Annotated in this window: 49 protein-coding genes (1 of these 49 running past the window's edge); 35 read left to right on the top strand and 14 right to left on the bottom strand. The window is 54.6% G+C overall.

The features are described 5' to 3' along the window. The 10 genes from GO984_RS19490 to GO984_RS19445 all read left to right on the top strand — a co-directional run. Window positions 1-360, top strand: a 360-nt coding sequence (locus GO984_RS19490; protein WP_157024249.1) for a response regulator, incomplete at its 5' end; no start/stop codon positions are given. Between the two features lie 418 nt (window positions 361-778). After that, window positions 779-1723 (top strand): tripartite tricarboxylate transporter substrate binding protein, encoded by a 945-nt coding sequence (locus tag GO984_RS19485; RefSeq protein ID WP_425339664.1) that lies wholly within the window; start codon window positions 779-781, stop codon window positions 1721-1723. A gap of 75 nt (window positions 1724-1798) precedes the next feature. Further along, window positions 1799-2845: a 2,5-dihydroxypyridine 5,6-dioxygenase NicX family protein gene (locus GO984_RS19480; RefSeq protein WP_157024248.1), complete on the top strand. Its 1047-nt coding sequence runs from the start codon at window positions 1799-1801 to the stop codon at window positions 2843-2845. Beyond that, window positions 2842-4152: an acyl-CoA dehydrogenase family protein gene (locus GO984_RS19475; RefSeq protein ID WP_157024247.1), complete on the top strand. Its 1311-nt coding sequence runs from the start codon at window positions 2842-2844 to the stop codon at window positions 4150-4152. The genes GO984_RS19480 and GO984_RS19475 overlap by 4 nt, the downstream gene beginning before the upstream one ends. A 2-nt stretch (window positions 4153-4154) precedes the next feature. Next, window positions 4155-6122 carry an alpha/beta fold hydrolase gene (locus tag GO984_RS19470; protein ID WP_157024246.1) on the top strand — a complete coding sequence of 656 codons (1968 nt, stop codon included), beginning with the start codon at window positions 4155-4157 and terminating at the stop codon, window positions 6120-6122. A gap of 47 nt (window positions 6123-6169) precedes the next feature. Next, window positions 6170-7462 (top strand): glutamine synthetase family protein, encoded by a 1293-nt coding sequence (locus GO984_RS19465; RefSeq protein ID WP_245231182.1) that lies wholly within the window; start codon window positions 6170-6172, stop codon window positions 7460-7462. A 4-nt stretch (window positions 7463-7466) separates the two neighbouring features. After that, window positions 7467-7964 (top strand): flavin reductase family protein, encoded by a 498-nt coding sequence (locus GO984_RS19460; RefSeq protein WP_157024244.1) that lies wholly within the window; start codon window positions 7467-7469, stop codon window positions 7962-7964. Further along, window positions 7961-8701, top strand: coding sequence for a type 1 glutamine amidotransferase (locus tag GO984_RS19455; RefSeq protein ID WP_157024243.1), 741 nt, complete (start codon window positions 7961-7963; stop codon window positions 8699-8701). The genes GO984_RS19460 and GO984_RS19455 overlap by 4 nt, the downstream gene beginning before the upstream one ends. After that, on the top strand, window positions 8698-9243 hold the full coding sequence (locus GO984_RS19450) for a tripartite tricarboxylate transporter TctB family protein (RefSeq protein WP_157024242.1): 546 nt from the start codon (window positions 8698-8700) through the stop codon (window positions 9241-9243). Before GO984_RS19455 ends, GO984_RS19450 begins: the two co-directional genes overlap by 4 nt. An 11-nt stretch (window positions 9244-9254) precedes the next feature. Next, a complete protein-coding gene (locus GO984_RS19445) occupies window positions 9255-10745 on the top strand; it encodes a tripartite tricarboxylate transporter permease (protein WP_157024241.1) in 1491 nt (496 codons plus the stop codon). Window positions 10746-10832: 87 nt separating this feature from the next. Here the strand turns inward: GO984_RS19445 and GO984_RS19440 are convergent, their stop codons facing one another. Genes GO984_RS19440 through GO984_RS19420 form a run of 5 tightly spaced genes read right to left on the bottom strand, consistent with a single transcriptional unit; the run spans window position 10833 to window position 15559 of the window. Further along, a complete protein-coding gene (locus GO984_RS19440; protein WP_157024240.1) occupies window positions 10833-11831 on the bottom strand; it encodes an N-acetyltransferase DgcN family protein in 999 nt (332 codons plus the stop codon). Window positions 11832-11851: 20 nt separating this feature from the next. Further along, complete coding sequence (locus GO984_RS19435) at window positions 11852-12832, bottom strand: dipeptide epimerase (protein ID WP_157024239.1); 981 nt, start codon at window positions 12830-12832, stop codon at window positions 11852-11854. Next, a complete protein-coding gene (locus GO984_RS19430) occupies window positions 12829-13746 on the bottom strand; it encodes an ABC transporter permease (RefSeq protein WP_157024238.1) in 918 nt (305 codons plus the stop codon). Before GO984_RS19430 ends, GO984_RS19435 begins: the two co-directional genes overlap by 4 nt. A 3-nt stretch (window positions 13747-13749) precedes the next feature. Beyond that, window positions 13750-14529: an ABC transporter ATP-binding protein gene (locus GO984_RS19425; protein WP_157024237.1), complete on the bottom strand. Its 780-nt coding sequence runs from the start codon at window positions 14527-14529 to the stop codon at window positions 13750-13752. Window positions 14530-14587: 58 nt separating this feature from the next. Next, complete coding sequence (locus GO984_RS19420) at window positions 14588-15559, bottom strand: ABC transporter substrate-binding protein (RefSeq protein WP_209279442.1); 972 nt, start codon at window positions 15557-15559, stop codon at window positions 14588-14590. A gap of 147 nt (window positions 15560-15706) precedes the next feature. Here GO984_RS19420 and GO984_RS19415 point away from each other — a divergent pair, with 147 nt between their 5' ends. Beyond that, window positions 15707-16333, top strand: coding sequence for a helix-turn-helix domain-containing protein (locus GO984_RS19415; protein WP_157024236.1), 627 nt, complete (start codon window positions 15707-15709; stop codon window positions 16331-16333). 106 nt (window positions 16334-16439) lie between these two features. Here the strand turns inward: GO984_RS19415 and GO984_RS19410 are convergent, their stop codons facing one another. Further along, window positions 16440-17471, bottom strand: coding sequence for a replication initiation protein (locus tag GO984_RS19410; RefSeq protein ID WP_138165246.1), 1032 nt, complete (start codon window positions 17469-17471; stop codon window positions 16440-16442). A gap of 527 nt (window positions 17472-17998) precedes the next feature. Between GO984_RS19410 and GO984_RS19405 the strand changes: the two genes are divergently transcribed. The 4 genes from GO984_RS19405 to GO984_RS19390 all read left to right on the top strand — a co-directional run bounded on the left by GO984_RS19405 (window position 17999) and on the right by GO984_RS19390 (window position 22240). Then, window positions 17999-19201, top strand: coding sequence for an AAA family ATPase (locus GO984_RS19405; RefSeq protein ID WP_138165245.1), 1203 nt, complete (start codon window positions 17999-18001; stop codon window positions 19199-19201). After that, window positions 19198-20211 carry a ParB/RepB/Spo0J family partition protein gene (locus GO984_RS19400; RefSeq protein ID WP_157024235.1) on the top strand — a complete coding sequence of 338 codons (1014 nt, stop codon included), beginning with the start codon at window positions 19198-19200 and terminating at the stop codon, window positions 20209-20211. The genes GO984_RS19405 and GO984_RS19400 overlap by 4 nt, the downstream gene beginning before the upstream one ends. Before the next feature lie 393 nt (window positions 20212-20604). Next, complete coding sequence (locus GO984_RS19395; RefSeq protein WP_157024257.1) at window positions 20605-20943, top strand: helix-turn-helix domain-containing protein; 339 nt, start codon at window positions 20605-20607, stop codon at window positions 20941-20943. Beyond that, window positions 20936-22240: a type II toxin-antitoxin system HipA family toxin gene (locus tag GO984_RS19390; RefSeq protein ID WP_157024234.1), complete on the top strand. Its 1305-nt coding sequence runs from the start codon at window positions 20936-20938 to the stop codon at window positions 22238-22240. Before GO984_RS19395 ends, GO984_RS19390 begins: the two co-directional genes overlap by 8 nt. 128 nt (window positions 22241-22368) lie before the next feature. On the opposite strand, the gene GO984_RS19385 is transcribed toward GO984_RS19390, so the two are convergent. The 5 genes from GO984_RS19385 to GO984_RS19365 are packed head-to-tail and all read right to left on the bottom strand — an operon-like array spanning window position 22369 to window position 28976. Beyond that, on the bottom strand, window positions 22369-23937 hold the full coding sequence (locus GO984_RS19385) for an indolepyruvate oxidoreductase subunit beta family protein (protein ID WP_157024233.1): 1569 nt from the start codon (window positions 23935-23937) through the stop codon (window positions 22369-22371). Beyond that, entirely contained in the window at window positions 23934-26084 is a 2151-nt protein-coding gene (locus tag GO984_RS19380) for a thiamine pyrophosphate-dependent enzyme (RefSeq protein WP_157024232.1), read from the bottom strand. The genes GO984_RS19385 and GO984_RS19380 overlap by 4 nt, the downstream gene beginning before the upstream one ends. A gap of 39 nt (window positions 26085-26123) precedes the next feature. Beyond that, the gene (locus GO984_RS19375) at window positions 26124-26591 is read right to left on the bottom strand and encodes a MarR family winged helix-turn-helix transcriptional regulator (RefSeq protein ID WP_138165239.1); all 468 of its coding nucleotides are present in this window, start codon (window positions 26589-26591) and stop codon (window positions 26124-26126) included. Next, on the bottom strand, window positions 26588-28165 hold the full coding sequence (locus GO984_RS19370; protein WP_157024231.1) for a phytoene desaturase family protein: 1578 nt from the start codon (window positions 28163-28165) through the stop codon (window positions 26588-26590). Before GO984_RS19370 ends, GO984_RS19375 begins: the two co-directional genes overlap by 4 nt. Before the next feature lie 19 nt (window positions 28166-28184). Next, window positions 28185-28976: a cyclase family protein gene (locus GO984_RS19365; protein WP_157024230.1), complete on the bottom strand. Its 792-nt coding sequence runs from the start codon at window positions 28974-28976 to the stop codon at window positions 28185-28187. Window positions 28977-29084: 108 nt separating this feature from the next. Between GO984_RS19365 and GO984_RS19360 the strand changes: the two genes are divergently transcribed. From GO984_RS19360 to GO984_RS19335, 6 genes are read left to right on the top strand one after another with little or no spacing between them, the layout of a single operon-like run. Continuing rightward, complete coding sequence (locus GO984_RS19360) at window positions 29085-30650, top strand: phytoene desaturase family protein (RefSeq protein ID WP_157024229.1); 1566 nt, start codon at window positions 29085-29087, stop codon at window positions 30648-30650. A 9-nt stretch (window positions 30651-30659) separates the two neighbouring features. Further along, the gene (locus GO984_RS19355; protein ID WP_157024228.1) at window positions 30660-32192 is read left to right on the top strand and encodes an ABC transporter substrate-binding protein; all 1533 of its coding nucleotides are present in this window, start codon (window positions 30660-30662) and stop codon (window positions 32190-32192) included. A 46-nt stretch (window positions 32193-32238) separates the two neighbouring features. Then, window positions 32239-33249, top strand: a complete 1011-nt coding sequence (locus GO984_RS19350) for an ABC transporter permease (RefSeq protein ID WP_167740428.1) — start codon at window positions 32239-32241, stop codon at window positions 33247-33249. Beyond that, window positions 33242-34093 carry an ABC transporter permease gene (locus GO984_RS19345; protein ID WP_157024227.1) on the top strand — a complete coding sequence of 284 codons (852 nt, stop codon included), beginning with the start codon at window positions 33242-33244 and terminating at the stop codon, window positions 34091-34093. The genes GO984_RS19350 and GO984_RS19345 overlap by 8 nt, the downstream gene beginning before the upstream one ends. After that, window positions 34090-34968 (top strand): ABC transporter ATP-binding protein, encoded by an 879-nt coding sequence (locus GO984_RS19340; protein ID WP_157024226.1) that lies wholly within the window; start codon window positions 34090-34092, stop codon window positions 34966-34968. The genes GO984_RS19345 and GO984_RS19340 overlap by 4 nt, the downstream gene beginning before the upstream one ends. Continuing rightward, a complete protein-coding gene (locus GO984_RS19335) occupies window positions 34965-35771 on the top strand; it encodes an ATP-binding cassette domain-containing protein (protein WP_157024225.1) in 807 nt (268 codons plus the stop codon). The genes GO984_RS19340 and GO984_RS19335 overlap by 4 nt, the downstream gene beginning before the upstream one ends. 126 nt (window positions 35772-35897) lie before the next feature. Here the strand turns inward: GO984_RS19335 and GO984_RS19330 are convergent, their stop codons facing one another. Further along, on the bottom strand, window positions 35898-39422 hold the full coding sequence (locus GO984_RS19330; protein ID WP_245231181.1) for a hybrid sensor histidine kinase/response regulator: 3525 nt from the start codon (window positions 39420-39422) through the stop codon (window positions 35898-35900). A 104-nt stretch (window positions 39423-39526) separates the two neighbouring features. Between GO984_RS19330 and GO984_RS19325 the strand changes: the two genes are divergently transcribed. The 14 genes from GO984_RS19325 (at window position 39527) to GO984_RS19260 (ending at window position 55492) form a co-directional block, all read left to right on the top strand. After that, window positions 39527-41182, top strand: a complete 1656-nt coding sequence (locus GO984_RS19325; RefSeq protein ID WP_157024224.1) for an ABC transporter substrate-binding protein — start codon at window positions 39527-39529, stop codon at window positions 41180-41182. Window positions 41183-41263: 81 nt separating this feature from the next. Next, window positions 41264-42241 (top strand): ABC transporter permease, encoded by a 978-nt coding sequence (locus tag GO984_RS19320; RefSeq protein WP_157024223.1) that lies wholly within the window; start codon window positions 41264-41266, stop codon window positions 42239-42241. Further along, on the top strand, window positions 42241-43149 hold the full coding sequence (locus GO984_RS19315) for an ABC transporter permease (RefSeq protein WP_157024222.1): 909 nt from the start codon (window positions 42241-42243) through the stop codon (window positions 43147-43149). The genes GO984_RS19320 and GO984_RS19315 overlap by 1 nt, the downstream gene beginning before the upstream one ends. Beyond that, window positions 43146-43970 carry an ABC transporter ATP-binding protein gene (locus GO984_RS19310; RefSeq protein ID WP_157024221.1) on the top strand — a complete coding sequence of 275 codons (825 nt, stop codon included), beginning with the start codon at window positions 43146-43148 and terminating at the stop codon, window positions 43968-43970. The genes GO984_RS19315 and GO984_RS19310 overlap by 4 nt, the downstream gene beginning before the upstream one ends. Next, window positions 43960-44874, top strand: a complete 915-nt coding sequence (locus GO984_RS19305; RefSeq protein WP_157024220.1) for an ABC transporter ATP-binding protein — start codon at window positions 43960-43962, stop codon at window positions 44872-44874. The genes GO984_RS19310 and GO984_RS19305 overlap by 11 nt, the downstream gene beginning before the upstream one ends. 16 nt (window positions 44875-44890) lie before the next feature. Further along, on the top strand, window positions 44891-45346 hold the full coding sequence (locus GO984_RS19300; RefSeq protein WP_157024219.1) for a GNAT family N-acetyltransferase: 456 nt from the start codon (window positions 44891-44893) through the stop codon (window positions 45344-45346). A 34-nt stretch (window positions 45347-45380) separates the two neighbouring features. Then, the gene (locus GO984_RS19295; RefSeq protein WP_157024218.1) at window positions 45381-47258 is read left to right on the top strand and encodes a beta-N-acetylhexosaminidase; all 1878 of its coding nucleotides are present in this window, start codon (window positions 45381-45383) and stop codon (window positions 47256-47258) included. Window positions 47259-47601: 343 nt separating this feature from the next. Continuing rightward, window positions 47602-48705, top strand: coding sequence for a transporter substrate-binding protein (locus GO984_RS19290; RefSeq protein ID WP_157024217.1), 1104 nt, complete (start codon window positions 47602-47604; stop codon window positions 48703-48705). After that, window positions 48702-49310 (top strand): ANTAR domain-containing response regulator, encoded by a 609-nt coding sequence (locus tag GO984_RS19285; protein ID WP_157024216.1) that lies wholly within the window; start codon window positions 48702-48704, stop codon window positions 49308-49310. Before GO984_RS19290 ends, GO984_RS19285 begins: the two co-directional genes overlap by 4 nt. Continuing rightward, window positions 49288-50193, top strand: coding sequence for an ABC transporter permease (locus GO984_RS19280; protein WP_157024215.1), 906 nt, complete (start codon window positions 49288-49290; stop codon window positions 50191-50193). Before GO984_RS19285 ends, GO984_RS19280 begins: the two co-directional genes overlap by 23 nt. Continuing rightward, window positions 50193-51113, top strand: a complete 921-nt coding sequence (locus tag GO984_RS19275; RefSeq protein ID WP_157024214.1) for an ABC transporter permease — start codon at window positions 50193-50195, stop codon at window positions 51111-51113. The genes GO984_RS19280 and GO984_RS19275 overlap by 1 nt, the downstream gene beginning before the upstream one ends. A gap of 32 nt (window positions 51114-51145) precedes the next feature. Beyond that, on the top strand, window positions 51146-52777 hold the full coding sequence (locus GO984_RS19270; RefSeq protein ID WP_157024213.1) for an ABC transporter substrate-binding protein: 1632 nt from the start codon (window positions 51146-51148) through the stop codon (window positions 52775-52777). After that, on the top strand, window positions 52767-53711 hold the full coding sequence (locus GO984_RS19265) for an acetamidase/formamidase family protein (protein ID WP_157024212.1): 945 nt from the start codon (window positions 52767-52769) through the stop codon (window positions 53709-53711). Before GO984_RS19270 ends, GO984_RS19265 begins: the two co-directional genes overlap by 11 nt. Continuing rightward, window positions 53708-55492, top strand: coding sequence for an ABC transporter ATP-binding protein (locus GO984_RS19260; RefSeq protein ID WP_157024211.1), 1785 nt, complete (start codon window positions 53708-53710; stop codon window positions 55490-55492). Before GO984_RS19265 ends, GO984_RS19260 begins: the two co-directional genes overlap by 4 nt. Before the next feature lie 207 nt (window positions 55493-55699). On the opposite strand, the gene GO984_RS19255 is transcribed toward GO984_RS19260, so the two are convergent. After that, window positions 55700-56743, bottom strand: coding sequence for a helix-turn-helix transcriptional regulator (locus GO984_RS19255; protein WP_157024210.1), 1044 nt, complete (start codon window positions 56741-56743; stop codon window positions 55700-55702). Beyond that, a protein-coding gene (locus GO984_RS19250; RefSeq protein ID WP_157024209.1) for a xanthine dehydrogenase family protein molybdopterin-binding subunit crosses the window boundary here: on the bottom strand, window positions 56727-57484 show its 3' end. Its footprint extends 1471 nt past the window's final position; the window shows 758 of its 2229 coding nt (coding positions 1472-2229); its start codon lies beyond the right edge, outside the window; it ends in the stop codon at window positions 56727-56729. Before GO984_RS19250 ends, GO984_RS19255 begins: the two co-directional genes overlap by 17 nt.

The following is a 57484-nucleotide window of genomic DNA, read 5'->3' as shown; positions in this document are numbered from 1 at the left end:
CTCTTCAGGCTTGGGTCTCTTAATGGCCATCTCAGGTCCTCCGCTTTCCTAATCATAGGGGCGGACCACTTCATTGGGGGAGGCTCAGCTAGCAATGGTGATGAGGCCGCCAAGATCTTATTCGAAGTACAAGGCTTCGACCTTTTGATTACTGATGTCGCTATGCCGGGCACTCTCCAAGGCTACGATTTATTTGACTACGGCAAGCAACTGAACCCTGACCTGAAATGCATCATTATTTCAGGCCATGCGCCTTCCCCTACTGACCTGGATGGCGCGTTGAATTCCGGGGCCAAGTTTTTGCGAAAGCCGATCCGGCGCAAATTGCTTCTAAACACCGTTAACGAATTGGCACATTGACCTGATGCAACTCGCCACGTTGGAGGGCGGTAATAACTTTGCGTTCGACGGTGATTGCCCCCCTTATATGCCCCAAATTTTGGAGCAATCAACAACGTGATCCATTGGCTGTATGGGGCTACTTTAAGGCCTGGTTCGCCGCCGTCTCGGTAAATATTTGAAGTCTCATTTCCACTCAGGCAATGACGCTAGAAAGCCAGCTTTGTGGGCAGTAATTACACCTTCAGACAGTTCTCTTTGAACATCGCCAAACCCATCGGCTTGCATGATGGCACAATGCGATGGCGGTCTCACTTTACACAAAAGACCACCACTAATAGGTTAAATTTCAAACACTTGAAGGATTTTCAACAAAACAATTGACAAAAATACATGTTTGTTAGTTACTAAACCGTATAGTAAAAAAGGGGTAAGAACTTTGCACTATCGATTTAAACTGGCAACTGTGATCGCGCTGGCCACGACGGCTGCAGCGGGCCCTGTATTTGCAGAATACCCAGAGAAACCAGTCAGCTTTGTCGTGCCGTTTCCACCAGGTGACGTCGAGGACATTCTAACCCGGATGATTGCTGATAAATTCAGTGAAAAATATGGCACGTCAGCGGCAGTGGTGAATAAACCGGGTGGCGGCGGTGGCCCCTTCCCCGGTGCCATCGAAGTGGCGGGCGCGGCTGCAGATGGCTATACAATCGGGTCCTTCGTGATGGACGTGCCTCTTGTGGGTCCACTGATCGGGATTCCTCCGCTGAATCCAAACCCATTTGAGCCGGTCGGCATTTTTGTAGCTTACCCAATGGTCCTGGCAACACGAAATGACGCGCCATACCAAACGATGGACGAACTGGCGGCTTATGCACAGGACAACAAGGTCTCGCTTGCGCATTTCGGTGCTCAGCTAACGCCAACGCAAGTCACTTTCTCGATGGCTTCTCAGATGGGGTTTTCCTACGGATCGGACGCTGCATTTGATGCGATCGATTGCAATACATTTGCCTCTGGCGACACGGATGTTGGAAACACGTCGATCCAACTTTTATTGCCCTGTCTTGACGATATGACAATCCTTGCAACATTGACATCGGATCGTTTGCCAATGACCCCCGACGTACCAACCGTAGGCGAAATTCGCCCTGAATTGCTGCTTGGCATGTGGAACGGATTGTTTGTTCACAAAGACACCCCCCAAGACGTTCGCGATAAGATTGCTGTTGTTGCAGCAGAAACCATGCAGTCCGATCAAGCCAAGAAATTTGCAGCGCAAACCGGTGCTGTAGCCTACTGGCAGACGGCAGACGAAGCCGCAGCTCAGATCGAAGCCGACATGGTTGTGATGGGCACGATGGCTGAAATCCTGGGGCAGTAATCTTGTTCCTCTCCAGAAAAAACGGGTGCGTCGACTTGGATGGCGCACCCAATACGAAAAATAGGTCAAACTGAAATGATGCAGGAAATTCCTGAACCCAAATGGGTTGCGTCCTTTAAGCGCGTGTTTGCACTTAATGGGATCGGATCGGGCACAGAAGTAGCGGTCGTTGCTGAAACCCAATCACGACCGGTGATGGCACAACTCGCAGGCCTTGCATTGTTTGATCTTGGCGCGGTCTATTCGACAATCATTTTGCCCTCAGCGCCTCAATCCGCTCCTGTTCCGGTAAAATCTACTGGTGCAAGTGACGCCATCCAGAACACCCGGCATGTGATCGAAGCCCTCAAACAGGTGGACGTCATCGTTGACGTTACTGTTGAAGGGCTGATCCACGCCGAGGAGATGGCAGAGATCGAACAAGCAGGCACGCGGCTATTGGTCATTTGCAATGAACACCCGGAAATTCTTGAGCGGACAGAACCCCGGGCCCAACTTGGACCAAAAGTCGCCCTTGGTATCGAGATGCTCCGCAACGCCTCTGAAATGCGGGTGACATCCGATGCGGGCACCGACCTGACGATCAATATCAAAGATGCCCCATGCGGCGGGACACCGGGGTTTTCAACCCGTCCGGGCGCAGTCGATCACTGGCCAGGTGGTCTTTGCCTGTGTTTTCCGGGTGAAAACGCGGTCAACGGCAAGGTTGTGATGGATGTCGGTGATATGAACCTGACGTTCAAAGACTACCTACGTGATCCTGTCACAATGATCATTGAAAATGACTACATCAAGGACATTCAAGGCGATAATCTGGATGCGGAGCTATTCCGCGAATATCTCGCGGCCTGGGATGATCCAAAGGCATATGGCTTTAGTCATGTGGGCTGGGGCATGAACCCGCACGCCCGTTGGGAAAGCCTAGCGCTGTATGACAAAGGCGACCTGCAGGCGACCGAATTCCGCGCCTGGGCTGGCAACTTCCTGTGGTCCACAGGTTCTAATCAATACGCAGGCCGTTTCACATTGGGTCATTTCGATCTGCCAATGCGCGGCTGCACGATCGCATTGGACGGCACACCTGTCGTTATCAAAGGCAAACTCCAAGGAGATTTAGCATGAACACTTTCCACGATTACTATAACACAGATGAGTTTGCCCCTGAATTCCTGCACATGATGGAACTGGTCAATGAACTCGGGCCGACAATTGCAAAACGCGCCATTCAAATTGATAAAGACGCCAGCTTTCCAACTGAAAACTACGAGGACTTCGCCAAGCTTGGCTTTCTACGTCTGGTGATTCCAAAGGAATTTGGCGGCTTTGGTTTTTCGCTTGGTCAATACGCGATGATCGGCGCTGAGATCGGCAAGTATTGTGGCGCAACTGCGCTCACCTTCAACATGCACACATCTTCGATGATGTGGTCTCGCTTTATGTACGAATTGCCGAATTTGACCGACGCAGATCGCGCAGCATTCGCACCACTGCGTGAACGCCAGTTTCGCAACGTCGTTGAAAACAACGCCATCTATTCACAACCAATTTCCGAAGGAGGAACCAATTGGACCTCAAAACCCATACAAACCAATTGTAAAAAAGTCGAAGGCGGTTACCTCATCAATGGCTTTAAGAAGTTTGCGTCGCTGGCCGGATATTGTGACTATTATTCAATTGTTTGCACCGAACATTTTGAAGGCATCGAACCGCGCCACGAAGACACGATGAACTTTGCTGTTCATAAGGACACGCCGGGATTGGAAGTCATCGGAGAGTGGGACCCTATTGGGATGCGCGGCACCCATTCCAAAGACCTCGTGCTTAAGGATGTCTTTGTCAAAGAAGAAGAAATGATGATGCCGCAAGGCATGTTCGTGCGCACCCTCCCCCAATGGCCACATATGATGGCAACTTTGACACCTGCATATATGGGCGTGGCGCAAGGCGCCTATGACTACACGGTCAAATATCTGCGTGGCGAAGTTGAAGGGCTGCCGCCAATCGACCGACGCGTGTATCCGACAAAACGTGCAACTGTCGCCAAGATGTTTCAGAAATTGACCGAAATGCGCGCCCTTTGGCACACAGCATTTATGGAGGCTCGCGGCTTTCCATCAAAGGCGCAGGTGATGCGGCTCTATGCGGCGCAATATGCCGTTATGGAAGGTGTGCAGGAAATGACCGCCTTGGCAATCCGCACCTGCGGCGGGCAATCGATGCTCAAATCGCTACCACTTGAACGCATGTATCGTGACAGTCGATGTGGCGCGCTGATGCTGCCCTACACCACTGAAATTATGGAAGACTACCTATCTGTGTTGACGCTCTACGACATGGATAAAATTGACGAGGCAAGCTCTGATACAGCAAGTGCTCGAATTTCCATGTGGCGACCGGCTGCAACCGACGCCCCTCTTGCTGCGGAATAATCATGGCACGGGAAACGGTCCATCGCATCGGAAGTTCATCGGCACGCCCTGCAGATATTTGGGCTTTTGTTCAGGATTTTTCTGCGCCCTGGCATCCGCTTGTCGAGTGGATGGAACGTGAGCAGCGTAAAGATGCTCAGGTCATCCGTCGATTTGGAGTAAAGGGCGATACCGCCATAGTCCGAGAACGTCTGACCTATCTAAGCAACAGTGACCATGTGATGGCTTACGTCGCACTGGAAGGCATTGCAGATGCGCAAAAATATGCGGCGCGATTGAAGATCTCACCTAGTGAGACGGGGTCTACACTGACATGGCATGCTGACATTGAAGCGGCAGCACCCCGCGTAAAAGAGATAGCCGCGGGGACCGAGCAAGTCTTTGATGCCGGTATCACCGTTCTGAGCAAACCGCCCGAGCCAAAAAATAGTCCAACGGACAGGCTTCCAAGCTGTGCGATCGGCACAAAATCAATCGGTCAAACACCCCGGCTGGCGATGAGTATCGCGCCAAAGGGGTTGCAACATGAAAAAACCATCTGCCTTTTTCTTCATGGGATAGGCGGAAATCGATCAAATTGGGACGCCCAACTGGCAGCCCTCGGGAATACGATGCCCGTGGTCTCCCTTGATCTGAGAGGCTACGGCGATAGCACATTGGGGTTTGAGCAATCAAAAACCGATGACTATTTTGAAGACATCCTATCTGTAATGGACGCATTCAACGCCGAAAAACTTGTGTTGTGTGGTCTAAGCTATGGATCCTGGATAGCGACCAGTTTCGCCCTTCAACACCCGGAAAAATTGGCCGGCTTGATCCTGTGTGGCGGCTGTACAGGAATGTCAGAGGCCGACCCGGATGAGCGCGAAGCGTTTCGCGTCTCACGCGAGGTTCCCTTAAACGCAGGGCAGTCACCATCCGATTTCGCGGTGCCGGTTGTTGATGCAATCTCGGGACCAAATGCAACACAGGAAGTGCGCCAAACACTGCGTGAGTCAATGGCCACGATACCCTCAGCCACCTACCGGGATGCGCTGACGTGTTTCACAAACCCGTTGGAAAAACTGGACTTTAGCAAAGCGTCCTTCCCTGTTTTGCTGATGACCGGTGAATTTGACCGCTTGGCACCACCTGCTGAAATTCGCCAGATAAGTCACCGGTTTTTTGATGCCGGCGCCCCTTTTGTTCAGTTTGAGGTCATTGCCGACGCAGGGCATGTTTGCAATCTTGAGCAGCCAATGGAAGTAAACCATCATATCAAATCATTTTTGGATATGGTCGGGCCGATGAACAAACAACCAAATAACACGCGCTCAGAAAAGAAAGCCGCCAAGAGAAAACGCATTCTTGACGCCGCTCTGATTGAGTTTTCCCGCAACGGATATTCAGGCGCGTCGATGCAAGCCATCGCTGAACGCGCTGAAGTTTCAAAGCCAACACTCTATCAATACATCGGACAAAAGGACGACATATTCCGCGCGATATTGGAAGCTGGGCGCGCTAAAATTCTTGCTGCATTTGAAAACACTGACGAACAAGACCTCACCTTCGTCCTCTGGGAATTCAGTTGGCAATACGCGGACTATGTCCTGCACCCAGATAACCTTTCAATCGCGCGCCTTATGATAGGAGAGGCACTCCGGGTTCCGGACATCGTTTCCAGCTTCAATGAAACAGGCCCGGCCAAAGCTCAAGCTGGTGTTGCTGCCTACCTTGAAACACAACGAAACGCCGGGCACCTCATATTTGAAGACAGCTGGCTTGCAGCTGAACACCTGTGGGCGCTCATCCTTTCAGGGCCGCGAAATGCGGCGCTGCATTTCCCCAACAATCTACCGAGTGATCAAGACCTGCTGCCGGTCATCCTCGGAGGGTTAAAGGCCTTCCTGCGCGCTTATTCGTCAAATCTGGAAACAGACATTGAAAAGCTTGATGCATTGGGAGTTCAGCGGCCCCTACGGAGATCATGATGAAAGACATACTTGATAAGAATGACACGCGTTTCATCACCGTGGCCATGAGCGACACAAACGGGCTGTTGCGTGGGCAAAAGGTGTCGCGCAAGTCGTTTGAGGGCATTTTGCATGCTGGCATGGGCATGTCCCCCGTCACTCTTGCCCTTGATCCAACTGACGAAATTCTGAACCTCCCTGGTGTCAGCGATGATAGCGCGGATTTCCACGACAGCCCACTCGCCGTCGACACAGACACAGTTCGGTCAATTCCATGGGAAGTGCCGGGACATGACCTTCTTGTTCTATCAAACTACACTGGTGAAACAGCTGCGATGTGCCCTCGCGCAATGCTGTCGGGACTGATCGACAAAGCTGATAGTATGGGGCTGTCGCTCAAATACGGATTAGAGCTGGAATACACGCTTTTCGAAGAAACATCGGAAAGCATCGCAGCAAAAGGGTTTTGCGATCTGACGCCAGCAACGGTGCACGCCAGTCATGACCTGGTTATTTACCAGACGGCGCAATCTGAATGGTACACCGCTGTGGCAGATATGTGTGATGCGCTCAAGATCGACCTTGCCAAGATGCACGAAGAAATCGGGCCAGGGTTCATGGAAGCCTGCACAGGTGCTGGCGGCGGCTTGGAACCGGCTGATCAAACCATCTTACTGAAAAACTTCATGCGCGCCCTTGCAATGCGGCAGAACAAAACAATCACCTATATGGCGCGCTGGTCTGAGCAGGCCGACAGTCAATCAGCCCATATTCATGTGTCACTGAAAGGTGAGGATGGAACCCCCTTGTTCTGGGATGAAACGAAGCCAGACAATATGTCCGATACATTCCGTTATTTCATCGGCGGTATGCAGACTTACATCGGCCAGATGATGTTACTGTTTGCACCAACCGTGAATTCATACCGTCGCTTCGCACCCGGAACATTTGCCCCCCCTGCCCTAACATGGGGCATTGAAAACCGGACAACCTGTTTTCGTGTTGTTGGCCATGATGCCGGCTCATTGAGAGTGGAGAACCGACTTCCCGGCTCTGATGCCAACCCCTATCTCACAGTGGCGGCAACGCTGGCTGCCGGGCTTGCCGGAATAGCCCAGAAAATCGAACCAGATGAAGCAGTCAGCGGAAATGGTTACGTGCCATCCGAACAAGAACCACGCCATTATCCGCGCACAATCGTTCATGCGATTGCTGCCTTGCGCGAAAGTAGCTTTGCGCGGGAATGGCTTGGCGACGCCTTTGTCGATGGTTTCTCTGCCACACGCGAAGCACAGGAGGTCGCCTTTCAACATATGGTGCCTGATACAGAACTTCGCCGCTTTTTCGAATTGGGGTAAGCATATGCGCGATCTATTTCTTGAAGGTATGTCGAAAGCCGCCTGTTCGGTTTACGTTGTCACCACGGATGGCATCGCCGGTCGTCGCGGCGTTACGGTCAGCGCTGTCTCGTCAGTTTCTGCCGATACCCCCAATCCAACGCTTTTGACCTGTGTGCACCATTTGTCACCAACCGCCGCAGCGATCAGACAGAACCGCAGTTTCTGTGTGAACCTGTTGGGCGATGATCAGACGACAGTATCGGACTCATTTGCCGGTCGAACCGATGCAAAGGACGAAGAGAAGTTCGACTGCGCAACTTGGACCAAGGGCGAAACTGGTGCGCCGATGCTTCAGGGTGCGCTGGCATCGTTTGACTGCACCGTACAGCACGAAATCACCTGCGGTAGTCACCATATCTTTGTCGGGGAAGTCCGACACATAGGCCTAAATGAGGGTGACAAAGCCCTCGTCTACGCCAATCGCGGCTACAACAATGCCCAACCTTTGGACGCGCGATGAAGATCGGCCTCCTGGTCGCAGGTATCTTGCCCCCTACCCTGACCGAGATCTACGCGCGCTATGGCGATATGTACGAAGACCTCCTTCAGGACCGAGGCTTCATTTTTCGTCATTACGATGTGCGAAACGGGGAGCTGCCACGTAGCGCAGACGAGGCAGATGGATGGATCATCACCGGCTCCAAGGATGGGGTGTATGATGATCTGCCCTGGATCGCCGATCTAAAGGTCTGTGTTGACGGTCTGTTGAATACCAATGCCCCCATTGTGGGCATCTGTTTTGGTCATCAACTGCTGGCTAAAGTGAGGGGTGGGCGTGTCGAAAAATTCAATGGCGGATGGTCTGTTGGCCGCACGGCCTACACGCTCGCATCAGGACAACAGATGCATGCGATGGCTTGGCATCAGGATCAGGTTCTCGACTTACCACCAGACGCAATTCGGCTTGGAAAATCCGAGATGTGTGAAAACGCAATGATGTTGATATCTGGCAATGCTCTGGGCATTCAACCGCATCCAGAATTCACCGCTAACATTGTCAAGAATGCTGTCAGAGCGTCTACCTTCCTGCCTGTCGCAATAAGAGAGGAGGCGGTGAAAACCGCGGCTGAACCTGTTGCTCGTTTGGCGCAAGCGGATGTCATCGAAGCATTCTTCAAAGCGGATACCCGTGATCCTAAAATCCTCCGGGCCCTGATCTTGGATATCTTCGCGGAAAAAGAGGCAGCCTGGGTATGAGATCCGACAGTACAACCCTTTTTGTGCGCCTGTTCCACCGCGAACGCCGCCCCGGTGATTTGGTATTTGCGGTTGCCTTTATGATTGTTGCCGCAAGTCTGCTGGCAATGATGCCATGGCAAACGATCTGGGCGAAACGCACCGATCTTTATACGCAACCTCGGTTCTGGCCGGCGGTATCGCTGGGTGGAATGTTGTTTTTCGCCATTTTACATTCGGTCAGCTCTTTTGTGTCACCCCGCATCGCAGGCCGCTGGAGCGAGGTCTGGTTATGGATCAGATCTCTGGAATATGCGGGTTGGTTTCTCGTCTATGTCAGCTTGGTCCCGCTGCTGGGTTATCTTCTAAGCACTGTGTTTGCTGCTGCTGCACTCATGCTGCGCGCGGGTTACCGCGACCTGCGCACGATTGGCACTGTGGCTTTGGTAGCGTTTGGTATTGTCGTCTTATTCAAATCAGTTTTGCAAGTGAACTTACCCGGCGGTGCGCTCTATGAATTTCTGCCCAGCACACTCCGCAGCTTTATGCTGACATACTTCTAAAAGGGAACACCATGGAAACTCTTCTCTCAGGTGTTGTTATCCTTGCCCGCTGGGATGTTCTGGTCGCACTTCTGTTTGGTTCAATTGGTGGCGTAATCATCGGGGCAATCCCTGGGGTTGGTGCCGCTGTAGCAATTGCCATTCTGCTGCCTGCCACATTTGCTTTTGACCCGATTGTCGGCCTTACCGCGCTACTGGGGATTTACGGGTCATCAATGTACGGCGGCGCGATCCCGGCCATTCTGATCAACACGCCTGGAACGGCCGTGAATGCGCTGACAACCTATGACGGCACCCCCATGACAAAGCGCGGGGAAAGCCATAGGGCTTTGTCGCTGGCTTATTCCGCTTCGTTCTTTGGCGGCATTTTCTCAATACTCTGTCTTATGGTGTTGTCACCATTGCTGGCGCTGATCGCCCCGCATTTTGGGGCAAAGGAAATATTTCTCGCCGCGCTGCTGGGCATCATTTTGGTGATCATCGCCCATCGAGGTCAAGTTTTCGCTGCGGGGATGTTGGCCTGTTTGGGCATCTTTTTGCACACCGTTGGCTTGGAACCCGTAAAGTACTCCCAACGCTATACATTCGACCAGGACTGGCTGACTTCCGGCTTTGATCTCATCGTTGTCGTGCTTGGATTATTTGCGATTTCCCAAGCGTTTGTCTTGCTTCTTGAACCCAACGAGACCCCCCATCCTAGCCGCGTAAAGGGGACCTTACTTGCTGGTTTTAAAGAGCTACAAAGCTACAAACGCATCGCTTCGGTTTCAGCATCTTTTGGCGTCCTGATGGGAATGATCCCCGGTGTTGGTGAATTCACCGCACAGTTCATGTCCTATGCCTATGCGCAAAAAACCTCGCAAAGCCCTGAGATGTTTGGGAAAGGTGCACCTGAAGGGCTTATCGCGTCCGAGACCGCGAACAATGCAGTCCCCGCCGCCGCGATGATCCCGCTCTTGGCTCTCGGCATCCCCGGCGAGGCTTTGACCGCAATGATGTTATCGGTCTTTTATGTCCACAACGTCGTGCCGGGCCCCCAACTTTTTCAGAACGACATGGATTTTGTGATGGCTATTTATCTGGCCATGTTGCTGCTTAATATTCTTGTTGTTGTGTTCCTATTGTTTTCAACAAACTGGCTGACACGGATCATGCAAATCCCAACACGTGCGCTTGGTGTTACCGTCCTCTTGCTGAGTTTTGTAGGTGTCTATTCACTAAGAAACTCGATCACCGATTGCGCGATCGCCGCTGCCTTTGGGGTATTTGGAGTAATCCTGAAACGCCTGGCCCTGCCAGTTGTCCCGATCATCCTTGGGATGGTCCTTGGCGGCATTATGGAGGTGAAACTTCGCATCGCAATGAGCCGTGTTGATACACCGCTTGATTTCATTGACCGGCCAATTGCCGCGATGCTGTTTGGGGTCATTTGTTTGATTTTAGGATGCCAACTGTTCGGTGGCATCCTACGCAAGCGCCTTGTAGATCCTGAAACGGGTTAAACTACCTGATCCGTACAAATCAGCCATTGCCAGCCTCAGGCATCAAGCAGGTTCCCCCTGCCAAACGTCCCTCTATGCGGGGCGGGCTTAAAGGTTCTGCACAATATCGCTCACACCAAAACGCACAGGATCACAGGCCGGCACGCCGTGCTTTTCGGCCAATGTCAGCAATGTCGCCTTTGCCTCCATCTCTGTCAGACTGGAGGTATTCAGACATAAGCCGACACATTTGATATCCGGCGAAAACCTCTCTCCTAATAACATCGTGAGTGCAATGATCTCTTCGATCTGCCCTGTTTTGTTACCCGGGAACCCAGACAATTCTTCGCGACCCACTTCGTGGCAGACAACAAACGCATTGGGCTGCGCGCCGTGTAGCAACCCAAGCGTAACCCCGGAATAAGCGGGGTGGATCAAAGATCCCTGCCCTTCAATGACATCCCAATGGTCAGCGTCAGCTGCCGGGGTCAGCTGTTCAACTGCCCCTGCCAGGAAATCAGAAACGATGGCGTCCGCAGCGATGCCAGTACCGTCAATCAGCACTCCGGTTTGACCCGTAGCGCGAAACGTCGCCTTCATGCCGCGGGTTTCCATTGCGCGATGAATTGCCAAGGCAGAGTACTTCTTTCCTACGGCGCAATCGGTGCCCATTGCGAGCAACCGGTTCCCTGTTCTGCGTTTGCCACTTGCAATTGGCAGCTCGGTCTTGCTGACCCGAACATCGTGAATTGCCCGACCATTTCGGGCCGCAGCGTCGCGTAACTGGGGAACACTGGCAAGCGACTGATGCAATCCGGCTGCAATGTCCAATCCTGCCTCCAATGCTTCGCTTAACCGCGCAATCCATGCGTCAGGAAGTTGTCCACCAATGAACGTCGTGCCGATGACAAGGGTTTTTGCGCCAACGGCTACAGCGTCCTTGATCGTCATGTCCGGCAATCCCAGATCGGCTTGACACCCTGTCTCCCGCAATTGGGCGAGACAACGCTCGGGCCGCCAGTGTACGAGCCCCTGGCCGGTTTTAGCAAACTGGGCGATCTCGGTGTTACCGAGGTAGATGAGGTATGGTGCGGAAATTTGTGTCATGGTCACATTCCAAATTTTGCTCAGCCCCAAAGCGCAGGCGAGAATTTTTTCAGTTTTCCGTGTTCATATTGCATTGCTGGAACGCGGTCGTTTTGGATCATTAGCGGGCCGTCAAGGTCGGACCAGTCAGCAAGGCTGCCGATGACAAAGGCTGGTGCCATCGACAACGATGTCCCTGACATGCAGCCAACCATGACCCCCATTCCGGCAGCGCGCGCAGCGGTCACCAGGGCAAGTGCCTCTGTCAGCCCTCCGGTTTTATCCAGCTTGACGTTGACGCCGTCGTACAGAGACTTCAGCCGATCAACATCAGCGGCTACATGGCAGGATTCATCTGCAAAAATTGGGATCCCGCAGGAGATCTCCTCCAGAAGGTGATCCTGTTCCGGCGGTACGGGTTGCTCGATCATCTTGACCCCCAGTTTTGCCAGTGCAGGCGCATGCTGCATCAACAGATCCACCGTCCAGCTTTGATTGGCGTCAACAATCAGCTCTGTCCTGGGGCAGTCCGACCGAATGGCAGCAACGCGCTCGGGAATATGTTCAGCGTCGAGTTTGACCTTGATGACACGGTGGGCCGACGATTTTGCCTGTGCCGCCATTTCAGGGATCTGACCCAGACCAACCGTTTCATCAACCTCGATAAAATCCGCCTCGGAATTTAACCCAGCCAAATCCCACACGCTGCGCCCTGATTGTTTGGCGCGCAGATCCCACAGGGCACAGTCCAAGGCATTTCGCCCCGGACCTGCAGGCATTGATGCGCAGATCTTTTGCGGATCACCTCCTGTATTGATACCCTGCTGGGCCAACTTCATCAGTGTCTCTGTTTCGGCCATGGTGATAGGGAAGACCACCGGCACCAAACCTTCGCCCTGCCCCCGATGCTCACCGTCGACAAGCGTGACATGCATCGCTTCGAGCTCAACAATCGTATGGCCGGCAAACCGAAAAGGATCTTTGAGAGGCCATTTTTCAATTTTGTAGTCTAGCCGTATCATTCGCGAATACTCTCTTTGGCGAGACGCGTGGTGTTCCGTTTTCCCTTCAGGATTGGAGCCCCCAGCATGACAAGAACAAAAATACCGGTCGCGATTTTCAGATCACTCGGCGCAAGACCCGCGGCAAGGCAGAATGAAATGAGCTGGTAGTAGATCAACGACCCAACAAATGGTGCCAAAAGCTGTTGGCTGATTTTGCGACGCCCCAGAATGGTCTCTCCGATCATCAGCGCAGCAAGCGCATTGATCAGCAAACCGATACCCATATTCACATCTACGAAGGCTTGGCTTTGCACCATCAGGCTTCCGCTCAGGGCTGCACACCCACCAGCGGCGCCCACGCCCAGAAAAATGGCCCGGTCCACATTGTTGCCCTGTGCCTCGGCCATATCGGGGTTGTCCCCTACAGCGCGCATAGCAATGCCACGCTCTGTCATAAACCAAAGCCGCAGCCCAAATCCGACCACCCCCATTAGCAGCCCCACAATGAGAATTTTTTCCAGGTTATTCATGCCCTTACCAAGGTCGAGATAGTCGAACAACTTGGTCTCTTTAAACAGCGGCACATTTGGTTTTCCAAGAATACGCAGGTTGACGCTATAGAGCATCGTGGTCACCAGAATCCCGGCCAGCAGAGTGTGGATTTTAAAGCGCAAATGAATAAGCGCGGTTGCACATCCAGCTACAAATCCCGCCACAACGGCCAGAGGAATAGCAAGATAAGCAGGCACACCTGAAACCATAGCAATCGCGCAGACCGCCCCGCCCAATGGATAGGCCCCCTCGGACGTAAGGTCTGGAAAAGACAAAATCCGGAACGGGATCATGATGGCAAGCACCACAAAACTCAGGATAAGGCTTTGCGCCAGTGTCACAGGGATCAGTGCAATAAATGTTGAAATGACTTCATTCATGGCTCAGGCTCCTAACAGCATGCGGTCAGACTTGATCGCAAAGTGATTGGTCAGGGATTGGACCGATACGCCCTTTTTTTCGGCCCCCGAGATGTCCAGTTTTACTTTGCCGGCTTCCAGCATCAGAATCCGGTTCCCGTAATCCACGGCGTGTTGCATGTTGTGAGACACCATTAAAGTTGTCAGTTTCAGCGCAGAAACCGCCCTGAGCGTGGCATTCAAAACCAGGTTCGCCGTGCGCGGATCAAGTGCCGCCGTATGCTCATCAAGCAATAAGATATCCGGCTCTTTGATCACCGCCATAACCAGAGACAACGACTGCCTCTGCCCGCCTGAGAGCAGCGAAACCTGGGTGTCCATCCGGTCTTCCAGCCCAAGCTTCAGATACGACAGTTGCTCGCGGTAATTATCCAGCCGCTTCCGGGTCAATCCGGGTTTCAGGCGCGCCTTCGAGGTACGCAGTTCCGCCAACAGCATATTTTCCGCAATTGTCATGCCTGAGGCTGTGCCCTTCATCGGATCCTGAAAGACCCGCGCGACATGGCGGGCACGGTCATGAACCGGCATCCTGGTCACATCATCATCCGCGATGGCTATAGTGCCTTCATCAACTTGCAACGCGCCGGAAATCGCGTTCAGCAACGTACTTTTTCCGGCTCCGTTTGAACCGATAATCACGCCAAACTCGCCTTTGCCCAAAGACAGGCTCAGCCCGTCAAGTGCCACTTTTTCGTCAGCGGTACCGGCAAAAAAAGTGCGCCGGAGATTTGTAATATTCAACATTTCTGGGGCCCATTTGTTTGGGAAACTGTCCGCAGCACGAGGTGCGGACAGAAAAGGATCAGTCCACGATGCAATCACATCCAGCAAAGCTGGCCGGGATCTCAGCATCAACGGCTGCCATTCCGCTTTTCGAAATGACCATGACGTGATCGTCGCGCGTGGGGCGCCGTGGGGCGATATCGTCAGGTTTTTCGCCTGCCAGAACCCGAATAGCCATTTCCCCAACCAGTTCACCGATACGGTGATAACTAACCGTATAGCCTGCAGGGATCATGCCTTCAGAAACCGGGCCTCCATCCATGTTCACCACAGGAACACCTGCTTGGGTCGCCGCACTTGCGACGGCTGCAATCGCAGGTTGGATCATGTTTGAACCTGGGCCGTATAGGACATCCGAACGGGCGCTGAGTGAGGTCACACGAGCCATGATATCATTGGTGTTGTCCACCCCGACTTCTTGCACGGCCAATCCGTATTTGGGCGCGGCCAGTTTGACCTGCTCCAGGGTGGCTAGATCATTTGCCTCTGCTGGATTGTACGGAACACCCACCGATTTTGCGTTGGGGAACAGCTCATTGATGAACTGCATGGTCGCATCGATATCCAACGCATCGGCCACCCCGGTAATGTTGTTGCCACCTTTATCCCAGCTAGGAACCAGTTCTGCTGCAACGGGATCAGTCACGGCACCAAACAAGATCGGCGTGCCAGAGTTGCCTAGATAGTTCAGTAGGTTCTGCGCCACCGGTGTCGTCACGCCAATTACCAGATCTGGGCTGGAAGCTTCGATTTTGGCGAGCATCTGGGGAAGCAGCGTCGCGTCAAAGTTTACATGGTCTACCGAAAACTCAACATCCAACCCAGCAGCGGTTATGGCGTCCTGGGCCCCCTGGACAACGGCGTTAAGTTGAGGGTGTTCGCCAAAGTTTGCGATTGCTACGCGTTTTGTCTCGGCAGCCACTGGCAATGCGCTGAGGGTGAGGCCAATTGCGGATGCTGCCGCCAGGCTTTTGAAAGTAAACATTTTCATTCTTTCCTCCATAAGATCAGCCCCGTCTTGCGCGGGTTTGGTTGCCAGAGGCTTGCACACAATTTTCGTATACGCAATTTATTTTTGCATATTGGCAATTTGAATTTGCGTATAGGAATTCCACAACAGAGCGCTTATGATTGGACCATGATAGAATCTCCTCCCCCGCCTAGCGCCACGTCCGACGAGTTGACCACAGACGGTGGGCGCAACGAATTTGGCGAGAACCTTCGTAAGCTGCGCAAAGACAAAAAGATGACACTGGCTGATTTGGCCACTGCGTCAGGAATCGCTGCTTCCACCCTGTCACGGGCGGAAAGAGGCTTGCTTGGCTTGACCTATGATCGTTTGTCCCAGCTGGCTGATGGTCTGGGAGTCGACATGGCAGAACTCTTTGGAACAGGCGGTGCCTCGTTTCAGAAGAATAGCATCTCAGTTGCGCGTCTGGGTGAGTTTGAGCTTCAAACCACGCCAAACTACACCTATGAGATGCTGTTTTCCGATGTTTGGGGCAAGGCGATGACCCCGATGGCAGGTGTCGTAAAGGCACACAGCCGCCTGGCATTTGACGACTTCATCCGCCATCCGGGTCAGGAATTCGTTTTTGTGCAATCCGGCCAGTTGACGATCTATACCGAGGCAAACGAACCGGTCACACTACAGGCTGGTGAAAGCGCCTATCTCGATAGCAGCATGGGCCATGTATACACATCAGCCGGTGACGAAGATGCCCGCATTTTGGTCGTTTGTCTGGGTCGAGGTGATTCAGCCTGAAACATACTTTGCATTCGACGGTTATTTTACGGCAGGCCTAACGCATCGAGTTTGACCTTCGCCGGGAACCTTATGGAGCGACTGCATTCTTGGCCAACAGCCGCTCTCAAAGTGGGTTGCTCTTGGCGAAATTCCTGAAAAAGGCCAAATACGCCTTATCGGGATCGCGCGGCGCTTCTTTGTCTTTTGACCAAGCCCGCCACTCGGACTCCGCGTGATAGATATCGTACCCCGGAAACCTCAGCTTTGCGGTTTCATAGGTTTCTGTTCTCAGCGACTCCCCTGCCCTTTCCAGCCAGGCCGGACGCGGTTTAATCTGAGCTTGCTCAACAACCGCTTCAACACGACCTTCCATGCGCGCCTTGCGCCCAACCTTGGAAAACTCGATTTCACGGTCGACAGCTGATTGGCCAGCCGCATCCTTGCGTGTCCATTCCATCACAACACCCGCGACCCGCCTTCCCTCTTTGTAGGGGGTCATGCTGACATTGTAGTCGGACAAGGCGTTCACCTCTTCCACCGCCGGAGCCAGTGCGCGTAATTGCAAATTTGACCAGGTCGTTAGCTTCCCCTTAGGCACGCCCAATATCCCACGCAGCTCTTCCAGTTTGAATTTCTCTGAAGATTTGAACCGCAGATTGCCGCGCTTTTGCACCATCTCATATAAGGTCAGTGCATATTTTGACGACAGCGCAAACATGACCTCCTTTTGAAGCCGGGCAAAAACGGTCGAGTTTTTGATGATCTTTCGCAATGCGCGGGGAATTTCATAATAAAGCATCCCGTCGGGCTGCTCGAGTTCAATGTTCCCCCCCAATAGTTGAACACGCTCGATGGCAGGCTCCCCGTCAACCAAAACCGAAACTTTCACAATGGCGCGCATCAACCGTTCAACCGAGTCGCCAATCCGGTCATTTGAGTTATGACTGCCACGTAATGTCGCCTTGGACACATGATGCACTACGGGCTTGTCGATCTCCTCCCAGGCGTGCTCCAGCATCATATTGTAGATGCGTCGATCATTCAGCGTTAAGGGGGTTACTTCGACAAGATCAACCAGCTCTCCTGGTTTAATCAGTGAGTCCGCGTTAGGTTTAGCATCCAAACTACTATATGGTTTTTTGGTCTCGTCTGCCATATTACTACTTACACCAAACTCTTACTTTTTGTTTTTTTCGTTGTAAGAAAAAATGCTAAGTCAGTCAATCATTGCAGCGAAATTGTTCAGAGCGCACCCAATATGTAATTTTACGTCAGCAGAAATCTAACCCAGACGGGCTCAGAGACACGCGCAAACGAATCAAAACAAAGGATATTTTGACCCCGCCGCGGCCCCATCCAATTCGTAAGTTTAACCCACCCAATCCGTAAGAGTTACCGTCCCAAAATGTAATTTTTAGCACCCAATATGTAACAGTAAGATGGTTTTACCTTTTACTTATAGATGCTTAGTCCGCATGAACACTTGAACAAAAAGAATCAGAACAAGACTTCAACGCCTTCAAAGAGTCATTTAGAGCACAGATGACCACCAGAATCGCTCTTTTCTGAAAATCCCCTACATCTTCCTTGCGAAGACAAAGAACTTTTGAAAAAACAGTATCATCAATCTAAGTTTTGCTTTTTGGGAAAAACTTGGCAAAATATCAAAAGCTACGGGGCACCATGGCAGATCCTATTCTACCTTCGATTTCGCTCGACGACCTTGATCTTCTATCAAACCGAGCAAGTTCTGTCATTGATCGGTTAAGGGATCAGGTTTTTGCCCCTGGGACACAAAAAAATCTGGATCTAAGGTTTAATGTCCGCACAGCTGCACAAATGATTGGTCGATCGGAAACTCTCATCCGAGATGCTGAAAACGAAGGCCGCCTCCCTACTCCGGAAAAAGATGATAAAACAGGACGCCGCAAAGGCTACTCCTTGCATGAGATAAACAACATGCGCGAAATCTTTGGAACTCTGCCGCACCGGGCACCGGATGATGAAGCGCTTGTTCTCGCCGTTCAGAATTTCAAAGGTGGTGTTGGAAAATCCACTCTTGTAACCCACCTCTCCCAATACCTCGCTTTGCAGGGATATCGTGTCTGTGTGATCGACTGCGATAGCCAGGCCTCAACCACCTCCATCTTTGGTTTGAATCCTGACATCGACATCGATGAAGACGAAGAAACACTCTATCCCTTTTTCCGTCATGGCGGACCACAAGATCTACGCTACGCCCTACGCGCAACCTACTGGCCAGGCATCGCTATGGTTGCTGCAAACTTGGGTCTATACGACGCGGAATATGAACTTGCTGGCCGAATGGCCCGTGAAAGTGGGTTTGTGCTGGACCGCCTACGTGAAGGTATCAATTCGATCCGTGACCACTTTGATGTTATCCTTCTCGATCCCCCCCCTGCCCTTGGTATGATTTCGCTATCAGTCCTACGCGCTGCAGACGCTATTTTGGTCCCGACCCCGCCCAACAACGTTGACTTTGGATCAACCGTTCATTTCCTGAAAATGATGACCAGTACCCTGGCTGAGCTTGAGAAAGTTGGGGGTTCGCACAGTTATAAGTTTGTAAAGATCCTTACGACGAAAATGAACGACGGCAAATCAGCCCACGTAGCGATCAAACGAATGATGGATGCAATTTTTGCCGGTGACATGTTGCAATCTGTGCTTAAGGATTCTGCTGAAATCGATAACGCCACCGCCAACCTTTTGACGGTCTATGAAATGACTGGTGCTGCCACTCGCACTGAAACCCACAAACGGTGCCGCGCCTATTTGGATTCTATTGGTCGCGAGGTCGAAGTTCTAATGCGTAAAACATGGCCAAGTCAAAAAGCTGCACTCAGCCAGGAGGGCCTACTATGACAAAGAAACATGATGCAATTTTTGATGCAGTGCTGAGTGGCATAGATGCAGACGGCCGTAATCCCAAGAAAGACCGCAGCGCTGGTCGGTTTCTTAAGCGCGGAAATGCGATTGGCGAAAAGCTGAGCGGTGAACTACACGAAAAAACGCTGCATTTGGTCGACCCATCACGCTGCAGAATGTGGGATCGTCACAATCGTATCTATGATCTGCTGACACCGGAAAACTGTTCTGATCTAATTGATGGTATTCAACAACAGGGCAAGCAGGAGTTCCCAGCTGTTGTGCGCCGGGTTGAAGGCGTCGATGGAATCGACTTCGAAGTGATCTGTGGTGCCCGCCGCCATTTCGCCATTTCATGGCTGCGGGCGAACAACTATCCGCAGTTCAAATATCTAATCGAAGTGCGCGACCTGTCCGACGAAGAGGCCTTTCGCCTGGCGGATATCGAAAACCGTGATCGGGCTGACATCTCAGATTATGAGCGCGCCTGCGATTATGCGGCTGCGGTAAAGCTGTACTATGGCGGCAAGCAGAAATCGATGGCGCAGCGGCTTCAGGTTTCCGAAGCTTGGCTGTCGCGGTATCTGTTTTTGGCCAAATTGCCCGATGAAATTGTCAGTGCTTACCCAAGCCCGAATGACATCAAAGAACTCCATGCCCGGACTTTGAAACCGTTCCTTGCACAGCCCAAGACACGTGCCAAAATGATCGACCGGGCGGAGTGGTTGCAGTCCATGCGTGCGGCTCAGGCCACGACACATGGGACGCCTTGGAATGACGCGGTTAAGGTGCTGAATGAACTCAAGCAGGCAGGACAAGGCAAGGTTTCCAAGCCGAAGCCAAAGCCTTCGGTAAAGCATGTATATAGCGCCAAAGGTTCAGATTTTAGCATCAAGAGAACTGACAAGGGGCGTCAGATTCTGTTGGAGATAGATAAGGATGCTCCAACAGATGACCTGCGCATGTTGTTGGAAAAGTTTCTAACGGATCGAGCTGAAAATCTGTAAGAAATTGCCAATTGGCAATTTCACGAATAAATATAATGAATCCCTCCCTTTACGGTGAAAACAATGAGATTGAATTCGACGGTCGACCCAGTTGTTGTCGAATTTCAACGGGACCAGTAGGGCGACACAGAGAGTAGGGCACGGGTGCCCAATTTGAACGCGAATGCCTTGGGTCACGTAGGTAGACGGATTCAAACTCCTTGAACACTGAAGTTCTAACCGGCAGATGATGAGTGAGTTGTGTGAGAGGCCATATGCGTCTCATTAAGGGGCAATTGCCTGCTCAAAGGGCTATATGTGGCCCGTTGACAAATTTGGAAATAAGAGGCCAAATACGGCCTGTAAATTCAAATATTCCGAAATAACCGGCATCATGTGACCTTTAAGGACAAAATGGCGACCTCTCAGCAAGTAGAAATCGAGATCGGGGAGCGGTTGGCACGACTAAGGCTCTCGCGAAACGTGACGCAGGCCGCGTTGGCTGGTCAAGCTGGTATCGGCGTGCGTACCTTGCGGCGCCTCGAGGGAGGCGAACCTTCAACGCTTGATACGTTTTTGCGCGTCGTTGCGGCGCTCGATCTAGAGGAGGCAATCCTGTCGGCCCTGCCGGAGGGGCAAATTCGACCTATCGAGCGTATTTCGGGGAAAGGCAACGAACGCCAACGGGCGCGGCCTGTCGACAAGAAACCCGCCAAACCCACATGGACATGGGGCGAGGAAAGTGATGACTGACGCAAGTGTTGTTTTGTGGGGGAGACGCATTGGCGCTGTGAGTTGGGATCAGGCACGATCCTTAGGTGTGTTCCAGTACGACCCGGAGTTCGTGGGGGCTGGCATAGAAGTAGCACCCTTGAAAATGCCAGTCAGGGAAGCGCCTTACGAATTTTCAGCCCTTGGGAAAGAAACCTTCAAGGGCCTTCCTGGCATGCTTGCTGATGCGCTCCCGGATAAGTTTGGTAATCGACTCATTGATGCTTGGCTGGCTGAAACCGGGCGGAGTGTGGAAAGTTTTAGCCCGGTTGACCGGCTTTGCTACATCGGAAATCGAGGGATCGGTGCGCTGGAGTTTCAACCCACAGTTCGTAAGGTGACAAAGTCAAAAAAGCTGGAAGTTGACCAACTGTTGAGCCTTGCAAACAGGGTTTTGAATGAACGGGAGAATCTAACCGGGCAGCTTGGCGGTGAAGACGACGCGGATGCGCTTGAAGACATTTTGAGCGTCGGAACATCTGCAGGCGGTGCCCGGGCTAAGGCGGTCCTTGCCTGGAACCGCAAGACCGGCGAGTTCAGATCTGGGCAGGTGAAAGTAAGCGAAGGCTATGAGCATTGGCTGTTGAAATTCGACGGCGTGTCAAACAACCGCGACAAGGAACTTGCTGACCCGCAGGGCTTTGGCAGGATTGAGTATGCATATTATATGATGGCGCAGGATGCTGGCATCGACATGTCCGAATGCCGATTGCACCATGAAGGTGGTCGCAGCCACTTTATGACCCGGCGGTTTGACCGCGACGACAGGGGCCGCAAGATCCATATGCAATCTCTAGGCGCTATGCAGCATTTCGACTTTAACGACCCTGCATCCTATTCCTATGAGCAAGCCATTCTGACCCTCAGAAAACTTGGCCTTGGGATGGACGTTGTTGAGCAGCAGTACAGGCGTGCTGTGTTCAATGTTGTGGCACGTAATCAGGATGATCATGTGAAAAACATCTCGTTTCTCATGGATCGGTCGGGATCTTGGCGGCTTTCGCCAGCTTACGATATTGCGTATTCCTACAATCCAAATGGCGCGTGGACCCGTGATCACCAAATGAGCATGGCTGGGAAGCGTAATGGGTTCTCTCAGGCAGATTTACTGGCTTTTGCAACCAACGTGGGCCTGAAGGAGGCTAAAGCCCGTCAGGTCATCGCTGAGGTCTCTGAATCGATCGAACAGTGGGACACGCATGCCAATAGGGCAGAAGTCGACCCAGAAGACGTCATCCGCATCAAAAAGACATTTCGGTTGGACCTGCGTGGTGCATAGCCTCGCTTCGGGGTTGTGGCTCTAATTCAGGGAAAAAGCCGCGGTTCTTTAGCTCCGTTGCGCCGTTCGGGCAGCGGTCTGATGGCAACACAAGTGCGAACCAACCGGCGTAGGGGGCCAGGGTGTGTTCACCCTGGCGGTTCGGTAAAGGACGATACTGTCTGAATGGCACCGTCCAAGGCGTTGCCAGTCGAGTCTTGCAGGGCGGCTTCGCGCAGGCGGGCAATCCACTGGGCTGCATCATCACGCTCGATCAGCGCGGGCAGGGTGTCCAGAATGCGGGCGAATTTGGATAGGCCACGAACATGGGTGTCTGAATAGCCTTTGATCAGACGACGACACAGCAGCAGCTCTACCGCCAGATCGTAGTTCTTTGGCAGCGTTTCACTGCATAGGTTCAACCAGTTCAGAAGATGCGCCTGTTCTACTTGGTGGCGCAGGCTGTAGCGTCGGGTGCGACGCAGTCCAGCGATCACATATAGCAGAACAAAGCCACGCAGCCGATGGGTGCGAATGCGACGGCCTTTGTTGAGGCGTCGGTCGATCCAGGCAGCAAGCCGGGGGCGGGCCTCTATCCAGGTGCCAAGCGCGGCTGGCAGCAGGCTGATGATTTCTTCGCCGCGCGGGTGAAAGAACTCTGTCAGTTGCACCGGCTTGTCGTCAGCCTTCATCTCGGTCTGGATGCGGTCAAAGCGGCTTTTGCGGGTTTTGAGGTCGGCCACTCGGATGATGTCGTCATAGCACATGGCATTGGCGATATGCTTGGCGGCGGCTTCGGCCAGTGTTCCGTCGCCGCGGTCCTGTTGCGCCAAGGGGCGCAGACGTGCCAGATAATCGCGGCCATAGGCGAGATCCTGAAACTCGACCACGCGACGTAAGCCCAGCAGCGCTATCTCTGCGCCGGGTAGGGCACGGGCCTCAGCCTCCAGTGCCTGCCATTGCGACAGTAGACGTGCCGGGCCACGAGGGCTGGGATCACGACTGGCCCGCATGCGGGCGGGTGGTGCCTCAGAGGGAGGGGCTTCGGGGTTTGGTGACTGCGCGCGCGTATAGGCGGCGCCAAAGGCGCGCAGGCTGGCCGCGACGCCCTTACCTGAGGCCTGGATGGCCTCTTCGAATGCAACACGCGGAAAGGGAAGGGCGCCGGATCCTGCCAGAGCGCCAAATAGCGCTGAAGAGATCACCGATCCGTTGTCCGCGGCTAATTTGTCCATGTCGAACAGGATCAGTTGATCAGCCGCAATTTCAGCGGCGGCGCGGACCTCATCACTGGACGCAATGCCATCGCCGGGGGTCATCTTTTCAGACAAGGCCAGCGTGCGGTGACTAGAGGCAATCAGCGTGGTGCGATCTGGCGTGACAAAGCCACGCAGAATGGCGCGCCCTGCCTCCATCATTTCGGCGGCGATCATGATATCGACGTCGCCAGCTGAAGGCGCCAGGGAAAACACCGGCATCGCAGTGCCTTCTCCGCCCTGGGGCGCCATCTCGATGTAGTAGATGGTGGCGCCGGTGCGCTGCGCCACCCCTGCGACAGAGGTCGCCTGGGTGATGTAACCCTGGCTGCGCGCTGCCGCTTCGATCCAAGAGGTCAGCACCCCGCCGCCCTGGCCACCTACGGCCAAAATGGCCAGTTTAATGATTGATTTCAGCTGGTTGTCCGGCTGCTTGGGGGTCAGTTTCGGGGCTGCGTTCATGGCGCGATCTCCAGAAATTCAAGACGGCCGAGCTGACGCCGGGACTGTAGCCAGTGGATGACCCGTCCGGACATGCGGGCCCAACGGGATTCAAATCTTCCGGGGTTATGCACCACATCGGCGCGGTAGAAACTGGGGCAGAGCACAGCGGCATCCGCCACCTCGCCGCAGTTGCCACAGCCAACGCAGGACTGATCAATGCTTGCCACCGGATCATCACGCATCGGATCGTTCAGATGTTTCACAGATAGTGACGGACAGCCCGATAGGCGGATACAGGCGTGATCTCCGGTGCAGATGTCTTCATCGACGCCGAAACGCGGGATCTCCATCCGCTTTCCATCGTTAATCATTTGATTACGCTGGGGTTTTTCTCTTCTTTGACGATTCAACATACACTCGCTGGAGGCCACGATTACCTTGGGCCCGTCATATTCGGTGGTCAGAGCCTCGTGAAAAATGGCTCGCATCTTGGTAACGTCATAGGTGTGATCGATGTGGCGGACCCAATCGACGCCTACGCCGGACAGGGCCTTGGTAATTGGGTTATTGGTGGATTTAGTTGGATTGTCCGCGCGGCTGGACGGGATGTCCTGCCCGCCGGTGGCAGCTGAATAGTAGTTATCGACCACCACGGCGACGCTGTCAGCCTTATTAAACACCATATTGCCAATCGAAGAGGACAGCCCGTTGTGCCAAAAGCCGCCATCGCCAATGATCGAAATCGCTCTGCGTTCGCCGCCGCCATCAAAGGCCGCATTGGAGGCGGGGCCAAGCCCATAGCCCATAGTGGCACCGCCAATGTCAAAGGGGGGCAGCGAGGCAAAGAGGTGGCAGCCGATATCGGCGCTGATCTGATGCTCTCCCAGCTCTTGTTGCACCAGTTTCAAGGCGGCAAAAATGGGTCGTTCCGGACAGCCCGTGCAAAATCCAGGCGGTCGGATTGGGACCGTTTGCGACAGGTCGGGCAGCTCGGGTGCGGGCTGATTGGGCGCGCGCATCTGGCCGGGCATCAAATTGGGAGAATATTGCGTCACAAAGGCGGAAATTCCGTCGAGCATCACCTGTCCGGTGTATTCGCCGGCCATGGGGAACACATCTTTGCCGTGCAGCTTCACGCTCAGATCTGAACGCAGCAACATGGTAGAAAACCCCTGCTCGATGAACTCGGGCTGGCCTTCCTCGATGATCAGAACCCCCTTTTTGTCTTTGGCAAAGGTGAGAAATTCCTGATCCACCAGCGGATAGGTGACGTTCAGGCAGTAGATCGGGATATCGGTGTCGCCGTAGATATCGGCCAGACCAAGCCGTTGCAGTGCTCGGATGACGCCATTGTACATACCGCCTTGGCAAACAATGCCGATTTTGCCGCTGTCAGGTCCGAAAAACTCGTTTAACTTCTGGTCGATGATGTGCTGTTGGGCGGCAGGCCAGCGGTTATTTACCTTGTCCTGTTCATGCGCAAAAGACATCGGCGGTAGCACCACCCGGTTCCAGTCACGCTGCGGATTTGACAGCGCATTTTTGACCGTCAGGGCAGGGCGCTGGTTGTCATGGCACTCAAAGCTGCCCGTCACATGACAGGAGCGAATGCGGACCATGAGCATCACCGGCGTGTTGGACGCCTCGGACAGCTCAAAGCTCTGGCCAACCGATTGCACGATTGAGGGCAGGTTGGGGCGCGGGTCCATCAGCCAGAATTGTGATTTCATCGCAAAGGCATGGCTGCGCTCTTGCATGATGGAGGAGCCTTCGCCGTAGTCTTCGCCAACGATCACCACCGCGCCGCCTGTGACACCGGAAGAGGAGAGGTTGGCCAGCGCATCCGAGGCGACATTGACCCCAACCGAGCCTTTGAACGTCACCGCGCCGCGAATGGGATAATGCACCGAGGCCGAAAGCATTGCCGCCGCCGCCGCTTCCGATGCATTGGCCTCAAACCGCACACCGAGTTCGCCCAGTAATTCCTCAGCGTCGGCCAAGACATCCATCAGATGCGAAATCGGTGCGCCTTGATAGCCGCCCACATACCCAACGCCGTTTTCCAAGAGTGCTTTGGTGATAGCGAGAATACCTTCGCCTGTGAATGTCTCGCCCGTGCCTGCCCGGAGATGCTCCACTTCTTTTTTGAAAGAGCGCTCTGCCATCTTTATCCTCCGTGGTCCCGGCCGTGGGGGCCGGGGTCGTTAAAAGTCGTGAACCCGCACGTTGCGCAGGATTTTTTGCAAGGTGGCCTCAAAGGCCAGCCGTTCATCGGTTGAGATACCCTCGAACATCTGGGCGTAGGTCTGTGCCATGCGTGGCCAGACCTTTTCAAAGGTGGCGCGCCCGGCATCGCTCAGGAATACCCGGGTGGCGCGCTGGTCTTCGGGGTCGGGCTGGCGGCGCACCAGCTCTTCTTTTTCCAGCCCATCCAGGGTGCGCGACAGGGTGGAGTATTCCACCACCGCATAGACCGCCAGCTCGCCAATCAGGATGCCGTCAATCATTGCCAAAACAGCCAGGCAGCGGACCTTGGGGGTGGTCAGCCCCAGTTCGGCCATCTCTTCGCGCAGGCTGGCGTTATAGCGGCCCATGATGCGGTTCATCAGATAGGGGGCAAAATTGCCCAGACCAATTTCGCCAAACCGAAGCGTTGCCAGATCCTGTGTCATGCGCCGAGCCTTTTCGCAGTATTGAACCCCGATCCGCCGCCAAGTCCGGGGCCGGGGTGGGTGGAGGCACCAATGTGGTGCAGGTTGCGAAAGAGAGTACTGCCGTTGCGCGAAGAGCTAAACGGGCGGAAGGTAAAAAACTGATCAAGGGTGCAGGCACCGCCATAGGGGTCACCACCCACCAGGTTCATGTTCAGTGCTGCCAGATCAGCGGGGGAATAGGCCGTGCGCGCCAGCTTGATTTTGTCGAAACCCTTGATGTGGCGCGCCAAAATGTCCTCGATCCGATCAGCAAAAGCTTCGCGGGTTGCCTCGTCCCACGAGCCATCAGTGGCGATCTGGTCTGCGGCGTCGCCTTTGATCTGACGCGGTGCGTCGGGGATTTGCAGCCAGAGGATTGCCTTACCCTCTGGGCAACGGCTGGGATCGAGACGATGTGGCTGGCCCACGCATATGGTGGGCGTTTCGGGCAGCATGCCGCGCTCTGCCTCGTTGGCGGATTTTGACACTGCATCTATCCCGTCGCTGAGGTGGATCAGCGCCACATCTTCCAGACCCTCAGCCAGCCATTCGGGTACCGCATCCAGCGCGTAGTGCAGTTGAAAATTACCACGTCCGTGACGGTACTGCTGTGCTTGGGCAATCTGTTCTTGTGGGGCGTCGTCTGTGATCAAACGGTTATACAGTTGTGATGGTGTGACAGAGGCCAGTACATGTTTGGCGGGGATTATCTCACCGCTCGCGGTTTTAACACCGGTCACCCTTTGGGTTTTTCCATTAGGTTCAGAGAGGGTGATCTTTGCCACGTCAACTCCGGTGCGGATTTCGCCACCATTTGCCTCGATCAACCGGCGAAAGGCCAAGGCGGCCTCGCCCGCGCCGCCTTTGACGATGGGCGCGCCTGCGGCCTCCAGCGCAAAGGCAATGACCTTGCCCATCTGACCGGAATAGCTGCTTTCGGGTGTGAGCCCGGTGTGCAGCACCCAGGGGGCCCAAAGCGCCTGAATGTCAGGGCTGGAGTAAGAGGTTTCAAGCCAGCTACGCGCCGGACGTAAGGCGGTGCCGATCCAGGACTTCAACCCGTTCAGGCCCCTTTTACGGATCTGTCCCAGCAGCAAGCGGGCGGTGGCCCAAGACCACAGGTCGCCCCCCAACAGCGCGAAGAGGAACGGTGCATCGGCCTCGATCCCTGTCACATCGACACCGTGTTGATCGCCATCACCCACAGCCAGAGTGTTAAAGGCGGCAATATTTGCCGTGCGGTCAGTGGTCAGCCGCGCACCGCGCCCGCAGGGGCGCAGCACGGCGGTGGGATGCGCAGTATGGCAGAGCTCAAACCCGTGCTTTCCAAGATCTTCGGCCAGTTCTGCATAGGCGGGGGAGGTCAGAAACAGCACAAAGGTGGCAGCCATCACGTCATGGTCAAAGCCGGGCAGGGTGGCCGCATGTGTCATCATGCAGCCGCCAATGCGGTCTTCACGCTCCAGCAAAAGCACCTTTTTGCCGCTGCGCGACAACAGGGCCCCCGCGACAAGCGCGTTGATGCCACTGCCAATGATGACGAGATCGGCCATTTGTATTACCTGCTCTGCCTTAACCCTGTGGAACCAACGCCAGAGCGCGGATGGGAGAGCCGGTGCCGTGCTGAATTTTGAGCGGTGCGGCAATCAGGATAGCGCCTTTGGCGGGCAGTTGATCAAGGTTGGCCAGTGAGGCGAGCCCAAAGCAATTGTCCCGGTGCAGCATGTTGTGGGCCGGGTAGGGTGGGTCCATCGCGCCAGCCTGCCCGGCATCGGTGCCAATGCACTGGTTGCCCCAACCGACGATCTTTTTCGACAGTAGGTATTCCACACAGTCCGGTGTTGGGCCGGGGGAGTGCGGGCCATTTTCATCGGCGTTGAGGAATGCGGCCTCGTCATCGGCGCGTTTGTCCCAATCGCTGCGCAACACGACCCATTCGCCTTTACCGATTTCGCCATGTTCGGCTTCCCAGGCTTTGACGTGGTCTGCCGTCAGCAGAAAGTCAGCATTGGCCGCGCTTTCGGCGGCGCAATCAATAACGTTCACAGGTGCAATCAGGCGGTTTACATCCAGTGTGTCGGTATAGCCATCTTCGTAGTCTTTACCGGTGATCCAGTGATGTGGCGCGTCAAAGTGCGTGCCGGAGTGCTCTCCGAGAACCATCCAGTTCCAGGCAAAGAATGGCCCGTCGGCGTCATATTCGCTGATCTTGTGGATCTCGACTTTGGGCGTGGGTTTGGCAAAGTCCTCTGGCAGTTGCAGGATTGGTGTGTCCGGCCCCAAAACCCCGGAACAATCTACAACTCGGACACCGCCAGAGGCCAGCAGTAGCCCCAAGTTGGTAAGTGTATTTTGCGCGCTCATGGCACTCTCCCTGAAGTGATCGCCCCCTGTTCGGGGTGCTGATTTATGAATCAAAGCTAGACAAATATATTTGCATTTGCAAACACTATAGCCACGAGAGGGGGAAATATGCGTCAAAATTCTGATGTTCTGATTGTTGGATCCGGGGTGAATAGCCTTGCAACTGCGGTGATTTTGCAGCGTGCAGGTCTGCGGATTTCGGTGTTTGAGCAGGCGTCAGAACCGGGTGGGGCGGTAAAGTCTGGGGCTTATACAGCACCGGGTTTCACCCATGACTGGGCAGCAATGAACCTGTCATTGTTCGCTGGATCCCCCTTCTTTCAGGAGTTTGGTGACATGCTCACGGAAGCCGGATTGGAATTTGTTCCGGCGCAGCATTGCTTTGCCAGTTCCTTTGCGGATGGGCGCTGGTTGGGCATCGGGAATGATGCCGAGGCCAATGCTGCTGCAATACATGCATTTGCAAATAGTGATTCGGAAACCTGGCGTGCCCTTAGTGATGAGTTTCCCGATCAGGCGTCGCATATTTTTGCTATTTTGGGGTCTTCCTTTGGCTTTCGTGCCGTGGCGAAGAATATCTGGAAGCTGCTGCGGGCAAAGAAGCTCTCGGGGGCCTTGGACCTCGGGCAATTCTTGGCTTCTTCGCCGCGCGTCTGGCTGGATGAGACTTTTACCTCCCCCCATGTGAAATCGACACTGGCGGCCTGGGGCATGCATTTGGATTTTGCGCCTGATGTCGCCGGGGGCGCGCTGTTTCCTTATCTCGAAGCCATGGCCAACCAGGCCTTTGGCATGGTGATTGGCAAGGGTGGTGCAGATACCGTCACGCGGGCGCTGCTCAAATGTATCGAGGCCGCGGGCGGCACCGTGACCTGTGATGCCCGCGTTGACCGTATTCTGATTGAGCAGGGCAGGGCGGTTGGTGTCCGGCTGTCGGATGGCAGCGAGCATCACGCAGCAAAATCGGTGATTGCCAATGTTGCGCCCAAAAACCTCAGCGCACTGATTGGTGAGACGGAGCCCCATTATGACAAGGGGCTCGAGAATTTCCGCCATGCGCCGGGCACCATGATGGTGCATTTGGCGATGGAGTCTCTGCCGGACTGGGCGGCTTCTGATCAGTTGCGGGGCTATGCCTATGTGCACTTAGCGCCCAGCATGGACCAGATGGCGCGTTGCTATCAGCAGGCCGTTGCGGGCTTGCTGCCGCAAGAACCTGTAGTGGTGGTGGGGCAGCCCACAACCATTGATCCCAGCCGCGCACCGGCGGGCAAGCATACCCTGTGGTTACAGGTGCGTATGGTTCCGGGTGAAATTTTAGGTGATGCGGGCGGCGAAATCACGGCGCTGGACTGGCAAACTGCTGCTGAACCAATGGCGCAACGAGCACTGGATATTGTCGAGGCCCATGCCCCCGGCACCCGCGCCAAGATCATCGCTCAAAGGATCGTAACCCCGGCAGAGCTGGAAGCGGACAACCCCAATCTGGTCGGTGGCGACCAGATCTGTGGCAGTCATCATCTGTCGCAGCACTTTATCTATCGTCCAATGCGCGGACGCTCGGATGGAACCACGCCCATCAAAGACTTGTACCACACTGGCGCTGCCGTCTGGCCAGGCGCAGGCACCGGCGTTGGGCCGGGGTATTTGCTGGGCAAAAAACTGACATCATAAAAGGGAGGAATGACTGTGACGGATTTTTCAAGACGCGGACTACTGAAACTGAGTGCAGCGACAATTGCACTGGCGACAACAGGCCTGCCGGCTCTGGCCGCAGGGATCGACGATCTGGTGATTGCCAATAACGTCAATCTGCCCAGCTGGAATCCAACGCTGGGAACTTCAGCCGTAAACCCAACTATTCAGGGCATCTATCAGTCGGTCTTTGACATGTTTATCGCCCAGGACACCGACCTCAGTCAGGCCCCGGGTATCTTGACAGACTGGGGGTGGAACGCAGACCAGACCAAAGTCGAAATGACAGTCCGCGAGGGCGTTACCTGGCATGACGGCAGCCCGCTTACCGCGGAAGATGTGGTTTGGAGTCTGGAGCGCGCCGCTGACCCTGAGGGTGGTAATCCGATCCAGTTCATCTGGTCCACCATTGGCAATTTTGAGGTGAGCGGCAACCAGATCACTGGCGATGTGCTGCGGTTTGAACCAACGATCTTTAAATGGATGTCCTTCCTCACCGGTTATGTGCTGCCCAAGGCCTATATCGAAAAGAACGGCCAAGAAGGTTTTGAGGCAGCGCCGATTGGCTCTGGCCCCTATATGGTTGAGAAATACGAACGGAACGCCTTTATCCGGCTGAAAGCCTATGACGGCTATTGGGGGCAGGCACCGGAGTTCAAAACTGTCACTATCAAGTTTGTCACCGATGCAACCGCCCGTGTGGCGGAGGTTGAATCTGGCAACGCCCATGTGACGCTTGAAATGCCATCAGAGGAATTTGACCGTCTTCGTGCTGGCAGTCTGGTTGGGGTGGCGCAGCCGATCTCTGACATTGGCATGATCTTCTTCAACGACATCGACGTGATGAAAGACCCTAACGTGCGCCGTGCGGCGGTCAAAGCGGTGAACAAACAGGCGATTGTTGACCGGCTGCTGTCTGGGTATGGCGTTGCGATTGATACCTTGCAAACGCCAGATTACACCGCCTTTGATGCCAGCGTGACCACGCCCTATGACCCTGAAGGCGCCAAAGAGCTGCTGGCGGCGTCGGGCTATTCCACCGACAATCCGGTGCGCTTTACCATCCAGACTACCCGCGGGTTCAAGCCCAAGGATTACGAGGTCATTCAGGCCATTGTCGGGTTGTGGCGTAAGGTCGGCATTGAGGCTGAGATCGAAGTCTATGAGATTGCCAAGCATTACGAGCTGCGCGCAACAGATACACTGGCGCCTGCGGCCTTTTACAACTGGGGCAATTCAATCGGTGACCCGACCACCTCCACCGGGTTTGCCATGTTTGGACCTTCGCCGCATTCGGTTTGGGATGGCGAAGATCTGGTGGGTATGATTGCACCGCTTTGGGGCGAGGCCGACGAGGCCAAACGGATCGAGGGCTGGAAAGCGGTCGATCGCAAGATCGCTGACGATGCTTTGGTGCTGCCTTTGTTCCAATATGTGCAGCCTATTTTGCACGCACCCGGCATTAAGGTGGTGCCGCATGCCTCGGGGGCATTGCTGCCCCATCTGATGACCCGTTCCTAAAGGACAGTTGCCGGGAGGGGCGCGGTTCTTCCCGGCACATAAATAAATGACCTTGATACGCATAATTCTGAAACGATTGCTGTCGATGTCGATCACCCTGATCGGCGTTGCGGTGATCGTATTTTTTATCATTCGCATTGTGCCGGGCAATCCCATCGCGATGATGCTGCCGCCCGGTGCAGGCGAAGAGGACATCGCCCGGCTCAAAGCGTTGTATGGGTTTGACAAAACCCTGCCGGAACAGTTCCTGATTTGGGTCCGGGGCATTCTGGGAGGCGATTTTGGCACCTCGATTACCAGTCGCCAGCCAGTGATGTCATTGGTGTTGGGACGGCTGCCTGCCACACTAGAATTGTCGATTATGGCGCTGGTTATGGCAGTAATGATTGGCGGTGCTCTGGCGCTGATCGGTACCCGACAACGCGGTGGCAAGGCAGAGGCGTTGATTGATGTCACCAATGGTGTCTCACTCTCGGTGCCGGATTTCCTTTGGGGGTTGTTGTTCATTCTGCTGTTTGGCGTGCTTTGGCCGGTGTTCCACATCTCGGGGAGGGTTTCGCCGGCACTGGATCTGCCCTTTGTGACCAATTTCTACCTATTCGAGAGTCTACTGCGGCTGCGGTTTGATATCTGGCTGGACCTTGTCAGCCATATGTTCATGCCCGCGCTGGCTCTGGCCATCCCGCTGGCGGCCATCATTGCCCAGCTGTTGAAACAATCGCTGAAGGAAACCATGCACTTGGACTATGTCACCCTGGCCCGCACCAAGGGCTATAGCGAAAACCATGTGATCCTGCGCGAGGCTCTGCCCAATGCAATCCTGCCGACGCTGACGCTGGTGGGGGTGCAGTTTACGTTTCTAATCGGCGGCACCGTGATTATCGAGCGGCTGTTTTCCTACGAAGGGCTGGGCAATATGGCGATTGATGCGGTGATCAACCGAGATCTGCCGCTCATTCAGGGCATCGTGATCCTGTTCGCGGTGATTTTTACCACGGTCAATCTGCTGGTCGATCTGACCTATGCACTGCTGAATCCGAGGTTGCGACATGGCTGATGGACGCGCGGCGGCAAAACGCCGGATCAATCCCCGGCTCTGGCTCTCGGGTGGTTGGCTGTTGATCTTGGCCGTTGCGGCCCTTGCAGCGCCTTTGTTGGCCCCGCAAGACCCATTGGCGCAGGATCTCTTTGCCTCGCGGTTGCCGCCTATGTGGCAGGGTGGGTCCGAGCCGGGGTTTCCCCTGGGAACCGACTCGTTGGGGCGTGATGTGCTGAGCCGGGTTCTCTATGGTGCCCGCATTGCGCTGCTGGTGGCACTGGTTGCTGGCACTTGCACCTGCGCGCTGGGGGCAGTGCTGGGCCTGATCGCCGGTTATTATCGCGGCTGGGCTGATGTGGTGATTTCACGATTGATCGAGATCTGGATGGCCTTCCCGCCGGTATTGTTTGCCATTTTGCTGATCGCGGTGATGGGCACCGGGCTGACCTCGATTATCGTGGCAATTGTGGTGATCGACTGGACTCGCTTTGCCCGGGTTATCCGGGCTGAGGCGATGACGCAGGGGGCAATGGACTATGTGGCTTCGGCCAAGGTGGCGGGGCGGGGCCGGTTTGGTATTATGATACGAGAGATCCTGCCCAATGTCCTGCCGACAATTGTGGTGCTGCTGACCTTGGAAATGGGCATCGCGGTGATCGTCGAGGCCATCCTCAGCTTTGTGAACCTGTCGATCTCTACCGATGATCCCACTTGGGGCAGCATGATCGCCGAGGGGCGCGCCGCCATTCATCACTCCTGGTGGGTGCTGGTCGTTCCACTGATCACCCTTTTCCTGACCGTTCTCAGCTTCAGCCAGCTTGGCGAAGGGCTGAAGGACCATTTTGATCCGGTGCTACGATGAGCTTTCTTGAGTTGAAGAACCTGAATGCGCGGGTTGGACCGCTGCCGATCCTGCGCGATGTCTCGTTGCAGGTGGCCCCGGGGGAGGTGCGCGCGCTGGTAGGTGAAAGCGGCGCGGGCAAAAGCATGATTGGCAAGGCGATCCTGGGCACTTTGCCAGATGCCATCCGCATCACCGGTGGTGAGATCCTGCTGGAGGGCGAAGACTTGCAGGCCATGTCGCCAAAGGACCGCCGCCGGATGATTGGTGCCAAGGTAGCGCTGATCCCGCAGGACCCGCTGACGGCGCTGAACCCGGCGCGCCGGGTAGGGCCGCAAATCTGCAACCGGCTGGTGGATATCCTCGGCTGGCGCCGCCGAGAGGCGGAGGCCCGCGTGATAGAGCTGCTGCATGAGGTGCATATTCCTGCACCTGAACGGGTGATGCGGGCCTACCCGCATGAGCTTTCGGGGGGGATGCGGCAACGTATCCTAATTGCCTCGGCCTTTGCAGCGGAACCGCAGTTGATCATTGCGGATGAGCCAACAACGGCGCTGGATGTCACGGTGCAAAAGCAGATTTTGCGGCTGATCCGCGATATGCAGGCACGCCACGGCACCGCATTGCTATTTGTCACCCATGATCTTGGTGTGGTGTCAAAGCTCTGCCAATCGATGACGGTTCTTTTTGGCGGTAAGGTATTGGAGGACACATCAGTGGATCAATTCTTCAGCGCGCCAGACCATGCCTATTCGGCGGCGCTATTGGCGGCGACGCCCAAATACACCGATCCGGGCGGCAGCCTGATGCCAGTCCCCGAGGCGACTATTCATGCGGTTGAGGCCGAGATCGCCGCGCATGATTTGGCCCATCAGACAGAGACGGTACGACAATGAGTGAGATGCTATTTGAAATCCGTGATCTGCGGCTCTCGTTTGCGGATCTGGCTCACAAGCCTCTGTTTGGCGCCGCACCACGCATTGAAGTACTCAAAGGTCTCAACTTTGACATACCGCGTGGTGATGTCATTGGAATCGTGGGGGGCTCGGGCTCGGGTAAATCTACCCTGGGCCGCGCCATGGTGCGGCTGCTGGATGTTGATAGCGGTCAGATCCGGTTTGACGGGACTGATATTTCCCAAATGGATGAGGCGACCCTGCGCCCATTGCGTCGACGTATCCAGATGATCTTTCAGGATCCGATGTCATCGCTTAACCCCCGTCACCGGGTGGCGACGCTGATTGCCGAACCGTTGCGTTTGCACGGGTTTGACCAGGTCGCGGAGCGGGTGGATTTTGCCCTGTCGCAGGTTGGCCTGCCGCTCGCCTTTCGCAATCGCTATCCGCATGAGTTGTCGGGCGGCCAGCGCCAACGCGTTGGCATCGCCCGCGCCATCGCCACCGAGCCCGAGTTCATACTGGCGGATGAGGTGGTTTCGGGGCTGGATGTTTCGTCACAGGCCCAGGTGCTGAACCTGCTGGAAAAACTGGTTAGCGACATGGGGCTGACGCTGGGTTTTATCAGTCATGATCTCTCGGTGGTGCGGCGGTTGTGCAAAACAACGCTGGTGCTGCACCAGGGGAAAATCGTTGAGCAAGCCTCGACGCAGGCGCTGTTTGATGCGCCACAGGCGCAATACACCCGCGATCTGCTGGATGCGATCCCTTTGCCTGAGGTGACACCGGGCTGGTTGGACTGATCTGTAAAAGCTGCGTGCGTATCCGTCGTCATCGTGCCCTTTGCTGTCTGAAACCGAAGGCCGGGGCAGGGAGCTGGCGGTACCGCTCCATCCAATCAGGATGAGCTGGATAGGGATGTGCCACGGCTAAGAGCTAAAATCAGCCAGTCCGCGTTGTACTCCCATATCGCGAAACAGTTCCAACTGGCTGGCCAGATGGGCCAAGCGCGTCTTCAGGTCATCAGTCAGTGGTTCACTTTTCGATGTGGTCTGAATGAAGTTGACCGTCTTTACGACATCGCGCCAGCGAGGGTTGGTGGGCAGGGTGTCGGCCAGAAGGTATTTATCCAGCGTTCTTGTTTGTAAGGATGTCTTGTCTAGGTTGACCCGCCAGATGCCGGAGGTCTCGGCAAACTCGATTTTGCCTTTGCCCGTCAGGTCTGACCACAGGTCAAGAGAGCTGGTCATCAGATCCACGATGGTATCGCGGTAGGGGTCTCGAACCGGGTTGGGCTGCGCGCCGGGTCCTTCGGGTGCGATCAGGGACGGCAGCGAAGTGTCGACCACATCGCGCAGAGACTGAACAAATGCTTCGCCGTGTGCGTTACTGGCCCGGCTAAGCAGGAGGGCTTTACCGCCACCTGCCTCGGGCATCATGGCAAAAACGCTGGTGGTGTACTCGGTCCCTCGCAGAGTAAGCTTGAGCCGCTGAGGATCGTCGTCAGCTTCGATCTGGGAAATCTGACGGTGCTGGTCTTGGGGCAGGAGGTCGGCCAGAATGGTTTGGTTCGACATCACGGGATGACCCAATATCTGCTCGGCGGAACCATTGGCATATGTGACCACGTCGCGCGCATTCACACAAACCAATCCTTCGTCCAGTGCGTTGAGAAGTTGGGTCATACGGCGTTGAGATAAGCGCAGAGCGTCTTCTATTTGGATGCGCCGTTCAACTTCTTCATGGAGCTCAAAATTTTCCTCGCTGCTGCGCTGTGCGCGTGAGGCTTGCAACAATGTGCGAATGCGGCTGAGCAATTCGTCTCTAACAAAGGGTTTTACCACATAATCGTTTGCACCCGCATCGAAGCCGGCAATCATATCGCTGGACCGGCCGCGCGCCGTTAACAGAAGGATCGGCAGGTCATGCAATCCGTAGCGCCGACGCAGATTGCGGGCCACATCAAGGCCATTCATACCCGGCATCATCACATCCAACACGATCAGATCTGGTCTGGCAGTTGCTACCCTGCGCAACGCTTCAGAACCGCTGGAGGCTTTGATCACGCGGTAGCCCTGCGGATGCAGAACGTTCTGTAGAACCTGAAGGTTAATCGGCTCATCATCCACACACAGCACGACGGGGGCATCGTCGTCACTCTCTTTGGTGTCATCCATCGTGCGCAGGGGAACAACAGGGTCTTCTGGCAGTTCCAGTGACGGAAAATCTTCGGGGGCTGTTGGTGCGGGCAGGTCAGAGACGGGCAGATGGATTTCGAAAATTGATCCTTTGCCAAGCTCACTGGTAACTTCAATTGTGCCGTCCATCATGACGGCCAGGTTGCGGGCGATGGTCAGGCCCAATCCTGTGCCTTGCTGTTGACCAAGACTTCCAGGGGTGAGTTGCTCCAGCGGATGGAAAATACGGTCCATGCTGTCGGTTGCAATGCCGGGGCCTTGGTCTTTGACGCCTACGATAAGCGTTCCGCCTTCGGTTCGGGCAAAAATGTCGATATCGTTGCCACCGCCGTATTTGGCGGCATTGGACATCAGGTTGAACAGGATTTGTTCGTAGCGCACCGGGTCTGCTAACACGGCTGGCAGATCACCCGGAAGATCCAGATGGATCTCTACCTTGTCGGTATTGCGCCCTTTGGGCATCAGCGGCTGAACCAGTTGGATCACATTGCGCAGGGCATGGCCTACATTCAAAGGCTGCAAATCCAGACGCATGCGGCCTTCACGAATGCGGTAGATATCCAGCAGATCATCGACCAGCCGGGACAGGCGCCTGGCGGATGATGTAATCAGGCGCAGCTGGCTTTTTTGTGCCGGGTGCAGGTCTCCCATCACCCCGGTTTCCAGTGTTTCCAGTATACCAATGATACCGTTCAGAGGGGTGCGCAGCTCGTGACTGGTGTTGGCCAGAAACCGGTCTTTCATCCGGTCCGCTTCTTCCAGCTTTGCGTTCTTTTCTTCGATCTGGCGCAGGTTCTGCTGCAGGGTTTCGTTCTTATCCCGGATTTGATCCACCTGATCACGCAGCCCTTTGCGCATTCCGCTAACCGCGCGTGACAGGCGCGCGTATTCCACCGGGTGTTCGTATTCCGGCAGGTTTTCATTAAGGCTGCCTTCGGCCACTGCGCTGGCGGCCTCTGCCAGTCTTTGGATGGGCCGGGTGAGTGATTTCGAAAAAAGGAACACCAATACAGCAAGCACGGCTATGGTCCCTGCACCGATAATCAACAGGGCAATACCCAGCCGCCGGGAATTGAAAAAAGCCTGATCACTGGGGGCTTCGGCCACAACCAACCAGAGTGGGGTGGGACTGTTCAGCCGACCCCAGGCAGTAAGAGCGGGGCTGCCGGATAGGCCGGAGTCTAAAATGGCCACAGAGGACGGCGTTGCCATTTCAGCTGGTAGGGCCACAGCATGACCAATTGTCGTGGCGCTGATAGGGTCTGACGCAGCAATGACGGCCCTCTGGGCAGACAACACCGTCAAAGGGATTTCACTGCCGTCCAGCAGGGATTGGATGCCGGTCGGGGGCATTCGAAGGATGAGAGCGCCGCGTGTGCGTGAATGTAGAATAACCGGGACAGCCAAGTAGGCCGAGAATTCGCCGGTTACAGCATCACGGACAAAATCCTGCACCATTGGTGCAGAGTCATCGTGGTCGAGCAGCGCAGCATGCGCGTTCTCCAGTCCTGCTGCGGCACCTTCCAGATGCCGCCCAAGATAGGCATCTGCATGCGCCGCATAGACAACCTGACCGTGCCGGTCGACAAGGTAGAGATTATCAAACGGGCTATCGTTGAGAAAGCCGAGAAAACCGGCATGAAAACGGCGATAGATATTTGCGTATTCAAGGGCCTCGCGCAACAAGCGGTCATTGGTACCGATGCCCAAAGACTCGGGGCTGGACTGGTTGACCTCAAAAATGTCGCGCAACAAGGCCCCTGCCGCATGCGGAGTTTCCGCTAACTGCTGGATCGCATAGCTAAAGCCGTAGAACTGCCCAACCGAGTAGCGCACATTGGACGACTGTGCCAAATCTTCGGCTTGTTTACGGGCGTGAGTGAGATACTGGCTGATTTCGCCGCTCTTGGCGTTTCGGGCAAAACCTACTTTTTGAAAAGTTTCCGAGGTGATGGTTTGATTGACCAGAGCGTAAAACACCATCCCGCCCAATGTTAGGGGCAGGACCGAGGCCACCAAAAAGGTGACGAGCAACCGGGCTCTAATTCCGCTTAGCACCTGAAAATCTCCAATTGGGATGTCAGTATCTTTGGTAGATTCTGTCGGTTTGACCCATTTCTGGCAAGGGGGCAACGTGGCAACTGGGTCAAAATCTAAAAAGCTTGCTTCACCCCAACGCTTTGAAAAATAACCGTTTAGCTGGTCGCGTTTTTTGGTTTTGACGAAACTTACGATATTTCTGGTGTCCAGGTTCAACCAGAGGAGTTTGACTGTTAGCCAGTTCTCATCCGGTATTGTTCGGGCTGGGGACAGCTATTTTCGCTTAAGCCGGATAAACCGGCCGCGACTGGGAGGAAACAATGAAAAAGACCGTAATTGCCGGGTTGATGACGTCGGCCAGTTTGATGGCAACCCCCGTATTGGCAGAGAAATCTGTTGTTACCGCGCTGCCCGAGCAGGTCACCGTTTGGGTGGAAAACTATAATCCGTTCAACCAAACCACCGTGTTGCCGACGGTTGAACATTTTATGTATGAGCCGTTGCTCATCTTTAACCGTATGGATGGCGGCAAGCCGGTGTTCCGTCTGGCTAGCGATTTTAGCTATGCTGACGACCTAAAGTCGATCGACGTCACCCTGCGTGATGGCGTAGAATGGTCGGACGGCGAAGTCTTTGACGCCGACGACGTTTTGGCCACTTTTGCGATGGTGATGAAAACCCCGGCAATTGATAATCAGGGCATGGCCAAAGTTCTGGCCAGTGTTGAAAAAATCGACGCCCAAAATGTGCGCTTTCACCTGAACACCGCGTCAAACCAGGCAATGTTCCAGATTGTGCGGGTGCCAATCGTGGCCGAGCATATCTGGTCAAGCGTTGACGATCCGGTCACATTTACCAACCCCAACCCTGTGGGAACTGGTGCGCTGACTACCGTAGAGCGGTTCACGCCACAGGAATATGTCCAGTGCCGGAATGAAAACTACTGGGATGCAGCCAGCCTGAAAGTCGATTGCCTGCGTATGCCGCAGATCGCAAATAACGACCAAGCACTGGCTGCCGCCGCAAATGGTGAGCTGGACTGGATGGGGTCATTCCTGCCAGATATCGAAAACACCTATGTTTCCAAGGATCCTGAGAACCACAAATACTGGCTGCCCGGTGGCTCGCTGGTGGCGTTTTACCTGAACCTGGAAAGCAAAGACGCGGGTAATAAGGAAGCGTTTAATGACGTGAACTTCCGTCGGGCTGTTTCGATGGCCTTTGACCGCGAAGCGATGGTTGAAATTGCAGGGTATGGATATCCAACCATCAACCAGTATCCTTCGGGTTTGGGCGCGTCCTTCCACGCCTGGAACGACGAAGCGACCGAGGATAAGTTTGGCGGATACACCCAGTACAACATGGATGCAGCCAAGGCGCAGTTGGCTGATGCTGGTTTCAAAGACATTGATGGCGACGGCTTTATCGAAACGCCCGGTGGGCAGCCGATCAGCATTGACATCATTGTTCCCAACGGTTGGACCGACTGGGTGAACTCGGTGCAGATTGCTGTTGAAGGCATGAACGCAGCCGGGATCAAAGCCAATGTTGCCACACCCGAAGCTGCGGTTTGGACCGACAAGCTGATCAATGCGGATTACGACGTTGCCATCAACGCAATTTCGGTTGGCGCCACACCGTACAATCAGTTTGAGCGGGGGCTGCACGAACGGAACCAGGGCAAAACCCGGTTTGGTGCTGCGCGGTATTATAACGAGGCACTGAGCGAGAAGCTGGATGCTTTCACCCAAACCGTTGACGCGGAAAAGCAGCAGATGATCATGGGTGAAGTACAGCAGATCCTGGGGGAAGAAATGCCGATCCTGCCGGTATTCAACAATCCGATCTGGTACCAGTACAACACCAAACGGTTCACCGGCTTCTTTAACGCCGACAACCCGGTTGCAAGCCCTGCTGTTCATAAAACCAACCCGGCGCGTGTTCTGCACCTGCTGTCGCTACGTCCGGTAGAATAATCCCAAAGATGGTGCAGGGCGGTCACTTGGCCGCCCTGCGTCTGCAAGCGACGCAATACGACGAACTCACGGTGCTAATCCATGCAATTCCTGCTGAAACGGCTGGCCTTTTATCTGGTTGCCTTCCTGGTCGCTGCGACCTTCAATTTTGTTATCCCGCGAATGTTGCCCGGCAACCCTGCCGATATCATGCTGGCCAACGCCAATGCAGCGATGGGGCCGGCCGCGCGCGAGGCCCTGATGGCGACCTTTGGATTTGTTGATGCGCCGTTGCATGAACAGTATTTTTCCTACCTCAAAAGCATCTTCACCTGGGACTTTGGTGTCTCGGTGAAATTCTTTCCGGTGCCTGTGACCGACATGTTGATGCAGGCGTTGCCCTGGACCTTGTTCCTGACCGGCGCTGCCCTGCTGGTGTCATTTTCGGTTGGGACCTTGCTGGGTATTCTTGCGGCCTGGCGTCGTGGCACCATGATTGATGTTATCGCCTCACCAACAGCCCTTGCATTACAATCGATCCCTTCGGTTGTTGTTGCGCTGTGTGGGCTGTATTTTCTGGGTGTGAGCAATAAGATTTTTCCGACGTCTTATGCCTATGACCCGAAGCTCGATCCGACCTGGAGCGTCGAGTTTATCTCGTCAGTTGCCTATCATGGCTTCTTGCCGGTGCTCACTCTGTCGATGGTGTTGGTAGGCGGCTACCTTGTCACCATGCGCAACAATATGATCGGGCAGTTGGGCGAGGATTACATTTCTATGGGAGAGGCCAAAGGCCTGTCTGATGCCCGGGTTCGCTATACCTATGCGGCCCGCAATGCGCTTCTTCCCTCGGTCACCTCCCTGGCGCTCAGCTTTGGTGCGTTGTTTGGCGGCTCGCTGGTGACCGAGGTGGTGTTTAATTATCCCGGTGTTGGAAACCTGCTGTATCTTGGCATCGTTGGGCGCGACTTCCCGCTGATCCAAGGTCAGCTGCTGATCATGACGCTGGCCATGTTGATCGCGAATTTTGCCGTCGACCTTGCCTATGTTTTCCTTGACCCCCGACTAAAGAGGGCGTGATGAAAAGCTTGCTCAAAACATTTCTGCGGAACCGCAAAGCTGCAATTGGTCTGTCTATTGTACTGATCTATGTGGTCATCGCCATCGCGGCCCCGCTCATCGCTCAGTATGATCCATTGGGTCGGGTAGGGCGGCCGCATCAAGCACCCTCGGCAGATCATTGGTTAGGAACCACCCGTATGGGGCGGGATGTGTTCAGTCAGCTGATCTATGGCACCCGGAATTCGCTAATGGTTGGCCTATTGGCTGGTTTCATTGTCACAGCAATTGGCACCACGATTGGGATCACCGCGGCCTATTTTGGCGGTAAAGTGGATGATGTGCTGAACTTTATGACCAATGTGGTTTTGGTACTGCCGCAATTGCCATTGTTGCTGGTTCTGGCCGCATTCCTAGGTCAGGTGAGCCCGCTAGCGATTGCGTTGATTATTGGCGTTACCTCTTGGGCCTGGGGTGCGCGGGTGACACGGGCGCAGGCATTATCACTGAAAACCCGTGACTATATTCAGGCCTCTGAAATGATTGGCGAACCGGCCTGGCGGATGATCCTCGTCGAGATGCTGCCCAACCTGTTGTCGATTATCGGCTTTAACTTCATCGGCTCGGTGATTTTCACCATTATCACCCAGGCGACACTGGAATTCCTGGGCCTTGGCAGTCCGCTGACGCTGAGTTGGGGTGCGATGCTTTACAACGCGCAAAATGCATCAGCGATCATTGTGGGAGCATGGTGGGAAATTCTGGCCCCATGCGGTGCGATCGTTTTCATCGGCATTGGCCTGTCTTTGATGAATTTCGGTGTGGATGAGATTGCCAATCCAAGGATGCGGTCTTTGGGGCAGGTCGCGAAGGCACTGAAACAGGAGCGTCGGCTTAACCGTCAGCGGATGCAGGAGGCCAAGCAATGAAACAGAACAATACCCCACTGTTGCAGGTCAAAGATTTGAGGGTTGAATATCTGACAGCCGGAGATCCTTTTGCTGCGGTGCAAGATGTGTCGTTTGATATTCACCAGAATGAGGTGCTGGGGCTGGCCGGAGAATCTGGCTGTGGGAAATCCACCATCGCCTACGCCCTGATGCGGCTTCACAAACCACCTGCGTTGATCCGCAGTGGTGACATTCGGTTTGAAGGACGCAGCATTTTGACATTTGACGCGGAAAGGCTTCGAGCCTGGCGTTGGTCCGAGGTGTCGATGGTGTTTCAAAGCGCAATGAACTCTCTGAACCCGGTGATGAGTATTTTGGGTCAGTTTAGTGACATGCTGAAAGCCCATGGCAAGATTAGCCGGGGTGAAATTATTGCTCGCACTGCTGAGATGCTCAATATGGTTGGTATTCCCGCTGAACGGATGCACGCCTATCCACATCAATTGTCGGGTGGGATGCGTCAACGTGTGGCGCTGGCTTTGGCGCTGACCTTGCGTCCCAAGTTGATTGTGATGGATGAGCCCACCACCGCGCTGGATGTGGTGGTGCAGCGCGAAATCTTGCAAGAGGTTTTGCGGCTGCGCGAAGAACTCGGTTTCTCGGTCTTATTCATCACCCATGATCTGGCGCTGATGGCGCAAATTTCGGATCGCATTGGCATTATGAAGGGTGGCGAAATCGTTGAGATCGGCACCACCGAGCAGATAGTGACCAATCCCCAGCATGATTACACGCGCGCGCTTTGGTCAGCGATGCCAGTTCTGGAACAGCCAAAGGAGGCTGGGGCTAATGTTAGATGATCACGTTGATATTCTGCGGTTAGAGAAAATCACCAAGACGTTTCACATCAAACCTGTGTTTGGTTCGGCCAAAACGGTCGAGGCGCTGCGAAATGTAAACCTATCCCTAAAACCCGGTAAAGCACTGGCACTGGTTGGGGAAAGTGGATCGGGAAAATCCACTGTCGGGCGTATGATCGTGCAACATTATGAAGCAACAAGTGGCCGGATCTTATTTGAAGGTTCGGATATTGCTGACATAGCCGATCGCGCGTCACAGATGAGGTACCGCCAAGCTGTACAAATGGTGTTTCAGGATCCGTTTTCGTCGCTCAATCCGGCCCATACCATTCGACATCACTTGCAACGCGCTCTTCGTCTCCATCAGCCGGATCATGCAGGTGAGGCCGATGTGTGCCGAATTCTTGATGAGGTGGAACTAGACCCAAATACAACACCGGATAAATACCCACACGAATTGTCGGGGGGGCAACGCCAGCGGGTGAATTTTGCCCGTGCTCTGGCGGTGAATGCCCGTTTGATTGTGGCGGATGAACCGACCTCGATGCTGGACGTATCGATCCGTAAGTCAGTGTTGGCATTGATGCAGCGGCTAAAGGCCGAACGTGGATTGTCGATCCTGTATATCACCCACGACATTGCAACAGCGGAATATCTGGCCGAGGACACTGCTGTGATGTTCCGGGGGCAGGTGGTCGAACAAGGTCCAACCAGCGACGTCGTTGGGGCGCCGAAGCATAGCTATACGCAGTTGCTGCGCGCGGCAGTACCGGATCCGCGACAAAGGCTGTTGGCGGGTGACAGTGGGTTTTCCAGTCACGCCAAAGACGTGCGTGAGGCCAGTGCGCATCTGGTCACCGGAATGATCGAACAGGCCCCCGGCCATTTCACCGCACAGCAATAAATCAGGACTATTCTCGATGCCCGATCTCCTCGTGCCGCTCTATAATCTGCCAGACTTGGCCCCGTTACCTGATGGTGTCAGCATTCGGCCCGCGCGCCCATATGAAAACCATGCGGTGGAGGGGTTTGTCTGCGAGCACTTTTTCGACAAATGGGTCAGCGAAGTCACCGTCGCCCTGTCCGCCCAGCCCGCCAAGGTGCTGATTGCCGAAGAAGCTGGCCGCTGTCTGGGGTTTGCTTGCTACGACGTCACAGCGCGGGGTTTTTTTGGGCCGACAGGTGTCGCCCCTAAGGAACGGGGACGCGGCATCGGCAAACATTTGTTGATGCATACGTTGCATCAGCTGCGCCACGCTGGGTTTGCCTATGGAATTATTGGACAGGCCGGGCCTGTAGATTTCTATAAAGCGGCCTGTGGCGCCATCATCATTCCGGACTCGGAGCCGGGCTTTTTTGGCGGTTCGATCGCCTGATTTCAGCCATTCAAATTCAATAAGGAATACACGCATGCACGCGTTTCATTTTGACACCCTTTGGCATCACAGCGGCGCGATGGAGATGGTTGTGACCAACCTCAGCGACGATACAGTTGTCGCGCCAAGTCTCTATTACGGGTCAATTACTCGCACTTTGATGCCGTCAAAGGCTGAGGGCGGCCGTTTTGTCCGACGTCAGGCCAATTATCACGAATACGCTGCAGACGAGACGATGGCGCTGGCCTCGGGTGCGCAGTGGCATGTCACAGAGCACAGTCTGACCCGCGCTGCTGTGCACTCTAATGAAGGTCCGAAGTCAGGTGCGATCCTTCTGTCTTCGGGTGAAACGGGCAAGACATTTGTAACGGATTTGCAGGCCGCCGCTCCCCAAAGGAATGAGGCGTCAGAGGCCAGCGATTTGCGTTGTGGTGTCTTGCCGCAAGCCCAGAATATTTCGGTTGAAAACTACCATGCGCAGACCCCGCCACATCTATTGGTTCGGGGCGATCTAAACCTGCAACGAGAAGCGTCCAAGGTCAGCGCATTGACCCGCCGGTTGCACCCACTGGTACCGGTTCCATTTGTGCTGGCCGCGCCTCAGGGCACAATAGAGGTCAGTGCCAAGTCGAGCGAGCTGCCGGATGATAGCTATGCGATCAGGTTTGCAGGGGGCGCGATAGAAATTTCACATGGAGCAGGGCAGGGGCTATTTTATGCTTTGGTCAGTCTGGCGCAAATGATGACCTATGCGCAACTGGACCCCAAGACTTATGCACTGCCCCGTGAAGGTGAGATCAGCGATGCGCCACGTCATGGCTGGCGCGGTGCACATCTTGATGTGTCGCGGCAGTTCTACAAGCTGGGTAAGGTTCTTCGTTACGTCGACATCATGGCCTGGCATAAGATGAACCGGTTCCATTGGCATCTAACAGATGACGAAGGTTGGCGGTTAGAGATCAAGGCCTATCCAAAATTGACCGAACAGGCATCAGCTACTGGCATGATGGAGTCGATCCTGCCTCAGCTTGGTGCAGATGCCGCAGGTCAGAGAGGGTTTTATACTCAGGACGATGCACGCCACGTCATTGATCAGGCGGGAGAATTGGGTATCGAAGTGATGCCTGAAATTGATTTGCCCGGACATTGCGCATGCGTTGTTGGGGCCTATCCGGAATTGCTGGATACAGAAGAAGAATTAGAGAGTTATCATTCGGTCCAAGGATTCGGGAACAACGCTTTAAACCCGGCGATGGACCTATCCTATACGTTCTCGGAAAAAGTGCTGGGCGAGGTTTGCGACCTGTTTCCATTTGATGTGGTTCACGTCGGCGGTGACGAGGTGGCGGATGATGCCTGGATGAAATCGCCCAAAGCCGAAGCCATGATGAAAGAAACCAAGCTAAAGGGAACTTTTGAATTGCAGGCCCATTTCCTGCGTCATTTGCAACAATTCCTTGCATCGCGCGGTAAGTCGATTGGTGGTTGGGAAGAAATGGCCCATGGCGGCGGGGTGAAGACGGAAAACTGCTTGTTGTTTGCATGGACAACCGTAGAGAAAACCGCTGAGCTGGCGGAGGCCGGGTATGACGTGATTTCAACACCCGGACAGGCTTATTATCTGGATATGGCACAATCATCTGATTGGTGTGAGCCGGGCGCGAGCTGGGCCGGGGTTACGCCGGTTACGCAAACCTATTCATTCGAAGCCCAAAATGACTCACCTGCATTGGCCAAGCATCTGAAGGGCGTTCAGGGCTGTGTCTGGTCCGAGCATCTAACCACCATGGAGCGAGTTAACCATATGGTTTTTCCACGTCTCAGTGCAATTGCCGAGGCCGGTTGGACGGATGCGGAAGGTAAAGATTTTGGCCGGTTTGAAACTATCGCGAGGCTAATGCCCCGGCTTTGACGTGAAGGGCGCGGCGGGTGGCCGAGAGTGTTTGCATCGATCTGACGGCCACTTAATGGAGTCCGGAATTACCGCTCTTTTGGGGCGCAGAGTGTTGAAATAAAGTAGAAAAACAGCTCGAAGATCTGAACAGTGATTTGCCACCCTTCACGAAAAACGCGGTTCAGATATCGCCGCAAAAATGCCTGGCTGGGCGTTATAATTCTAGGGAGTTGACATTTTGTTGTCCCTTTCTATTCTGAATGAAAATATCGGCTAAGTCGCCGGTCGGCATTCGAGCCCTGCATCTATCCGCCCCCGGCGGAGACCTGATGCAGGGCTTTTTTCGTTTCAGGGGGGTGAAATGAAACGTCCAATTGAAATCGGGCTACTGTACTCAAAGGAAGGCAGCTATGCTCCGTTGGCGCAGGCCTGTCGCCGGGGTGCACTGCAAGCGATTGAGGATATCAATGTCGATTCCGAATTTGATATTGAACTGATCCCAGTAGAACGGGATCCAAAATGTAACATCGACCTTTATGAACCGCTGTGCACTGAGATCCTGCGTGAAACGTCCGCGCGTCACATAGTTGGATGCGTCATATCCTGGAGCCGCAAGGAAGTTATTCCAGGGCTGGAGCGCGCTGGTGGGACGCTCTGGTATACACTGCCCTACGAAGGCTTCGAAGCGTCTGACCATGTGGTGTATACGCACGCCTGCCCCAACCAACACCTGCTGCCATTGCTGAGCTGGGCGTTCCCGCGGTTTGGGCGGCGCTGCTATCTGACCGGTTCGAATTACATCTGGGGATGGGAGATGAACCGGGCGGCCCGCGCTGTGATCACTGACAACGGGGGCGAAGTTCTTGGCGAGCGGTATCTGCCCATCGGTGATACTGACATTGATCGGATGATTGCTGAAATCAAAGCCACTCGGCCCAGTTTTGTCCTTAACTCACTGATTGGCGAATCTTCCTATGCCTTTTTGCGCGCCTATGCGGCGATGGGGCAGGAAGATCCTTATTTCACATCCAAGACCTGCCCGGTTTTATCCTGCAACCTGACCGAATGTGAGATCGATAGTATCGGTAGTGCCGCTGAAGGCCTGATTTCGGTGGGTCCCTATTTTGTTGGTTGGGAAAGCTGGCCGCTTGGCACAAGACATGATTTTGCCTCATCGTTTGAGGCGTCGTCTTACAGTGCTGTGCGTACGCTGGCCACGTTGTTGAACGGCAAGCCTGGGGCAGAAAATGAAACGCTGGCGGATTTGCTGCATCATTCTAATGCTGCTCAGACGCTGATCGACCCGGAAACACATCATACCACTCTGCCTGTGCTGATCGCGCAGATTCAGGACGGGGTCTTTCAGGTTTTGCAAAGCTGGGAAGGTATTCCTGCCGATCCCTATATGACTCATCCTGACCGCCATCCGCAGGATGTGCAGCCAAAGCTGTCGGTTATCAAATGAGACCGCCGCTACATATCCCAGATTTGAGCGCTGCACATGCGGTGATCCTGCATCGCCCACATACGCTAGTCCAGGCCATCATCCGGCAGTTGACGGCTATTGGCCTGAATGTTTCTGCCTCTTGGCCTGAACTCGGCCCCGAAGTTCTGGGTGCAGATTTTGTATTTTTTGACGTGGACATGGGGTATGACGAGCAATTCCCTTGGGCGGCTTGCAATGCGCCTATGCCGCTGATCGCGCTGATTGGGTCCGAGGCACCTGGGCGGATTGAATGGGCAATTGCCCAAGGGTCAGATGCGCAATTGCTAAAGCCTGTCGGTGACAGCGGTGTTTACAGTGCTTTGCTGATCGCGCGGCAATCTTTTGAGGCGCGCCAGAGGCTGCAGGCCGAAATATCAGATTTGCGAACGCGGCTGTCAGAACGCCAGACCGTGGTGCAGGCGGTAACACTGCTTGCAGCCAGCGGCAAATGCGACGCCGATGCCTATGGCCATCTGCGCCAGCTGGCGATGTCCCGACGTGAAACCATAGAACAGGCAGCACAGCGCGTTGTGGCGCGGCTTGCCAGCGAAAGGGGATCTAATGTCTATCGTGACAACTCCTGATCCGGCCAATTCCGACACTGCCAGACCTGAACGACAAAGTGCCCTTGCGCGGCTTCTTCAACGCAGGCTTGCGGTTTTCGGATTTGCACTGATCCTGCTGACGGTTCTCGGCGCAGTCTTTGCCCCCTGGCTGACACCCTATTCGCCGTATGATCAAATGTTTGATGGCTTGACCATCGAAGGAGCACCGATGCCACCCAGCAGTACGTTTCTGTTGGGCACGGATCTGCTGGGGCGTGATCTTCTGACCCGCATTCTTTATGGCGCGCGCACCTCGCTGATCATCGGTGTTGCAGCCAACGGCATGGCGCTGATCATCGGCACGCTGATTGGAGTGACCGCTGGATACTTCCGTGGCTGGGTTGGCGGGATGTTGATGCGGATGACAGACCTGATGATGGCGTTTCCTGCACTGTTGCTGGCAATTTGTCTGGCAGCGATTTTCCAACCATCGCTTTGGATTGTAGCAATGGTGATTGCCACGGTGAACTGGGTGCAGACCGCTCGGGTTTTATACTCCGAGACATCTTCGCTGGCGGAGCGCGAATTTATTGCCGCCGAGCGGACGCTGGGGGCGGGGCATATGCGTATTCTTTTCAAGCATATCCTGCCGCATTTGGTGCCAACCATAATTGTTTGGGGCACGCTGGGTATTTCCACCACTGTTCTGCTGGAAGCAACGCTGAGTTTCCTCGGGGTTGGTGTACAGCCACCTGTCGCCAGCTGGGGTAATATTATCTTTGAAAATCAGACCTATTTCCAGGCTGCGCCTTGGCTCGTGTTCTTTCCAAGTCTTGCAATCGTGGTTTTGGCGCTGGCATTCAATCTTGTTGGTGACGCGCTGCGCGATGTGCTCGACCCAACCCAGCGGGGACGCAACTGATGTTCAGCTTTCTAATCCGCCGTCTGCTGCAATCGCTGCTGATCCTGCTCGGGGTCTCCATGATCACATTTGTGTTGCTCTATTGGCTGCCAGCCGATCCGGTGCGTCAGATTGCCGGTCGTTCGGCCACGGCGCAGACAGTGCAGAACATCCGCGAGCAGCTGGGCCTGGATCAGCCACTGCTGGTGCAATACTGGCGTTATCTTGGCAACTTGCTTCAGGGTGATCTGGGCCGATCTTATCTGCAGCGCACCGAAGTCAGCACGCTAATCATGTCACGCCTTCCTGCAAGCTTGCTGTTGATGGCAGGCGCCATTTTCGCAGAGCTGCTGATTGGGTTGTCGATGGGTGTGGTTGCGGCTTTGCGACGCGGAAGCCGCACTGATCAGGTATTGATGATTGTGTCCTTTGTTGGGGTTTCGGCCCCGCAATTTGTGGTTGGCCTGCTGCTGCTTTATGTTTTTGCAGTGCAGCTGCACTGGTTCCCAATTGGTGGCTACGGCACATTCTCACATCTGGTATTGCCGGCCCTGACCATGGGGATACTTGGCTCGGGCTGGTACAGCCGGATGATGCGTTCCTCGATGGTCGATGTGCTGCGGCAGGATTTTGTGCGCACGGCGCGCGCTAAAGGACTGACGCGGCGGCGGATCATCCTGCGCCATGCGCTGCCCAACGCCATCCTGCCCGTAATTGCGATGATTGGCATTGATGTCGGCATTTTCATGGGCGGCATCGTGGTGGTCGAGAGCGTGTTTGGCTGGCCGGGCATCGGTCAGCTTGCCTGGCAGGCAATTCAGCGGGTGGACATCCCCATTATCATGGGTGTCACGCTGGTATCAGCCACCGCCATTGTCATTGGAAATCTCGTTGCGGACGTCATCAGCTTGATGGTCGATCCGCGCATAAAAATCCGTTGAAAACCAAAAAAATCAACCAAAGGGAGAGATAAATGAAACACTTATTGGCCACAAGCGCACTGGCATTGAGCCTTGCACTGCCGCTGGCGGCAGAAGCCAGCACACTGGATCCAAATGCCACGGCGGGCGGCGGCATTATTGTGACATATAAAGATGATGTTGCCACGCTTGACCCAGCAATCGGCTATGACTGGCAGAACTGGTCGATGATCAAATCAATTTTTGACGGCCTGATGGATTATGCTCCCGGGACCACCGATTTGGTGCCAGGTCTTGCCGAAAGTTACACAATTTCCGACGATGGCCAGGTCTTTACCTTTACCCTGCGACCAGGTGTTAAATTTCACAACGGCCGTGAAATGACCGCCGAAGACGTGGTTTATTCACTAAACCGGGTCACCAACCCGGCGACCCAAAGCCCCGGCGCTGGGTTCTTTGGCTCGATTAAAGGCTATGACGCTGTGGCGGATGGGTCCGCCAGCAGCCTCGAAGGGGTTCACTCGGATGGGCCATTGAGCGTTACCATTGAGTTGTCGCGGCCTGATGCCACATTTCTGCATGTTTTGGCGTTGAACTTCGCATCGGTGGTGCCAGAAGAAGCCGTCGCTGCAGCGGGCGACGATTTTGGCAAGCACCCAGTGGGCACCGGCGCGTTTAGTTTGGGGGAGTGGACCATTGGTCAGCGGTTGGTGTTTGAGAAAAACGCTGAATACTGGCGCTCAGGTCTACCTTACCTGGACAGCATAACCTTTGAGGTCGGGCAAGAGCCGATTGTTGCACTGTTGCGTTTGCAAAACGGTGAAGTTGATATTCCTGGAGATGGCATTCCGCCGGCCAAATTCCGCGAGGTTATGGACGACCCGGCTCAGGCCGCACGGGTTGTTGAGGGCGGACAATTGCACACCGGTTACATCACCTTGAATACGCAAATGGCGCCGTTTGATAATGTCAAAGTGCGTCAAGCCGTGAACATGGCCATCAACAAAGATCGAATTATTCAAGTGATCAATGGTCGCGCGGTGTCTGCTACGCAACCCCTGCCACCTTCGATGCCGGGATACACTGACAACTATGCTGGCTACGCTTTTGACGCAGATGCGGCAAAGTCACTGTTGGCCGAAGCCGGGTTTGCCGACGGGTTTGAGACCGAACTCTATGTGATGAATACCGACCCTAACCCTCGCATTGCGCAGGCGATCCAGCAGGATTTGTCCGGGATCGGTGTCAGTGTTTCGATCAAATCTCTGGCCCAGGCCAGTGTGATTGCAGCAGGTGGTGAATCTGATCAGGCGCCAATGATCTGGTCCGGCGGCATGGCATGGATTGCCGATTTCCCGGATGCATCAAATTTTTACGGGCCAATTCTGGGCTGTTCGGGTGCGGTGCAGGGCGGCTGGAACTGGTCGTGGTATTGCAATGAAGAACTCGACGCGATGGCAACCAAAGCAGACTCGGTGACCGATCCGGCCAAAGCTGATGAGCGGCTGCAAATGTGGAGCGATGTTTATATGGCCGTCATGGAAGATGCGCCTTGGGTGCCGGTCTTTAACGAGCAGCGATACACAATGAAATCGGAACGCATGGGTGGCGCGGATGCGCTCTATGTCGATCCGGTGTCGATTCCCGTTAACTATGACTATGTGTATGTAAACGATGTGCAATAATTGCTCTTATACCATCCATAACCATCAGCACCATTTCGGCTGGGACAATTCAATTGTCCCGGTCGAGACGGTCACGCCCGGCACCACAATTGAATTCCACTGTGTAGATTCATCCGCCGGGCAGCTGACGGCTGACAGCACCGTTGCCGATGTGGGCACGCTCGATTTTGACAAAATCAATCCGGTGAACGGACCGATCTATGTCGAAGGAGCAATGCCCGGTGACGCGCTGAAAATCACAATTGAAAGCTTTAAGCCTTCGGGCTTTGGCTGGACTGCCAATATTCCCGGATTTGGCCTGCTGGCAGATCAGTTCCCTGATCCGGCGCTGACGATCTGGAAATATGATCCGGACACCCTGGAACCGGCGCTGTTTGGCAAAGAGGGTCGCGTGCCGTTGAAGCCTTTTGCCGGGACGATCGGCAATGCATTGGGCGAAGACGGATTGCATTCCATCGTGCCGCCGCGCCGTGTTGGTGGCAATATGGATATTCGCGATTTATCGGCTGGCACCACGCTTTACCTGCCGGTTGAAGTGGCGGGCGCGCTGTTTTCGGTGGGGGATACCCATGCGGCACAGGGCGATGGAGAAGTCTGTGGCACGGCGATTGAGTCGCCAATGGACACGGTGATGACGATTGATCTGGTAAAAAATGCCAATCTGAAATCGCCACGTTTCACGACGCCGGGACCGGTCACACGACACCTTGATTCCAAGGGGTATGAGGTGACCACTGGCATCGGGCCTGACCTGATGACAGCGTCGCGCGACGCTGTCTCTGGGATGATTGACTTTTTGTCGGCCACACGCGGCCTAGCCGCAGAAGATGCCTATATGCTGATCTCTACCTGTGGTGATCTGCGGATTTCCGAGATTGTAGACATGCCTAACTGTTTGGTTTCCTTTTATTTTCCAAGGTGTGTATTTGAATGATTGGAACAGCCGAAAAACCATCCGGGGCGTATGCCCCGGATGCAGCCCCTGTGTTGCAGGTCTCGAACTTAACGGTTTCGGTAAACACTGAGGCCGGCCTGAAATCTTTGATCAGAAATATCAGTTTCTCCCTTAATCCCGGAGAAACGCTGGCCATTGCCGGAGAGAGCGGATCGGGAAAATCAATCACCTCGCTTGCAATTATGGGGCTATTGCCACCACCTGTCGTGCGGGTGACCGAAGGGCAAATCTGTCTGAATGAGACTGATTTGCTTACCTTGCCTGAAACCAGAATGCGCGACATTCGGGGCAATCGGATAGCAATGATTTTTCAAGAGCCGATGACCTCGCTCAACCCGGTGATGACGATTGGTGCGCAGCTTTCTGAGGCGATCATGGCGCATGATCCGATTGGACGCAGAGAGGCGCATACACGGTCGCTTGAGGCGCTGACAGCCGTGCGTATGTCACAGCCAGAAAAACGCATGAGCCAATTTCCACATGAACTTTCCGGCGGTATGCGTCAGCGGGTGATGATTGCAATGGCTCTGGCGTTGCGCCCGGATGTTCTTATTGCGGACGAACCGACGACGGCGCTTGATGTGACGGTGCAACGCGAGGTGCTAGAACTGTTGCGCGATCTTCAGCGTGACCTCGGAACTGCGATGATTCTGATCACCCATGATATGGGGGTAGTCGCTGAAATGGCGGATCGGGTGATTGTGATGCAATCTGGTCAAATGGTTGAAGAAGGCAACGTGAAGCAACTATTTCATGCGCCGAAAGAGGACTATACAAAAGCACTGTTGGCCTCCGTGCCACGTATGGGCGATGGTTCAGGTGCCCAAGAGGGCGGGAAAGCCGGTGCGTCTATTGCGGAAATTCGCAATTTGAAAGTACGGTTTGACGTTCGGGGCGGCATTTTTGGCCGGGTCACACACCGGGTACATGCTGTTGAAAACGTTAACTTTGATATCCATGCGGGTGAAACATTTGCACTGGTCGGCGAAAGCGGCTGTGGCAAATCGACTATCGCCAAGGCCTTGGCGGGGTTGTTGCCCTATACAGGCCAGATCCGCATCGCTGGATCGGAAATCCATAGTCTCACGCGGGCCGAAGCCAAAGCCATCCGGCGCGACGTTCAGATGATTTTCCAGGATCCGATGGCCTCGCTTGATCCGCGGATGCGGGTGGGAGATTTGGTTGCCGAACCACTGGTGATACATAAGATTGGCACCGCCGCTGAGCGATCCGAACGTGTCGCAATGCTCTTTGATCGTGTTGGTTTGTCTGCTGCGCAAATGGAGCGCTATCCACATGAATTTTCAGGCGGGCAAAGACAACGTATCTGCATTGCACGCGCATTGGCGCTGCAACCAAAACTGATCATCGCGGATGAAAGCGTGTCCGCATTAGATGTGTCAGTTCAAGCGAAGGTGCTTGAACTAATGCGGGAACTTACCGAAGAGATGGGCGTGGCCTATCTATTCATTTCGCATGATATGGCTGTGGTTGAAAATATTTCGGACCGCGTTGCGGTGATGTATCTTGGGCAGATCGTCGAAATGGGCTGTCGTGCTCAGGTGTTTGGCAATCCTCAGCATGCCTATACTCGACGCTTGATTGAGGCGGTTCCAGTTCCAGACCCAACCTATGAGCGCCCTGCGGGGCTTCGGCTGGCGGGTGACATTCCCAGCCCGATGCGACGGCTTGAGGATACTCCCAAGTTGGCGAAATTGGTGGATATAGGCGAAGGCCATCTGGTGGCCATGCCGGATTAGCGGCCCTATTTCCCTATCTGTACAAGGATAGTTTGACCTATCTGGCTATTGCTCCGTGCCTGTGAGCACGTCATTTCTAGTGTGGGGGCAAGTCGCTGGCTTTGTTTGAAATAAACCAACCACTAGCCAAAACAAACTTAAGTTCCGCGATCCTGTGCCGCGCTGCTGAATACCGTCGAGTGTTCATATATTCGGCGTTTGACGGGTTTATTGAAAGGCCCGGAACTCACTGGGCGTGAGCCCGACGCTGGCCCGAAAATCCCGACTAAAATGTGAGCTGTCGGAAAACCCGGCACAAAACCCAATCGAAGTAAGGGAAATATCCCCGGATTTCAGCAGGCGGCAAGCCTCAGAAATCCGCACCAAACGCACCAGTTGAGAAAAACTGAGTCCTGCCTGGGTCAATCTACGTTGTAATGTCCGGGTTGACAGGCCTAACGCGCTAGCGAGTTCGTCGGTTTTCCACTGCCGTGCAACATCAAGCATCATCAGATCGGTCATTGTTTTTAAAAGTGTCGCTAAGGAGGCATCTTTGACGGGAGGTAAATCCACTTGCGCCGAACTGTTGTCCGGAGGGTCAATGGCTTTGGAGATAGAATGGCCCTGCCATCCGATAGTCCAGTTATTGGTCAAAAGCTTCGCCGGATTATTGGGTAAACAGAAATCGCATTGTTGGCGAATGCGGACCGGTTCGCCCAATTGCGACGCCATATCACACCAGAGACCGCGACAGCCAATGCCCTCTAGCAGGCCAATAATCAGGCCGCAAATCAGTAGGTTTTCTGGCGGTGTTGGGGCGGCTCCACCTGTTGCACTTCGTCTGAAACGTGCTTGTGTCTCAGTGATGGGGTCTATTTCCACGCGATTGCTCGAGTGAGCAAACACCTCGAACCGGTGCCATTTGTCAAACAAGACAGCAGGAGATTCAGAACGAAGCGCACTGCGCCAAACCGGGTCATAGGTGACCTGATCAATCTCCTGCCCAATAGAAAGCAGCGCCTCGGGGCCACATTCACGCGCAACCATCTGAAGCATGTCACGTTTGGTGCCCGCTGGGACCTGTGCTTGGCGCAAGGCGTCGATGCCATCCGTTGACACAGACAGCTTCCCCGGATTGTGTTTTTGCATATAGACAGCAATCAGCTCAATCAGGCTTGCTTTGGCAAATTCACGGATCGAAAATTCTCCACAGCTATTTGGTGTCTTAGTGCCATCATGATTTAAACGGATCGACCTAGCCTGTCTCCGCAAAAATATCCTCGTATGTTATCGGTAGGCTGCGGCAGCGATACCCGGTTGCTGCAAACACAGCGTTTGCAATAGCAGCAGGCACCGGGGGTAGTGCAGATTCACCAACCGGAGCGGGCGGCGTACCCGGAGGAGAAAGTAACGCCACATTGACCTCAGGGGAGGATCCATGACGAAGCGGTTCGTATAGATGGAAGTTGTTTTGCTCGACCCGGCCTTGTGCAAATGTAATCTGTTCGTTCAACGTCATGCTGCAGCCCCAAGTGATATTTCCCATTATCTGGCTTTCGACTTGATGAGGATTGAGCACCAATCCACAATCTTGTGCGCAGCACACCTTGGTTACTTTAATAGTTTTAGCAGCGTGGTCGATCGTTAGGTCAGCGACAACCGCGACGGCGGTTTCTTCCTTATAAACCGCACAGGCCAGCCCACGCCCGGTGTCAGGAATTGCAACCTGCCCCCAGTTCGACATGTCGCCAACCTTGCGCAGCACCTTGGCTAGGCGGGCCCTGTTTGCAAGTAGGTTTTTCAACCGAAACTGCAATGGATCGATACCAGACTTGAAGGCCAGTTCATCCATCATCGATTCGATTGCAAAGGCATTTGGAGCGGAGCCTAGGCCACGCCAAGCATTGATTGGAACCGGAGTGCGAATGGCTGAGTGGCGTGTGCGCCTGTTTGTCATTTCATATGGGGCGCGGATCCCGCGCGTTGTACCTTGATCTGGGGTTGCCAGGTCAA

The organism is Parasedimentitalea huanghaiensis, assembly GCF_009753675.1.
Lineage (GTDB): Bacteria > Pseudomonadota > Alphaproteobacteria > Rhodobacterales > Rhodobacteraceae > Parasedimentitalea > Parasedimentitalea huanghaiensis.
The sequence above is the reverse complement of the archived record's forward strand: the minus strand, read 5'-3'. Positions and strand labels throughout refer to the sequence as shown.

Excerpts from the sequence above, each read along its gene's own strand:
- GO984_RS19410 (WP_138165246.1), bottom strand. The coding sequence starts at position 17,471 with ATGGCAGACGAGACCAAAAAACCATATAGTAGTTTGGATGCTAAACCT.
- GO984_RS19430 (WP_157024238.1), bottom strand. The coding sequence starts at position 13,746 with ATGAATGAAGTCATTTCAACATTTATTGCACTGATCCCTGTGACACTG.
- GO984_RS19315 (WP_157024222.1), top strand. The coding sequence starts at position 42,241 with ATGAAAAGCTTGCTCAAAACATTTCTGCGGAACCGCAAAGCTGCAATT.
- GO984_RS19440 (WP_157024240.1), bottom strand. The coding sequence starts at position 11,831 with ATGACACAAATTTCCGCACCATACCTCATCTACCTCGGTAACACCGAG.
- GO984_RS19390 (WP_157024234.1), top strand. The coding sequence starts at position 20,936 with ATGACTGACGCAAGTGTTGTTTTGTGGGGGAGACGCATTGGCGCTGTG.
- GO984_RS19395 (WP_157024257.1), top strand. The coding sequence starts at position 20,605 with ATGGCGACCTCTCAGCAAGTAGAAATCGAGATCGGGGAGCGGTTGGCA.
- GO984_RS19460 (WP_157024244.1), top strand. The coding sequence starts at position 7,467 with ATGCGCGATCTATTTCTTGAAGGTATGTCGAAAGCCGCCTGTTCGGTT.
- GO984_RS19435 (WP_157024239.1), bottom strand. The coding sequence starts at position 12,832 with ATGATACGGCTAGACTACAAAATTGAAAAATGGCCTCTCAAAGATCCT.
- GO984_RS19385 (WP_157024233.1), bottom strand. The coding sequence starts at position 23,937 with ATGAACGCAGCCCCGAAACTGACCCCCAAGCAGCCGGACAACCAGCTG.
- GO984_RS19415 (WP_157024236.1), top strand. The coding sequence starts at position 15,707 with ATGATAGAATCTCCTCCCCCGCCTAGCGCCACGTCCGACGAGTTGACC.
- GO984_RS19340 (WP_157024226.1), top strand. The coding sequence starts at position 34,090 with ATGAGCTTTCTTGAGTTGAAGAACCTGAATGCGCGGGTTGGACCGCTG.
- GO984_RS19480 (WP_157024248.1), top strand. The coding sequence starts at position 1,799 with ATGATGCAGGAAATTCCTGAACCCAAATGGGTTGCGTCCTTTAAGCGC.
- GO984_RS19305 (WP_157024220.1), top strand. The coding sequence starts at position 43,960 with ATGTTAGATGATCACGTTGATATTCTGCGGTTAGAGAAAATCACCAAG.
- GO984_RS19290 (WP_157024217.1), top strand. The coding sequence starts at position 47,602 with ATGAAACGTCCAATTGAAATCGGGCTACTGTACTCAAAGGAAGGCAGC.
- GO984_RS19465 (WP_245231182.1), top strand. The coding sequence starts at position 6,170 with ATGAGCGACACAAACGGGCTGTTGCGTGGGCAAAAGGTGTCGCGCAAG.
- GO984_RS19270 (WP_157024213.1), top strand. The coding sequence starts at position 51,146 with ATGAAACACTTATTGGCCACAAGCGCACTGGCATTGAGCCTTGCACTG.
- GO984_RS19325 (WP_157024224.1), top strand. The coding sequence starts at position 39,527 with ATGAAAAAGACCGTAATTGCCGGGTTGATGACGTCGGCCAGTTTGATG.
- GO984_RS19360 (WP_157024229.1), top strand. The coding sequence starts at position 29,085 with ATGCGTCAAAATTCTGATGTTCTGATTGTTGGATCCGGGGTGAATAGC.
- GO984_RS19295 (WP_157024218.1), top strand. The coding sequence starts at position 45,381 with ATGCACGCGTTTCATTTTGACACCCTTTGGCATCACAGCGGCGCGATG.
- GO984_RS19370 (WP_157024231.1), bottom strand. The coding sequence starts at position 28,165 with ATGGCCGATCTCGTCATCATTGGCAGTGGCATCAACGCGCTTGTCGCG.
- GO984_RS19475 (WP_157024247.1), top strand. The coding sequence starts at position 2,842 with ATGAACACTTTCCACGATTACTATAACACAGATGAGTTTGCCCCTGAA.
- GO984_RS19365 (WP_157024230.1), bottom strand. The coding sequence starts at position 28,976 with ATGAGCGCGCAAAATACACTTACCAACTTGGGGCTACTGCTGGCCTCT.
- GO984_RS19285 (WP_157024216.1), top strand. The coding sequence starts at position 48,702 with ATGAGACCGCCGCTACATATCCCAGATTTGAGCGCTGCACATGCGGTG.
- GO984_RS19350 (WP_167740428.1), top strand. The coding sequence starts at position 32,239 with ATGACCTTGATACGCATAATTCTGAAACGATTGCTGTCGATGTCGATC.
- GO984_RS19275 (WP_157024214.1), top strand. The coding sequence starts at position 50,193 with ATGTTCAGCTTTCTAATCCGCCGTCTGCTGCAATCGCTGCTGATCCTG.
- GO984_RS19400 (WP_157024235.1), top strand. The coding sequence starts at position 19,198 with ATGACAAAGAAACATGATGCAATTTTTGATGCAGTGCTGAGTGGCATA.
- GO984_RS19445 (WP_157024241.1), top strand. The coding sequence starts at position 9,255 with ATGGAAACTCTTCTCTCAGGTGTTGTTATCCTTGCCCGCTGGGATGTT.
- GO984_RS19425 (WP_157024237.1), bottom strand. The coding sequence starts at position 14,529 with ATGTTGAATATTACAAATCTCCGGCGCACTTTTTTTGCCGGTACCGCT.
- GO984_RS19450 (WP_157024242.1), top strand. The coding sequence starts at position 8,698 with ATGAGATCCGACAGTACAACCCTTTTTGTGCGCCTGTTCCACCGCGAA.
- GO984_RS19355 (WP_157024228.1), top strand. The coding sequence starts at position 30,660 with ATGACTGTGACGGATTTTTCAAGACGCGGACTACTGAAACTGAGTGCA.
- GO984_RS19320 (WP_157024223.1), top strand. The coding sequence starts at position 41,264 with ATGCAATTCCTGCTGAAACGGCTGGCCTTTTATCTGGTTGCCTTCCTG.
- GO984_RS19335 (WP_157024225.1), top strand. The coding sequence starts at position 34,965 with ATGAGTGAGATGCTATTTGAAATCCGTGATCTGCGGCTCTCGTTTGCG.
- GO984_RS19405 (WP_138165245.1), top strand. The coding sequence starts at position 17,999 with ATGGCAGATCCTATTCTACCTTCGATTTCGCTCGACGACCTTGATCTT.
- GO984_RS19375 (WP_138165239.1), bottom strand. The coding sequence starts at position 26,591 with ATGACACAGGATCTGGCAACGCTTCGGTTTGGCGAAATTGGTCTGGGC.
- GO984_RS19455 (WP_157024243.1), top strand. The coding sequence starts at position 7,961 with ATGAAGATCGGCCTCCTGGTCGCAGGTATCTTGCCCCCTACCCTGACC.
- GO984_RS19300 (WP_157024219.1), top strand. The coding sequence starts at position 44,891 with ATGCCCGATCTCCTCGTGCCGCTCTATAATCTGCCAGACTTGGCCCCG.
- GO984_RS19265 (WP_157024212.1), top strand. The coding sequence starts at position 52,767 with ATGTGCAATAATTGCTCTTATACCATCCATAACCATCAGCACCATTTC.
- GO984_RS19380 (WP_157024232.1), bottom strand. The coding sequence starts at position 26,084 with ATGGCAGAGCGCTCTTTCAAAAAAGAAGTGGAGCATCTCCGGGCAGGC.
- GO984_RS19260 (WP_157024211.1), top strand. The coding sequence starts at position 53,708 with ATGATTGGAACAGCCGAAAAACCATCCGGGGCGTATGCCCCGGATGCA.
- GO984_RS19310 (WP_157024221.1), top strand. The coding sequence starts at position 43,146 with ATGAAACAGAACAATACCCCACTGTTGCAGGTCAAAGATTTGAGGGTT.
- GO984_RS19280 (WP_157024215.1), top strand. The coding sequence starts at position 49,288 with ATGTCTATCGTGACAACTCCTGATCCGGCCAATTCCGACACTGCCAGA.
- GO984_RS19345 (WP_157024227.1), top strand. The coding sequence starts at position 33,242 with ATGGCTGATGGACGCGCGGCGGCAAAACGCCGGATCAATCCCCGGCTC.
- GO984_RS19470 (WP_157024246.1), top strand. The coding sequence starts at position 4,155 with ATGGCACGGGAAACGGTCCATCGCATCGGAAGTTCATCGGCACGCCCT.
- GO984_RS19420 (WP_209279442.1), bottom strand. The coding sequence starts at position 15,559 with ATGAAAATGTTTACTTTCAAAAGCCTGGCGGCAGCATCCGCAATTGGC.